Consider the following 56,564-nt stretch of genomic DNA (forward strand, 5'->3'; position numbering starts at 1 on the left):
ATGCCCTAACTGTGATGCACAATACGAAGTGCCGGCGGATGTGATCCCGGAAGGGGGGCGTGACGTCCAGTGTTCGAACTGTGGGCACACATGGTTTCAGATGCATCCTGATGACGAGGTGATGGTCGAGCCGGAACCCGAGGTCGAAGAAACCCCCAATTGGGACCCCGAACCGGAACCAGAAGATTACGACGAACCCGAAGAAGAAGCCGCAGCACCCGTGCGCCGTGGCCTCGACCCGTCAGTCGCCGACGTTCTGCGCGAAGAGGCCGAGCTTGAAACACGCCGCCGCGCGGAAGATGCCGGTGGACTTGAAAGCCAACCGGACCTTGGCCTGATGGATCCGGACGAAGATGATCTGTCCCGCCGCCAGCGGCAGGCGCGCGAACGCATGCGCCGCATTCGCGGTGAAAGCGCCGCCGAAGAATATAACCAGCCACCCGTGGTCGAAGCAGCATCCACCGCCGCAGCATCCGAGGCACTGGCCTCTGCCACGTCGCGCCGCGACCTGCTGCCGGACATCGACGAAATCAATTCGACTTTGCGCGCATCGGACGACAGACAGCCCGGCGAAACGCCGCAAGGCAGTCCGGTCGAGGACGAAGACACATCCGGCGGCGGGTTCTTCCGTGGCTTTGCCTATGTGGTTCTGCTGTTCGCGATTGGTGCGTTGGCCTATGTCTTTGCGCCGCAAATAAAGGAAAGCTTTCCGCAGGTTGCCCCCACTCTTGATGCCTATGTGGCCAAGGTGGACACAGGCCGTATCTGGCTCGATGACCAGATCGCAGCTTTGTTGCAAAAGCTGGATGGTCTCAGCTCCGAGGCCACGCCTGACGAACCCGCGCAAACTCCTGAAAACTAAGTTAGTCATGCAAACTGCTTGGTAACGAAGTGGTTCTATCCTGTGCCCGTACAGCAAGACGGAGCACGGAATGGACTTACAAAGCGAACAACTTGGCGAAACACTGGTCATTCGCGTCAACGCATCCCGTGTCGATGCGGCGGCGGCGATCCAGTTCAAGGACGGGATGCGCGAACTGACCCGTGAAGGGCCGGATAGATGCGTGCTGGATCTGGGGCAGGTGGACTTTGTCGACTCAAGCGGCCTTGGCGCGATTGTCGCGTCGATGAAGCAACTGAATGACGGACAGAAACTTGATCTTGCCGCGTTGAAACCCGCCGTCGACAAGGTGTTCCGCCTGACGCGGATGGACACAATCTTTGCCATCTACACCGACATGGCGACGGCCATGACCTACGATGCTGGCTGATACGGCGCTCATGGTGCAGGACGAAACCATCAAACCCCACGGACGCGGGTCGGCTTTCGAAACGGTTATGGAACCGGACTTCCTTGCCGTGCGGAACACGAGCCTGAAGATCGACAACCATCTGGCGGCCCACCAACTGCCAGCCGACGACCATCAAAATTGCAGCATCGCCCTGACCGAAGCGCTGAACAATATTGTCGAACACGGGTTTGCAAATTTGGACAGCGGCGAAATCCGGATCGCTTTGACGGTTGGTGTCACGACCATTCGCGCGGTTCTGACGGATGACGGCCGCGCAATGCCGGGGTTTCAATTGCCCGAGGGCGCCGCACCAGACCCCATCGACCTGCCCGAAGGCGGATTCGGCTGGTTCATGATCAAGTCTCTTTCGCGGTCCCAAACCTACGAAAGATGCGGCGAAATGAATGTTTTGACACTAGAATTCTCTCGTGGACCTGCAAATTGAGGCACAAAATGCGTTTCGCCTTAAAAATGCCTTTGTCCTCACAAATTGGGAACAGATTGTTTGGGCAACAATAAATCTGTAGCTGCATATAGCTTCCCTCGACGTCGTGTATAACAGCCCCCACCCAGTGCACGGCGTCGAGGACCACATACCTCCCCCACATTTCAGACGATTGACCTCGAAATTCCCGCGTCTATCTTGAGCGCGGAACTAGGGAGGTCCTCATAACATGCGCGATTTTCACAAACCCGGCCGCTCGGCCGTGTTCGCGACCAATGGCATGTGCGCCACGTCGCATCCGCTGGCCGCAAAGGCCGCAGTCTCGATACTGGAAAGCGGCGGCAACGCCGTGGACGCCGCCATTGCCGGCGCTGTTCTTCTGGGGTTGTGCGAACCGCAAATGACGGGGATCGGCGGCGACTGTTTTGCGCTGATCTCGAAACCCGGTGAAGATGTAGTTGCCGTCAACGGGTCGGGCCGCGCGGCGGCAGGCATGAACGCCGCTAGCCTGCGCGAGGCCGGTCATAAAACGGTGCCCCTTGGCACGCCCGACGCCGTCACCATCCCCGGTGCGATCGACGCGTTCTGCCATATGTCTGGAACATGGGGCAAACTCGGGCTGGCCGACAGCCTTGCACCAGCCATCCGCTACATGGACAGCGGTGTGCCCATCGCCCCGCGCGTTGCGTTTGACCTGCAATCGGGCTGCGAACGCCTGACGGGACATGGACGCACGCATTTCCTGCTGAACGGCAAAACACCCCAGACCGGCGATATCTTTGCCTTGCCCGGTCAGGCCGAGGTGCTGCGCCGGATCGCCAAAGACGGGCGCGACGCCTTCTACACCGGCGAAGTGGCCGAAGACATGGTTGCCTCGCTTCAGGCTGCCGGCGGCACCCAAACGATGGACGATTTCGCTGCAGCAAAAACCACCATCGCGGCCCCGATCAGCGGCACCTACAAAGACCGCGAACTGCTTGAGCATCCGCCGAACGGTCAGGGCGCGACCGCGATCCTGCTGCTGAACATCCTGTCCCAGTTCGATCTGGCATCGATGGACCCGTTCGGCACCCAGCGCGCCCATATCGAGGCCGAAGCCACGAAACTGGCCTACGACACCCGCAACCGGTTCATGAGCGATTTCGACTATATGACGCGGCTGGATCACATGACATCGATGGACACAGCCCGCGACCTTGCGGCGCTGATCGATCCGAACCGCGCGATGAAATCGGCCACGGACATCTCGGAAGCAGTCCACAAGGACACGATCTACATCACCGTGGTCGACAAAGACCGAATGGCCGTGTCGCTGATCTATTCGATCTTCCACAGCTTCGGCTCGGGCCTTGCGTCTGAAAAGTTCGGCATCCTGTTCCACAACCGCGGCGCGGGCTTTTCGCTGGAAGAAGGCCACCCGAACGAAATGGCGCCGGGCAAACGCCCGATGCACACGATCATTCCGGGCCTTCTGCGCGGTGCGGGCCAGACTATGCCTTTCGGCGTCATGGGCGGCCAGTATCAGGCCAACGGCCACGGGCGCGTCGTGACCAACATGGTTGATTACGGAATGGACCCGCAGTCCGCCTTGGATGCACCGCGCTCTTTCGCCGAGGGGGATACCCTATCGGTCGAGCGTGGCTATTCCGATGCAGTCCGTCAGGAACTGGCCGACAAGGGCCACAACGTCATCGTGCCCGACACCGCCATCGGTGGCGCGCAGGCGATTGTCATTCACGACAGTGGTTTGCTGGAAGGGGCGTCCGACCCGCGCAAAGACGGCTGCGCACTGGGCTATTGATCAAGGGCCAGCCGGACAGGGCGTTCGGCTGGCAATCTTTTGATATCAGTAAGAATACTCAGAGTATATCTTGCTGATATCGCCATCCCATTCCCCGTTATACTTCGCCATCAGCTCATCCGCCGGCACCTGTCCGGTTTCGATGGATTCCTTCAGCGCGTTCAGGAAGTGGGTTTCATCCGGCAGCAAGCCACCTGCGCCCTTCATGGCGCGGGCCTTCAGGCCAGCCTCGGAAATTTTCAGCACTTCGGCGGCCAGTTCCGACATTTTCACGCCGCCGGCCACCGCCTGCAGGCCATCTACCGATGCCGCCACGCGCAGGGCCTCGCGCGTTTCCGCATCAAGTGTTTTGGCAATGTCCCATGCCGCATCCAGCGCGGTCTGGTCGTACATCAGACCCACCCAGAACGCAGGCAAGGCGCACAGACGACGCCACGGGCCACCATCGGCCCCGCGCATTTCGATGAATTTCTTCATCCGTGCTTCGGGGAAGATTGTCGTCAGGTGGTCGGCCCAATCGGACAGCGTCGGCTTTTCGCCGGGCAATGCGGGCAGTTCGCCTTTCAGGAAGTCACGGAAGGACTGGCCCAGCGCATCGATGTATTTGCCGTCACGATAGACGAAGTACATCGGCACATCCAAAGCGTACTGCACCCATGCCTCGAACCCGAAACCGTCTTCGAACACAAACGGCAGCATGCCGGTCCGCGCCGCATCCAGATCGCGCCACACGCGGCTACGCCACGATTTGTGGCCGTTGGGCTTACCATCAAAGAAGGGCGAGTTCGCGAACAGGGACACGGCGACCGGCTGCAATGCCAAGGCGACGCGCATCTTTTGCACCATGTCGGCCTCGGTCGAGAAGTCGAGGTTCACCTGAACGGTGCAGGTCCGGTACATCATGGATTTGCCCATGGTGCCGACCTTGTCCATGTAATTGGTCATCAACCGGTAACGCCCCTTGGGCATCATCGGCATGTCGTCGTGGCTCCAGATCGGGGCGGCGCCAAGGCCGATGAACCCAACATTCAGATCGTCTGCCACGTCTTTGACCTGCTTCAGGTGTTCGTTCACCTCGTCACAGGTCTGGTGAATCGTCTCAAGCGGGGCACCGGACAGTTCCAACTGACCACCCGGTTCAAGCGACACGTTCGCGCCGTCTTTTTCCAGACCGATGATATGGCCGGCCTCGGAAATCGGGTTCCATCCATGGCGGTCACGCAGACCTTCCAGAACGGCACGCACCGAACGGGGGCCGTCATAGGGCAGCGGTTCAAGCGTGTCTTTCAGATAGCCGAACTTTTCATGCTCGGTCCCGATGCGCCAATCCGCTTTGGGTTTACAGCCTTTTTCGAGATACTCGGCCAACTGGTCATGATGTTCGATGGGTCCGCCGCCGGACTGGGGAATAGACATCAGATCGCGCTCCGAGACTTCGTTCGTTAGTAGTAGTCCCAAGCCATGGTCAGAAATGGCCGAGGTGTCAATGCAGCCTATCGGGGGTAATTACCTCAGAAGGCCTGCGCCAGATCACAACAGGGTGTGCAGGTTTGCGCTCCATCTCGCGCAGCATCATTTCGGTTTTCAATCCGGGCAGCAGCGCAAAGGCATCAAACAGCGCGTCCGAGCCATCGGCATTCAGCGGAATTTCCAGTGGCGCACCGTCGTGGATCAGCACCCAATGGGCGGGAAATTGACTGGGATCAAGGCGCAGTTCGTGCAGATCGCCCAGATCGACCACGCCGCCAGACAGTGGCCCGAAATAGCGCACGCGGCCTTCGATGATTTCGACCATACCGGGGCCAGCGCCCGTTTGCCGGAACCGCGCGCGCTGGATACCGGCAAAGCCCAGCACCGCACCGGCGATTGCCACGACCCAGCCCAACGCGTTCAACAGCCAGCCGACCGCACCCAGCGCCCAATAAAGGCCCAGCGCGATCAAGGCCAAACCGGCCAGCGCCTCGGACCAGCGTTTGATCGTGGCCTGTGCTTCGGGTCGTATCAAAGACATGCGGGCTCCTTCAGGATTGCGACGCGGAAGGTGCCGATCTGTTCAAAGCCGATGGCCTCATAGGCCCGCGATGCGGCGTCATTGTTGGAAAACAGGATTGCCCGTTTGGTGCCTTGGCTGGCTTCGTGGCTCAGGATTTTAGCCACAACAGCGCGCCCCAGACCACGGTTGCGATTTTGGATGGGCACGTAGACCCCGCCGACTTGCACAGTGTCCGGAATCCGCGCGTTCAGGCCCGCCATCGCCAGTGGCAGGCCCAACCGATCGCACAGCAGCCAGATATCTTCGCCCCGAATAGCGCGCTCGGCGCGTGTCAGTGCCTCGGCCGTGCGCTTGGCAGGATCGGATTCCAGACCTGTGTCTTTGAAGTAGCCGTTGAACCAAGTGTTCAGCAGATCAAAGTCGCGCGCCTCTGGTCGGCGCAGGTTGCTCAGCTCGTCTTGGAAACCCGTCAAAGCCACTTCGAACAAGGGCTCATCATGATTCAACTTATAAAGGTCCGGATCGGATAGCCCCAAAGCGTCCAGTGCCATCTGAGCCTCGGACGACAGGCCGATCATCACGGCAATCGGCTGGCCTGCCAAAACACGCGGTAGGTCAGCGCAGATTTGATCGTGCAAAGCATCGTCGGGAAACTGCACCATGGTGTTCTGGTTTTGCGTAATCCCGAACACACCCACGATCTGTCCGTCTTTTTCCCACAGGTGATAGGTCGTCGCGTGGTCATGCCCTGCCCCGCTTAACCCATGCGCGGCAAGATTCGACCGTAGGAACATCGCCGAGGCCGGTCGCTGCGCCAGAAACGCATCAAGCCGCGCCTCATCGCCGGGTTGGGCGATCCGGTGCATCACCAGTCGCCGTAGGTGGTTTGCCAAATCGTCAGCGCTGCAACCGCCGCCGTGTCCGCCCGCAGGATGCGCGGGCCAAGTCGGACAGGAACCGATTGCGCCATACCGTGCAGGCGCGCCCGTTCCGCGTCGGAAAACCCGCCTTCGGGACCAATCAGAATGCCCCAAGGCACGTCTTTGGGTTGCGCCCCGAAGTCAGCCTTTTGCTCCTGTCCTGCCAATGCCTCGTCACAGAACATCAGTTGCGCATCGTCAGGCCAGTCGCGCAGCACCTGACCCAGTTTGGCCAATGCGGCGACCTCGGGCACATACACTGCACCGCATTGCTCGGCCGCCTCAACCGCGTGGGCCTGAAGCCGGTCCTGACGCACACGTTCGGAATTGGTGAAATCGGTCTGCACCGGCACGATGCGGCGCACGCCCATTTCCACCGCTTTTTCGACGATAAAATCGGTCCGCGCCTTTTTGATCGGCGCAAAGTAGAGCGTCAGATCGGGTGGCATCCATTGCGGCTGCGACTGTTCGCGGCAGGCCAGCGTGCCCCCGCGTTTGCCCGCCTCGGCCACATCGGCCAGCCATTCGCCGTCTGTGCCGTTAAAAAGCGCCACTTCATTGCCCACGGACAGCCGCATCACCCCGAAAAGGTAATGTGCCTGTTCCCGCGACAGCGGAACCTGTTGTGCCTCCCCAAGGGGGTGCTCTACAAAAAGCCTGATCCTTGCCATGGAGCGGAACTTATGTCCGACACATCAAAAGCGCCAGTGGGCCAAATCGCAGATGCCGTAAAAGACAACTGGGTTGACCGCTTTGCACCAAACCCGGTGAAGCCGTTTTTCCGTCTGTCCCGTCTGGACCGCCCGATTGGCACGTGGCTTTTGCTGCTGCCCTGCTGGTGGGGGCTGTTGCTGGCAATGATCTCAACCGGAACCGTCAGCTGGCATGACGCGTGGATTTTCATCGGCTGCGCATTCGGCGCGGTGCTGATGCGAGGTGCGGGCTGTACTTGGAACGACATCACCGACCGCGACTTTGATGGATCGGTGGAACGCACGGCGCTGCGCCCGATTCCGTCTGGTCAGGTGCCAGTGATCAAAGCCGTGGTGTGGACCGCGCTTCAGGCGTTTATCGCCTTGGGCATTCTGCTGACATTCAACAAAACCGCGATTCTGCTGGGCGTTGTGTCGCTGGTGCCGGTTGCGATCTACCCGTTTGCGAAACGGTTCACATGGTGGCCGCAGGTCTTTCTGGGCATCGCGTTCAACTGGGGCGCGTTGCTGGCATGGGCCGCACACACCGGCAGCCTGGGCTGGCCACCGATTCTGCTGTATCTGGCGGGCATCGCGTGGACGCTGTTCTACGACACGATCTATGCCCACCAAGACACCGAGGACGACGCGCTGATCGGCATCAAATCCACCGCGCGACTTTTTGGCGACGACTCGCCCCGTTACCTGTCGTGGTTCCTTGTGGCCACTGTGTCGCTGATGGCGATGGCGGTCATCGCCGCCGTGCCGGACGCCGAGATGATCACCATGCTGATCGCGATCTTCGGGCCTTGGTTGATGGGCTGGCACCTGTGGTGGCAGTTGGGCAGGCTGGACACCGAAAACAACGACGTGTTGATCGGCCTCTTCCGGTCAAACCGCGATGCCGGATTGATCCCTGTGCTGATTTTCGCCGTCGCGCTGATGCTTTGATTGCGGAAACCTGCCCAAGGGCCTATCAGAAAGCGGTTAATTAATGTCGGGGCATCTATGCGTCTGTCTTCGCTTTTTATCGTAGTCGGCACTTTTCTGGCTGCCGCCGCTGTGTCTTTCATCGCCGCTTACTTTTCCGTCAGGCTGGTCGAAGAAAGTTCGATCGCGGGCGTTGAAAGCAGGTTGGCGGATGATGGCGTGACATGGGCCTCGGTCGATGCGAACGGCCTGCAGGTCTTTGTGATCGGCACCGCCCCGACAGAAGCCGAAAGGTTCCGCGCCCTGTCTCTGGCCGGTACGGTAGTAGACGCCGCGCGCGTGATCGACGAGCTGCAAGTCGCCGACAGCGCCGCATTGGAAGCGCCCGATTTTTCCATCGAAATCCTGCGCAACGATGAAAAGATTTCCCTGATCGGTCTGGTGCCCACCAACTACGAAATCGACAACTTCATCGAAATCGTCACCGATATCGCCGGCGGCGAAAACAACGTATCGAACCTGCTTGAAATGGCGAACTTCCCCACGCCCGACGGCTGGGATCGCGCCATTCGCTTTTCGACCCGCGCGCTAGAAGAGCTTCCGCGTTCGAAAATCTCGATCAACGCCGAGGTTGTCGCCGTCAAAGCCATGACCGACAGCGCCGCAGCGAAAGACCGGATCGAAGGTCTGCTGACACGTACCGCGCCGGAAGAAATCACCCTAGAACTGGATCTTGAGGCCCCACGCCCCGTAGTCACGCCCTTTGTGCTGCGTTTCACCAAGACGGCCGACGCCACGGGCTTTGACAGCTGCACGGCCAATACTGAGGCCGCCCGCGACCAAATTCTGGCCGCCGCCAAAGCCGCCGGTCTAGAAGGCGACGCAACCTGCCAGATCGCACTGGGTTCACCTTCCAAGGAATGGGGCAAGGCGACCTCAGCCGCGATCAAAGCTGTGGGTGATCTGGGTGGTGGCGAAGTGACCTTTACCAACGCCGACATCGCGCTTTTGGCTTTGGAAGGTACCGAAGCCGCGCTTTTCGACACGGTGGTCGGCAAACTGGAAAACGCACTTCCCGAAGCCTTCGTTCTGGATGCGGTTCTGCCGGAAACGCCCGATCCCGAAAAGGATCAGGGCCCGATCGAATTCGTCGCCACACGTTCGCCCGAGGGCACTGTGCAACTGCGCGGCCGCATCAACTCTGAAACCGCGCGCAGCACTGCCGAAAACTATGCCCGCGCGCGGTTCACGTCGTCTGACGTGACCGTCGGCACACGGGTTGATCCCGACCTGCCCGCCGACTGGTCCAGCCGCGTTCTGGCCGGGCTTGAGGTTCTGTCGATGCTGGCCAATGGTTCAATCGTTGTGACCCCCGAACAGATGCAGGTCACCGGCGATACAGGCGACCAGAACGCCGAGGCCAACATCGCAGGCGTGCTGGCCGATAAACTGGGCGCCGACAGCTTTGTGCTGAACCTGACCTACAAGGAAAAGCTGGACCCGACGCTTGGCATCCCGACACCAGAAGAATGCGTAGCGCAGATCACCACCATCATCGGCGACCGCAAGATCACCTTTGAACCGGGTTCCGCGACACTCGATTTGTCGGCCAAGGACATTCTGGATGAACTGGCCGAACTTCTGACGCTGTGCGGTGACATTCCGCTGGAAATTCAGGGCCACACCGACAGTCAGGGCCGCGAATTGATGAACGAACAGCTGTCGCAGGAACGGGCGCAATCGGTTCTGAACGCACTGCGTGACCGTCGCGTGTTCACGTCCAGCTATCGGGCCAAAGGCTATGGCGAGGTCAATCCAATCGCCACAAATGACACCGAAGAGGGTCGCGAAGCAAACCGCCGCATTGAATTCCGCCTGATTGAACAAGAATCGACGGAAAATGCTGATGAAACCGTTGAAGAAGGTACATCAGATCAGGCAGAAGGTGTTACGGCGACTGACGCCGGTGAAGGATCGGACAGTGAACAGAACTGAATTTATCATCGCAACCGCGATTATCCTGTTTGTAGCGTTTTGCCTTGGTTGGTTCGCAAACTGGCTGGTGCACCGTTTCACACGCGTCAGTCAGGCCGACGTGAACGAGCTTGAGAAAATGAGCCAGGAACTGCACGAGGCCGAAGAAACCCGTGATCAGGCGATCACCTATCTTCAGCAGCGCGAAGCGGAACTGACCAACCAGCTGACCCAGACCGAAGCCGAACTGTCCGCCGCGATGGAAGGCCTGCGCGAAGCCCGTCACGAGGCCGAAGAACTGCGCAGCTACGTCGAGCGGATGCAGAACCACTAACTACCGCTTGCGCCGGCCTCCGGCGCTGCGTTTGTGGAAATTCGGCGGGCGTTTAGCCACCCATTTCAGAAACCCCTCCATCCTCGGATGCGCCCGCAGCGCCTCGGGCGTATTGAACTCGCGTGCCAGTTCAGTTTCCGTAAAGGTCGCATGGATTTCGTTGTGGCAAATCTGGTGCAGCAACACCGTCGGCCCGCCCTTGCCCCCGCGCAGCCGCGGGATCAGGTGATGCAGGCTTTGCTTGGCATCTGCCGGGATCGGACGCAGGCATAGCGGGCAAATCGGATCAGGATCGGACATCGCCCCCTCTTGTGTGCTAGGTCGTTCCGGCCCATGAGTCTGGCGCGGAATAGCGAAAGATCAAGCCGAATGACCTTGCAGGACATCACAACAGACGCGCTGGTGATCGGCGCCGGACCTGCGGGTTTGATGGCGGCGGATGCCTTGGCCGATGCTGGATATTCGGTGCTGGTGGCGGATCAGAAACCGTCCGTGGCGCGGAAATTCCTGATGGCGGGTAAATCCGGTCTGAACCTGACCAAGGCCGAGCCCTTTGACGCCTTCATGGCCCACTACGGCCCCCATGCCGATGCGCTGCGCCCGATGATCGAACGCGTCAGGCCCGAGGACGTGGCGAACTGGGCGCAAGGGTTGGGACAAGAGGTGTTCACCGGCTCAACGGGCCGTGTTTTTCCCAAAGTAATGAAGGCCTCTCCCCTGTTGCGCGCGTGGTTGGCGCGACTGGACGGGATGGGCGTGACGGTAAACACCCGCTGGCGCTGGACCGGCTGGAAGGACGGCGCGGCAGTTTTCGACACGCCTGATGGTAGGGTGTCGGTGCGGGCGAAAGCCATGGTCCTTGCGATGGGCGGTGCGAGCTGGCGGCGGTTGGGGTCGGACGGCGAGTGGGCTAATACATTGAATAAAAAAGGTATACCGAAAGTATCCTTCGGTCCGTCAAACGTCGGCCTGACCGTTCCATGGTCGCCCCACATGGCGAAAAATTTTGGCAGCCCCATCAAGAACGCGCGTTTCCTTGCAGGCGATATGGAAAACCGTGGTGAGGCGGTGATCAGCGCCAAAGGGTTGGAAGGCGGCGGAATTTATCCGCTTGCCCCTGCCCTGCGCAAAGGCGCGACGCTGCACATCGATCTGATGCCGGATGTGACCGAAGAGGCCATTACCAAACGCCTGTCAAAACCCCGTGGCAAGGACAGCAAATCCAACGCCTTGCGCAAGGCGCTGCGGCTTGATTCGGCGAAACTGGCGCTGCTGATGGAATATGCACGCCCCCTGCCCGATGCGCCGCAGGATGTGGCCAAGTTGGTCAAGGCGCTCCCCATCACCAACGCCACCCTGCGCCCGACGGATGAGGCAATCTCGACCTCGGGCGGGATTCCATTTGAGGCGATGAATGACGGCCTGATGCTGACAGACATGCCCGGCGTGTTTGCCGCCGGTGAAATGCTGGATTGGGACGCGCCCACAGGCGGCTACCTGCTGACCGCCTGCTTTGCGACAGGCCTATGGGCGGGCCAACATGCGGCCCGCTGGATCGCAGATCAGGGCAGTGCCGCGGCCTTTTGATAGGCAGGGCGCTGCATCAGCACCTTGGCGTTGGCTTTGATTTTGTCCGGCAGCGGCGGGAATTTGGCCGCCAGCGCCCACGACCCACAGTGCAGAAGCAGAATATCAGGAATGGTCAGCATGTCGCCCGCCAGAAACGGCCCGTCAATTTCAGCCGCAATGCGCTGGATATTCCGGTCGAATTCGGGCTTCAGGCTTTCCTTCACCTCGGGCACGCGCTGATCCTTGGGCAGTACAAACGTATGTCGCGCCGCCGTCCACAAAAGCGCGTCCAGTTCATCGATGATCCGGTTGGTCCAGGCATCCTGACGGGCGCGGGCGATGGTGCCTGCCGGATGGGTCAGACCGCCGTGTTTGTCGGCCAGATAGGTCATGATCGCGACGGAATCGCAGATCACGTCGTCGCCGTCTTTCAACGCAGGCACTTTGCCAAGGGGTGACACCGCGCGGATTTCATCACTGGCGGGCAGCGCGGGGATATGGTCGTAGGCCAAGCCCAGTTCTTCCATTGCCCACAAAACGCGAAAAGCACGGGTCTTGCGTGACCCGACAACCGTGTAGCCCATCGTTTCCTCCCTGATCGGCGTCAGCGTTTCGCCAACATCGCCAATCGTATGAGCGAACGTTCGACCAAGGCCATAGCCGGTGCTTTCTGACCGGCGGAACGTAACGTCAAATCCGTATCTGTCAGGATTTTCAGCGCCTGTTCCAGCTTCATCATGCCCCAGCCCTGCGCCTGACGCAGCATCCGGTCGCGGCGTGGGCCAAAGATCGGCGGGCGCATGCGGGCGATTCCGGCAGCGGCCCCACCGGGATCAGAGGCGGCCATATGCAAAGCGCGGAAATGGCGGGTCGCCATGATGACAAGCGTCACGGCATTTGCGCCTTGCGCTTCGAGCCGTTGCATCACGGGGCCGATTTCTGTGGCACGGCCTTCGGCGACGACATGCAGGATGTCATCGACCTCGGCCTCGGTCGAGGTGGGCGCCATCAGCGCGACCTCATCCGGTGTCAGCGGCGCGTCATCGCCCAGCTTATACAGCGCGACCTTTTCAACGGTCTGACGGAAATCACCGGGGTCGAGTTCGCGCGACAGGGCCATGATCGCGTCCATCGCCGCGCGGTCCAGATTGGTCAGCCTTGATTTTTTCAGATCAGATTCGATTTCGTCCCGCGTGGGCGGATCGTTATAGATACCGACCGCGTAAGCGCTGGGATGCGCTTCGAACAGTTTGCGCAGCTTGGATGTGGCCTTGAGCATGCCTGCGGTCACAATGATCTGCGCATCGCCCGGTGCCCAATCTTCCATCGCGTTTTTCACGGCGTCGGCGGCGGCCTGATCTGTTGCGCCTTCGACAAAGGCCACGCGCGGACCGGGGAAAAACCCCTGCGCCTTGATCGCGTCGATCAGTTGGGCGGGGTCCTTGCGCAAATCGCCTGCTGGAATGCGGGTCAGGCGCATTTCCGCCTCGCCCTTCGGGCCGACCAAAGCGGCGATGACCTGCTGGCGTTTCAACGCCACGCGCATCGCATCTTCGCCGTAGATCAGCAGGCCCGCCTTATCGGGATCGGGCTTGGCGAAATAGGAAGATGCGTCGCGGGCAGACAGCTTCATGGCAGTTGGTCGGGCTCGATCAGCGTCAGTTGATCCACGATCTGATCAGCCAGAATGGTCATCAAGCGTTCCATTGCGTCGCGTTGGGATGCAAAGGTGGACACGTTCGATCCGCTGGTGGAATAGCCCACAAAGCTGCTGACCGCATGGCTGTGCACGGATTGGCCTGTGGTTTGATCGATCAAATCGTACGACACTTTGGCGTCTAAGTTGGAACGGTTGTTTGACCCTGTCGAGGTAGAGCCAAGAGCGTTTTCACCCGTTGTCAAAACGGTTTTCAGCGAATAGCGCGGCGTCGTGGCGCGGCCCAACCGTTCTTCCAGCCTGCGGTTCAAGATGTATTCGTTGCGATCTGCGGGCTCTTCCAAGGCGATCGCGCCCAAAAGGGCGCTGCCACTGCCTTGTGGGCCATAGGCGGGGGTGAACCCGCAACCGGCCAGCGCCAAGGCGCTGACCAGCAGTATCCGTCGGTTATACGACCACATTCACAATCCGCCCCGGCACAACGATGATCTTTTTCGGTGCAGCGCCATCCAGCGCTTTGACCACAGCATCGTTTGCCAGCGCCAGCTTTTCAACCTCGGCCTTGTCCAGATCTTTCGGAACCGAGATTTCAGCGCGGCGTTTGCCGTTGATCTGGATGGGCATGGTGACCTCATCGTCGATCAACATAGCGGGATCGGCCACGGGCCAGTCGGCATTGGCAATCAGGCCTTCGCCCCCCAGAAGCGACCAGATTTCTTCCGACAGGTGCGGTGTCATCGGGGCCATCAACTGGGCCAGCGCCTTGGCCGCCTGACGTTTCGCGTCACCGCCTGCCTTGGATTTGGACAGGGTGTTGGTGAAGCCGTAAAGACGCGCGATGGCCGCGTTAAAGCCAAAGGTTTCGACACCTTGGGTCACATCATGGATCGCCTTGTGCATTTCGCGCAGCAGGTCTTTGTCGGCGTCATTCGCTGCTTCCTCATTTTGCGAGGCTTCCAGCGCGATGCGGTAGACGCGGCCAAGGTGTTTGTTCGCAGCTTCCGCACCAGAGGCCGTCCATTCCACATCCCGCTCGGGCGGGGAATCGGACAGGACGAACCAACGGGCGGTATCGGCACCGTATTCACCGATGATCGCCACGGGATCGACCACGTTGTTTTTGGACTTCGACATCTTGGCCGACGGAATCACCTCGACCTCGGCGCCGCCGTCTTTCAGGAACGCTTTGCCGTCCTTCAGCTCCACCTCTTCGGGGTAGTGATAAACGGGGCGACCGTCGTCGCCTTTGGTCTGGTAGATCGCGTGGGTCACCATGCCCTGAGTGAACAGCGCATTGAACGGTTCACTGGATTTCGCCGGCAGGTGGCCGGTCATCTGCATCGCCCGCGCGAAGAAGCGCGAATACAGCAGGTGCAGAATCGCGTGCTCGATGCCGCCGATATATTGATCGACGTTCATCCAATATTCGGCCTCGGCCAGATCGGTCGGCGTTTCGGCGCGGGGCGCGGTGAAACGGGCAAAGTACCACGACGAATCCACAAAGGTGTCCATCGTGTCCGTTTCACGCTGGGCGGGCTTGCCACAGGACGGGCAGGTGCAATCGCGCCATGTGGGGTGACGATCCAGCGGGTTGCCGGGGACGTCGAATGTCACGTCGTCGGGCAGCTGAACGGGCAGGTTTTCTTTCTTTTCAGGCACCACGCCGCAGTCGTCACAATGAACGACCGGAATCGGGCAGCCCCAATAGCGCTGACGGGACAGGCCCCAGTCGCGCAGGCGGAACTTGGTTACGCCGTGGCCCACACCATTGGCTTCGCAGAAATCAACGGCGGTATCGATGCCTTCATTGCCTGTCTGCACCTCTTCTCCGGCAAAGCCTTTGACGTAACGCACGGGATCGGGCTTGGACGGCACATAGGCCGGACCGCCGTCTTCCGGCTTGGCAAAGCTGTCGTCGGGTGTGACCGGTTCGAACACGGATGCGACGGGCAGGTCGTATTTGCGCGCGAAATCAAGGTCACGCTGGTCGTGTGCAGGGCAACCAAAGATCGCGCCTGTGCCGTAGTCCATCAGAATGAAGTTGGCGATGTAGATGGGCAGTTCCCACGACGTATCAAACGGGTGACGCACGCGGATGCCGGTATCAAAGCCGCGCTTTTCGGCCTTTTCCAGCTCTTCCTCGGACGTGCCCATGCGGCGGCATTCCGCGCAGAATTCCGCGATCTCGGCGTTGTCTTTTTCCAGATCACGCGCCAGCGGGTGATCGGGCGAAATACCAACGAACGACGCCCCCATCAGCGTATCGGGGCGTGTTGTGTACACCTCGATCCGGTTGTGTGCCTCGGGTCCGTCGATGGTCGAGAATGCAAACTGAAGACCGCGCGATTTGCCGATCCAGTTGGCTTGCATCAGTTTGACCTTGGCAGGCCAGTTGTCCAGCGTGTCCAGCGCTTCCAGCAATTCGTTGGAATAGTCGGAAATCTTGAAGAACCACTGCGTCAGTTCGCGGCGTTCAACCAGCGCACCCGAGCGCCAGCCACGACCGTTTTCAACCTGCTCGTTCGCCAGAACCGTCATATCGACCGGGTCCCAGTTCACGACAGCGTTCTTGCGGTAGACCAGACCTTTTTCAAGGAAATCAAGGAATAGCGCCTGCTGCTGGCCGTAGTATTCCGGATCGCAGGTGGCGAACATGCGCGACCAGTCCAGACCAAAGCCAAGCGGTTTCATCTGGGCAACCATCGTGTCGATGTTGTCGTAGGTCCACGTTTTAGGGTGGCCGTTCGACGCCATCGCCGCGTTTTCCGCAGGCATCCCGAAGGCGTCAAAGCCCATCGGGTGCAGAACGTTGTGGCCTGTCGCCAGTTTATAGCGCGCGATCACATCGCCCATGGTGTAGTTGCGGACGTGACCGATGTGGATGCGGCCCGACGGATAAGGGAACATCTCAAGCACATAATACTTGGGCTTGTCTTCAGAGCGCACGGCTTTGAAGGTTTCGGCCTGATCCCAGGCAGCTTGCCACTTTGGTTCGATCTCGGCGGGTGCGTAACGCGACATGGCTCTTCCTCTGCGACGCGAATTCAATGCGTTTTCGGGCTTGGGTGATAGGGCGGCTAAGGGGCGACGTCCAGTGCTAAGCCGTAATTGACGGGCTGACGCCAAAGCGACAGTCGGGATGAAATGCGCAAAGGCGGTTTGGTTTTTTCAAATCTGCGTGCGAGATTGCGGCAAGGCAGGTCGCGAGTACACCAAAAATGAAGATTCTCTGTATCCACCAGAACTTTCCGGGACAGTACAAACATCTGGCCCCCGCTTTGGCTGCGCGCGGGGACGAGGTGATGGCGCTGACCCCCAAGGTGGACAAGGTCGGCGTTTGGAACGGTGTGCGGCTGATCCCCTATAAAGTGCAGGGCCAAAGCACCAAGGGCATGCACCCGTGGCTTCAAGATTTCGAAACCAAGCTGATCCGCGGCACATCGTGTTTGCGCGCCGCGTTGCAGTTGAAAAAGCAGGGGTACGAGCCGGATGTCATTCTGGCCCATCACGGTTGGGGCGAAAGCCTGTTTCTGAAAGATGTCTGGCCCGACGCAAAACTGGGGCTGTATTGCGAGCTGTATCATCAGACGGACGAGACATTTACGCGCTTCGACCCTGAATTCTTTCCGAAACAGCCGGTTGCCGACACCCAGCGCATCCGCATGAAAAACCTGAACAACCGGCTGCACGAAGAGGTGATGGACGCCGGAATCAGCCCGACGCGCTTTCAGGCCGAAACCTTTCCCAGTCACTGGCAGGATCGTCTGACCGTTTCCCATGACGGGATCGACACCGATCAGGTGATTCCCAATCCGCAGGCAAGGCTAGAGGTCACGGATGGCCGCATCCTGAGCCGCGATGATGAGGTGATCACCTTTATCAACCGCAACCTCGAACCCTATCGCGGCTATCACATCTTTATGCGCAGCCTGCCCGCGTTGCTGGCGGCGCGGCCCAAGGCACATGTTGTTCTGCTAGGCGGGGACGAGGTGAGCTATGGCGCCAAAGCGCCGGACGGTAAAACGTGGAAGCAAATCTACATTGATGAAGTGCGCCCACAGATTTCAGACGCCGACTGGGCCCGCGTGCATTTCCTTGGCCGCGTCCCCTACCCGCGTTTTCTGTCGATGCTGCAGGTCAGCCGCGTGCATGTCTATCTGACCTATCCGTTTGTTCTTAGCTGGTCCTTGCTGGAAGCCATGAGCGCGGAATGCGCCATCGTGGCCAGCAGCACGGCACCGGTGAAAGAAGTGATCAAGGATGGCGAAACCGGCCTGCTGGTGGATTTCTTCGACAAAGACACTTTGACCAAAACCGTGGTTGATCTGCTAGAGAACGGCACGCAACGTAGGGCTTTGGGCGCAGCGGCGCGCGCGTTTGTGCAAGAGAACTACGATCTGAAGCAAATTTGCCTGCCCAGACAGCTTGCATGGGTCGACGCCCTTGCCGAAACGGCAGGGCGACGTCCCCAAGATTAAGTCAGTTTGGTTTAGAAGCGCGAGTCGCGGTCACGCAGCTGGCGCGCACGGGTCAGAATGGCGTCTTCGATTGCGCGGGTTGTTGCCGTGCTGACAGGGCCGCTGCGGGTCATCAGCGCCACGTTCAACGAACGCGCATCCAGCGCAGGGTCCGAGACGTAGATTGTCGCGCGGTAGGCACGGCCACCACCCGGAGGTGTGCCATAGCCTGTTGTGATAACGCCAGTGAACGGATCGACCGATTCAATCGGCAGGAAATCAAGCGTTTCAAGCGCCGCATTCCAGATGTAGCGGTTGACCGAACCAACCTTTTCATCCGACCGCGGCTTGAAGATATCCCAGATCGTGGATGTGGGCGCGCCGGCCTCACCGTAAACTTCCTGATCCATGATTTCATCGGCAGAACGGGTATTTACAGGTTGCTGGGCGCCCCCACGCTGAAACATTCCGCATCCCGCGACCGAGACCAAAGCAAGTGTCAGACAAAGGCCTTTAGCAAAACGCTGCATTATGAATTTCCCCGCTCTCGCCGCAATTTTCCGGTCAAACCTTCCTTACAGTGGCTGCGGGGCTGCGACAAGATCAAGATGAAAAGGGCCGGAAACGTAAACAGCACTTACAATCTATAGTGTTTTTACTCCGCACAGAACGGCAGTCGCATTGCTTGTGGCAAATGTGCATCATCAAAAAGCTTGTTAGCCGCGGATTGTCCGCGCGGGTTGCACCCTTGGCGGTCAAAGGCGCATAGATCATGCCATCAAGGCCGGGTATCCGGATTGGTACGTGCCTTACGAACACATGAGGGAAAAAATGAAAAAGATTCTTCTTGCTTCCACAGCGCTGGTCGCATCCGCTGGCATCGCGTCGGCAGAGGTTTCCATTTCCGGTATGGCGGAAATGGGTATCTTCAACTCCGGTAGCGCCAACATCAACATCAACACCACAACCACGGTAGTATCGTCCGCCGTCGTAACTTTGACATCGGTTACAACAACCGAAACAGAAGGCGATACACAGTTCTTCACAGACATCGACGTCACATTCAAAATGTCCGGCGAAACAGACGGTGGCATCTCCTTCGGTGCAACTGTTGATCTGGACGAGAACGCAGCATTCGCTCCGGCGACACAGGGCGGCGAAACAATCTTCGTTTCCTACGGTGGCGCGACCCTGACAATGGGCGACACAGACGGTGCGTTCGACGCAGCTATGCCTGAAGTTCTGATGGCTGGCGGCTCGATCAACGACGACGAAGAAAACGCAGGTTACAACGGTAACTCCGGCTTCGACGGCAAAGGCGACGGTCAAGTTGCACGCTTCGACTACGCATTCGACGCGTTCACACTGTCCCTGTCCGCTGAGCAAATGGACGACGGTGCTTCCGACGACAACATCATCGGTGTTGGCGTTAAGTACTCCGGCGACTTCAACGGCATCGCAGTCACAGCTGGTCTGGGTTACCAGACAGGTGAGAACATGGCGTTCGCGCCCATGGCGACGCTGAACGGCGCAGGCTTCGCATTCGTATCTGACGCAGAAATCATCGGTGTTGGCGTAACAGCTGGCTTCGCAAACGGTTTCTCTGCAGGTCTGAACTACTCGTCCACAGATTACGACCTCGATGGCCTGGAAAACACCACGCACATGGGTCTGGGTCTGGGTTACGAAGCAAACGCTCTGGCAGTTGGCTTCAACTACGGCGCCTATGAAAACTTCGCAGGCGTCGAAGACCATGACGTAACCGGCTATGGTCTGGCAGTTGCATACGACCTGGGTGGCGGTCTGTCGGCAAAAGCTGGCTACGGGTCCAGCACTGTAGAACTGGGTGACGACGAAGTTCAGTACGACTCCTTCTCCCTGGGTCTGGGCATGTCCTTCTAATCTCACCTGAGATTAGGACATCAGTTAAGAGCGGGCCTTGCGCCCGCTCTTTTCTTTTGGGACATGAAGGAAAAGAGTTTGGAGAGATAAATGTCACAGGACGTTGTCGCGCGCATTAAAACAGAGTACCGTAGTGCCCTTGAGAAATTGAACAATGGCTTTCCTGAGGAAGCCCGCCTGGGTTTCACCAAGCTTTTAATGGAACAACCAAACTCTCCAGAAATCCACTATCAGCTTTCACGCGTCGCATATGAAAAGGGCGAACGCACAAAGCAGTTTGAGTACTTAAAGAAAGCACTGGAACTGAAGCCAACTGAACCAGGTCTTGTCGAAACTCTAATCGACTTATTCGATGACCTAGGTGAATATGACCAGGCTCTAGAGGCACACGACCATCTTGCTCTGATTTCCCCCAACAAGAAGAAGGTTGCTACCAAGAAAGCAGCGTACCTTCAGCGACTGGGCCGCTTTGAAGAGGCTCAAGTGCGCTTTCGAAAATTGATAAAAAATAGCCCACTGTCCGGGAATCTTTACAAAACTTTCTATACTGGCATGAAGGTGCCAGAAAATGAGCCAACACTTAAAACTTTAGGAAAACTCCTAAAGAGTAAAAAGGCCGATAAACGTGAGCTCATGCAAGGCCACTACGCGATGGCCAAGGCGTTGGAAGACCAGAAAAAGTTCGATCAGGTATTCGATCACCTAAACGCGGCGAATGCCCTCCAAGCTGAACTGGCTCCGATCAAAGAAGAAAAGCAAAATGTCATCCACGACGTGTTTTACGAAAAACAGCTGAAGGGTGATCTGAAGCCGATCGACTTTGAATCGCCCGTCACCCCTGTTTTTGTCACTGGCATGCCCCGCTCGGGTACAACACTGACAGAACAAATCATCGCGGCTCATTCGAATGCCACAGCGGGTGGCGAACTTGGGATTATTTTCAATCGGACCACAAACCTGCCAATTGCAAATAATGACCCGAAACCGCTGCACCTTTGCACGGAAGAAGAGCTGCGCCTGTATGCCGAAACTTTCATCAAACTGATGCAGCGCGATACAGGTGCGAAGTCGGGTGTCATCACTGACAAATCCATCCGCGCAGATGTGATTTACGGCTACCTCGCAACGGCAATGCCGCAAGCCAAATTCATCGTCGTACAGCGCGATGCGCGCGACATTGCGATCTCGATTTATAAGAACATGTTCAAGCTGGGCTCGCACCGTTATGCGAATAGCTTGCCCGAAATCGCGAAAGCCATCAAAGCCTTCCGCAAAAATGTCGAGCATTGGAAAGAACGTATGCCCGAGCGGATTTATGAGGTTTATTACGACCAGCTCGTGGCTGACCCCGAAAATCAGGCGCGCGCGTTGATTGATGCGGCGGGGCTTGAATGGGAAGACGCTTGTCTTGAGTTCCACAAAGCTAAGAACCGTGTGAAAACGCTGTCTGTCGCGCAGGTGCGTCAGCCGATCAACAAGGGTTCGTCGCAGGCGTGGAAGCGGTACGAGAAAGACCTTCAGCCGTTCATCGAAGAGTGGGGGGATGATCCGTGGGTCTAAGCGACATCAAGGATCGTATTGCCAAGGCCGAAGCCGAGGCTGGCCGTGCGGCCGGTTCGGTTGAACTGATTGCCGTGTCCAAGATACAGCCGCTGGAACGGGTCGAGGCGGTTCTGGACGAAGGGCACCGTGTCTTCGGTGAAAACCGCGTGCAGGAGGCGCAGGGCAAATGGCCTGCGTTCAAGGAACGCTATGACGGAGTGTCTTTGCATCTGCTGGGCCCGCTTCAGACCAACAAGGCACGCGTCGCGATGGAACTGTTTGATGCGATCCATTCCGTGGACCGCCCGAAGCTGGCCCATGCCATCGCCCGTCTAGCACAGGAACTGGGCCACTGCCCCGAGCTGTTCCTGCAGGTCAACACTGGCGAGGAAGAGCAAAAGGCTGGCGTCATGCCCGCCGACGCGGATGCGTTCATCAAGGAATGCCGGGATCTGGATTTGTCGATCCGCGGCCTGATGTGCATCCCGCCGGTGGATGAAACGCCGTCCCTGCATTTCTCGCTGTTGGCCAAGATCGCCGAACGCAACGGCATCACCGGCCTGAGCATGGGAATGTCTGGCGATTTCGAGCAGGCGATTGCCTTTGGCGCTACCCATGTGCGTGTCGGTTCTGCCATCTTTGGCGAACGTGTCTACGACTAACCGCCTGTGCTGCTTTGCAGCAGGTGACAGGCCGTAAAAGCAGGCCTATAAGGCCCGCGAAACCGTATTGATTGACAAGGAAACCTCCCATGACGATTCAGGTCTTCGGCCACAAATCGCCCGACACAGACTCTACTGGTAGCCCGATCATCTGGGCTTGGTATCTGAACCAGATCAAAGGCACAGCGGCCAAGCCGGTCCTGCTGGGCGAGCCGAACACAGAAGCGGCGTTCATGCTGGAGCGTTGGGGTCTGGACAAGCCCGAAATCATTGCAGACGTCGAAGATGGCGCGCCGGTAGTCATCGTGGACACGAACAACCCTGCCGAACTGCCTGCGAACGTCAACAACGCCGACATCCAGGGCATCATCGACCACCACAAGCTGGTCGGCGGTCTGGAAACCAAAGGCCCGATCGAAATCCGCGTTGAGCCGCTGGCATGTACAGCAACCATCATGTGGAAAATGATCGGCAAGGATCTGGCGCAAGCCCCCGAGGGTGTCAAAGGCGCGATGCTGACATGTATCCTGTCCGACACGCTGGAATTCCGTTCGCCCACAACAACACAGGAAGACAAGGCAGTTGCCCACGCGCTGGCCGACGATCTGGGTGTGAACATCGGTGAACTGGCGGCAGAAATGTTTGCTGCGAAATCCGACGTTTCCGCGTTCTCGGATGCCGAACTGATCCGCATGGACAGCAAGGAATACGAAGTCGACGGCACAAAGTTCCGCGTGTCGGTTCTGGAAACCACGGCCCCTGACATCCCGCTGAACCGCAAGGACAGCCTGATGGAAACCATGAAAACCGTTCAGTCCGAAGACGGCGTTGATCAGGTTTTGCTGTTCGTGGTCGACATTCTGAAAGAAGAGGCCACCCTGCTGGTGCCGAACGATCTGGTGAAGTCCGTGGCCGAGAAGAGCTTTGCCGCATCGGTCAGCGGCGACACGGTTGTGCTGCCGGGCATCATGAGCCGGAAGAAACAGATCATTCCGAACCTGAAGGTTTGATCGAACAAGGCGTCCTTCGGGGCGCCTTTTTCATATGCGGGGGGCATTATGGCGATTGTTGTATTTGATCTAGATGGCACGCTGATCGACAGCGCGCCGGATATTCGGGCGACCGCCAATGACGTTCTGTCCGCGATGGACGCAGCGCCCTTGGATCTGGCCGAAACGATTTCCTTTATCGGCAATGGCGCGGGTGTGTTTGTCCGCAAGATGCGCGAAGCCCGCCATCTGCCCGAGGCACGCGAAGCAGAGATGCTGCGTTTGTTTCTGGAAGGGTACGAGAACGCCAAGGACCTGACGCAGCTGTATTCCGGTGTGCTTGATGCGCTGAAAGTGCTTCAGGGTCAGGGCCACGCGCTTGGCCTGTGCACCAACAAGCCCGAGGTCCCTGCGCGGGCCATTCTAAAGCACATGGGGCTAGAGCCGTTCTTTCCCGCTGTCACCGGCGGTGACAGCTTGCCTTTGCGCAAACCCGATCCTGCGCCGCTGCTGGCAACCTGCGATGCGCTTGGCGACGGGCCACGCATCTATGTGGGCGACAGCGAAGTGGATGCAGAAACGGCTGACCGCGCCGGCATTCCGTTTCTGCTGTTTGAAGGCGGCTATCGCAAAAGGCCGGTGGCTGATCTGCCCCATGCGGCTAGCTTCACCGATTTCGCCGCCCTGCCTGATCTGGTCGCGGCACACGCGTGATGGAACCTGTTCTGACGGCCCTAGGCTTTCTGGTTCTGATCAATATCGCGGCCTTCGCCGCCTTTGCCGAAGACAAACGACGGGCAGCCAAAGGGCTGTGGCGGATATCGGAAAGCAGCCTTTTGACACTCGCGCTGTTGGGCGGCTGGGGTGGCGCAAAACTGGCGCAGCGCAGGTTCCGGCATAAGACGCGCAAGGAACCTTTTCGCACCGCATTGAATTCTATTCCTGCCGTGTGGGTCATCCTGCTGGGCGTGATTTGGTTCACCGGCGTTCGCCCGTGACTGGATTTTTCGCCTGCCACGCGTCATATCGAAGATAACAGAACTCAGAGGCCCATTATGACCCAGATCATCCAGTCCCTTTCCGAGGTATCCGACCGCTATGACGCGCTGTTCGTCGATCTGTGGGGCTGTGTGCATAACGGGATCGAGGCCTATCCCGACGCCGTCGCGGCACTTCAGGCGTTTCGGGCCAAGGGTGGTAAAGTCGTGCTGCTGACGAACGCGCCGCGCCCCCGTGACAGCGTGGAACGCCAGATCACCAAAATGGGCGTTCCGGATGATGCATGGGACACCATCGCGACATCGGGTGATTCTGCGCGGGCTGCGATGTTCACCGGCGCTGTGGGTCAGAAAATCTGGTTCATGGGTGAAGATCACGACAAGTCGTTCTTCAAACCTCTGGCGATCATCGACAACCCTGTCGATATCCAGCAGGTGCCGCTGGAAGAGGCTGAAGGCATCGTCTGCTGCGGCCCGTTTGATCCGCACGCGGACCCCGATGTGAACCGCCCGCAGTTCCTGTATGCCAAGCAAAAGGGTCTGAAGCTGCTTTGCGCGAACCCCGATATCGTAGTGGACCGTGGCGAGCGCCGTGAATGGTGCGCGGGTGCCCTGGCGCGGCTTTATACCGAGATGGGCGGCGAGAGCCTGTACTTTGGCAAACCCCACCCGCCGATCTACGATCTGGCGCGCCGTCGCTTGACCGAACTGGGTGTCGATGCCTCGGATGCCGCGATTCTGGCTATCGGCGATGGGCCCCACACAGACGTCGATGGGGCCATGGGCGAAGACATCGACTCGCTTTTCATTACCGGCGGCTTAGCGTCGCAGGAGACGAAAACCGTCGATCAACCGGATGCGGACGCGCTAAGCGATTATATCCAAAAGGAAAAAATCGCTCCAACCTTCTCAATCGGATTTTTGCGGTAATCATCTTTTCTCTTGATTTTCTGCGCCTGCAAAGTAATAAAGTTGCGCGAATAGCAAACATGTGCGACTTTTATTACCGGACCGCTGAATATGGAGAGACCAATGCTCGATAATATGCCTCGCGGCACGATCTGCATTGAAGACATCGAGATGGGCATGACCCGTCATCTTCGTAAAGAGGTCACCGATAAAGACATCGAGATGTTTGCCGAGGTCTCGACAGACCACAATCCGGTGCATCTGGACGAAGACTATGCGCAGGACACGATCTTTGAAGGTCGGATTGCCCACGGCATGCTGACTGCTGGCCTGATCTCGGCTGTGATCGGTGAACAGCTTCCGGGTCATGGCACGATTTATATGGGTCAGACGCTGAAGTTCCTGGGCCCTGTGCGCCCCGGTGATGTTGTCTATGCCGAAGTAAAGGTCATCGACATCGATCTGGCCAAGCGCCGCGTCAAGCTGGATTGCCATTGCTCGGTCAACGACAAGAAAGTGCTGATTGGCGAAGCGACTGTTCTGGCACCCAGCCGGAAGTTCGACTGATCCCATCCTCCGCCGCGTTATTTCGGCCCAACAGGCGCAGGCTTCTTGCGCCTGCCTAAGGGGAAAGATAACCCTCGGTCCATGAGGATCATCCGCGACTATCAATTCGTAACCCCCGAAGACCGAGGCGCAAGCGCCGCTATCGGTAACTTTGACGGTGTACATATCGGCCACCAATCCGTGATCGAGATCGCGCGCAAGGCTGATCCGTCTGCCCCGCTGGGCGTGGTGACGTTTGAACCGCACCCCCGCGAATATTTCGCCCCCGATGCCCCGCCCTTCCGCCTGATGAGCCCAAAGGCCCGCGCCACGCGGTTGGAAAAGCTGGGTGTTGAACGGCTGTACGAGCTGAACTTCAACGCCGCCTTGGCCGCGTTGACCCCACGCGAATTCGCTGAAAACGTGATCACCCGTGGACTGGGGCTAAAACACGTCGTGGTTGGTGCCGATTTCTGTTTCGGCAAGGGCCGGTCCGGCACCGTTCAGGATTTACAGACCTTTGGCAAGGAAATGGGGTTTGGGGTGACGATTGCAGAACTGCTGGAAGGCACAGAAGGTCAGGTATCATCCACCGCGATCCGCACAGCGCTTAGCGAAGGACGCCCACGGGATGCGGCGGCACAATTGGGCCACTGGCACCGGATCGAAGGCAAGGTGATCGGCGGCGAACAGCGCGGTCGAGAACTTGGCTATCCCACAGCAAACATGTCCATCGACGGGCTGCACCCACCCAAGTTCGGCGTCTATGCCGTTCTGGTCGATGTGTTGGACGGCCCCCACAAGGGCACCTACCACGGCGCGGCATCGTTGGGCGTGCGTCCGATGTTTGGCGAGAACCGTGCGAACCTTGAAACCTTCCTGTTCGATTTCTCGGGCGATCTGTATGGCTCGACCTTGTCCATCGGGCTGGTCGATTTCCTGCGCCCCGAAGAAAAATTCGACGGGCTTCAGGCGCTGATTGACCAGATGGATGCAGACTGCCGTCAGGCGCGGGATATTCTGGGTGCGCTATGAGCGATGACCCGATCAAACGCGACGGTCTTTCCCCCCGTTTTTGGGAGAAGAAACACTATTCCAAGCTGAACAAAGCGGAATGGGAAGCGCTGTGCGACGGCTGCGGCAAATGCTGTCTGAACAAGCTGGAAGACCCCGACACAGGCGAAGTGGCCCTGACCCGCGTGGCCTGTCGCCTGTTTGACGATAGCACCTGCCGCTGTTCGCAATACGACATCCGCCACCAGTTCGTACCGGAATGCATCGTGATGACCCCGCAGAACATCGAAGAGCACGCCTATTGGCTGCCGAAGACCTGCGCCTATTATCTGCTGTGGTCGGGACAGAACCTTTATGATTGGCATCCGCTGATTTCTGGTACGCCTGAAAGCGTGCATGACGCCGGCGTTAGTATGCGCGATGCCACCGTTGCAGAATTTGAAGTTGATGATGACGACTGGGAAAATCACATTATCGACGAACCCATCTAAGACCTAAGGAACGCGCAATGTACTTTGCATCGGACAACGCCGGCCCCCTCCACCCCAAAGCGCTTGAGGCGCTGACACGTGCGAACGAAGGCTATGTTCCGGGCTATGGCGGCGATGATCTGACAGCCCGCGTCCAAGACCGCATCCGCGACCTGTTCGAAGCGCCCGACGCCGCCGTTTATCTGGTGGCAACAGGCACAGCCGCAAACAGCATTGCCTTGGCCAATTACTGCCAACCGTTCCAGACAGTGTTCTGCACACCACTTGCCCATATCAACGTCGATGAATGCAACGCGCCCGAGTTTTACATGGGCGGCGGCAAGCTGACGCTGGTTCCGGGCAGCGACCGGATGACCCCCGATGCCTTGCGTGCGACCATTGAAGGCGAAGAGGTACGCGGCGTTCACGGCCCGCAGCGCGGCCCCGTGTCGATCACCCAGATCACCGAATACGGCAACCTATATAGCCTTGAGGATCTGCACGCGCTGACGGCGGTGGCCAAGGACTATAACCTGCCCGTCCATCTGGACGGCGCCCGCTTTGCCAACGCCTGCATGGCGCTTGGCTGCACGCCAGCCGAAATGTCGTGGAAGGCCGGCGTCGATGTCGCTGTCTTTGGCGGCACCAAGAACGGCCTGATGGGCGTTGAAGCGGTGGTGATGTTCGATCCTGACAAAGCGTGGGAATTCGAGTTGCGCCGCAAACGCGGGGGCCATCTGTTTTCGAAACATCGCTACCTGGCGGCACAGATGGACGCCTATCTGGACGACAATCTGTGGATGACATTGGCGCAGCAATCCAACGCCAACGCCGCCCATCTGGTCGAAGGTCTGACAGGCGCAGCAACGATCCGCAATGAACCCAAGGGCAACATGGTGTTCTTTGATGTGCCCCGTCACCTGCATCAGAAACTGCAGGCCGCTGGCGCGATGTATTACCTGTGGGAAGGCACGTTCGAAGGGGACGATCCGAACGAAATGCTGACAGGCCGGTTGGTCTGTGACTGGTCCATCAGCCAAGACAACATCGACAAATTCATCAGTCTGGTGAAAGCGGGCTAAGGCTCGATCAGTTCAGCTGGAAATGCAGCTCGTAGGTGCCTTCGTTGAAGGCACCGAACATGTCCGCCACATCGGGATGTTCGACCGGTTCGTTGGAATAGTCGGCAATCAGGTTCTGCTCGGACACGTAGGCCACGTAAAAGCTCTGATCGTTTTCCGCCAGAAGATGGTAGAACGGCTGCTCCTTGGTGGGGCGGCTGTCCTCGGGGATCGCCTCGTACCATTCTTCGGTATTCGCAAACTCCGGGTCCACGTCAAAAACCACCCCGCGGAAGGGGTGTTTTTTGTGTCGGACCACTTGGCCGAGGTTATATTTGGCGCGTTGCGAGTGCATAGACGATATCCCTAACGGGCTAATAATAACCTTTCAATCGCATTTTGTTCAACTTTTGGCCACATTTTGGTTGGAAACACTGTGTGGACGATAGTCCTACAGTTAACATTTTGTATCTTTTGCGGATTTTTTCGCACTTTGGATACAAAGGTATTTTGCCGCTGTTTCAATCCGCCACAATCCCGCTGATGCAACGAAATGTGTTTTCACCTTCGGGCGAATTCCGGTATATTGAATGCAATCAAAAAGCTGAAAGCAGCAAAAAATAGCGAGAGGCAAATGAGCAGAACTCTTCGCGCATTGGTGATTGTCCTTCTCGTCGCATCCTGCGGCGGGGGTGGTGGCTCTACATCCGCGCCCAAAAACCTTGATGATGCCTGCGCAATCCTTGCGCAACGCCCGCATTATGTTCGCGCCTTCCGGGCCGCCGAACGCAAATGGGGCGTGCCGATGCACGTGCAGATGGCCACGATCTATCAAGAGTCGAAATTCATCGGCAACGCGCGCACCCCGTTCCAATACAAACTGGGTGTGATCCCGACAGGGCGCCAAAGTTCGGCCTTTGGCTACAGCCAAGCGCTGGATGGCACGTGGAGAGAATACCAACAGTCCGAAGGCGGGTCGCGGTCACGTCGCGACAACATCCGCGACGCCACGGACTTCATGGGTTGGTACATGGCACAAAGCCGCGACAGCCTTGGCATTTCGCTGCGTGACGCCCGCAACCAGTACCTTGCCTATCACGAAGGCCGCACCGGCTTTAAACGCGGCAGCTACAACAATAAGTCTTGGCTATTGCGCGTGGCAAATGAAGTGGGACAACGGTCCTTGATCTATGAGATCCAGTTGGCGGAATGCCGTCACGCCAGATAATCCAATGGCGCGGCTACGCCGCACAGGTTAGCTCGTCCTTCGGCCTATGGCCTGCGTCCTCGGTTTTGGCGCGCAGTCCTTAGGTATTTTCTTTCTTCAAATACCTTGGGGGAATTGGCCGAAGGCCAAGGGGGCAAAGCCCCCCTTATTCCTAGCCAGCGTTGTCGTCGTCGCTGACATGCTCCAGCCACGTCACCGCAGCACATGCCGCGCGGGTGATTATCATTATGGCCTCCGTCTGACTGTTTGTTCTGGATATTATTTGGGGCTGGGTGATCTGCGGATTAGAGATATGTCAGCGCTAGACCCTATCGACCCCCATCATAAATGGGCTCGCTGCGCTGCCAACTTATTTCAGACGAAAAGCATGTACTAAAAACGCAAAAGGCGGAGTTGCCCCCGCCTTTGCCGTGATAACATTTTCCTGCAACCGGTCAGTTCAGCTTGTCGATCTCATCGCGGATATTGAAAAGGGATCTGGGCAGTGATTTCTTTTCTAAACCACCCAAGATTACCGTTGTCTGGCTGCCGCCGGAATCGGTGATGATCCATTGACGCAGTTCTGTCGGGCTGTCGGTGAATTTCAGCTGGATCGAGCCGTATTCAGGATTGCGCGGATCCTGCGCAGTGACAATCGTCGCAGTGCCGTCGTAGCCATGCGCGGTCACCATGTTGGCCTGCGCAAGGTTCACGTTTGCCGCCAGAATGATCGACAGCGGCGTCTGGTTCAGCGGATAGGTTTCCGCCGTGCCGTTGATTTTACGGTCAAGGATCACAACGGTGCCGTTGTTCGCCATCACCAGCGCCTTTTCAGGCGGGTTATAGTCGAACCGTGCACGACCCGGGCGCGACAGGGAAATCGTACCTGTCGAAATGGTGCCATCAGCGTTGATCTGCGTGAACGGGCTATCTGCCGTTTTGATACCGTTTAAATAGTTGGAAATCGCATTCAGCGACAGCTTGTCGGCCATGGCCGAGCTTGCTGAGAAGACGACCAGTGATGCTGTCAGAGCCGCTGTAAGCAGGTGTTTAGGCATAGGTGGTTCGGTCCTTGGTTGTGTTCCTGTTCTTCATATAAGACCGACTTTGCACGTTGTCGCGGTGCTAAGCGATAACCAGCCGATTGTTGCCGGATAACACCGTGGGTCCAAATGAAAACGGGCCGCAAGACTGCGACCCGCTTGGGTATTCAACCGTTACGGTGGCTTATTGTTCCGGCACCAGAATTTCGCGTTTGCCGACGTGGTTGGCCGAAGACACAACGCCTTCGTCTTCCATCTGCTCGACCAGTCGGGCAGCTTTGTTGTAGCCGATCGCTAGTTTGCGCTGGATGTAGGAGGTCGAACATTTGCGGTCGCGGATCACGATGGCGACGGCCTGATCGTACAGCGCATCTTCGCCATCGGTGTTGCCACCTGTGTTCAGGCCAAGAACCGCGTCGATGTTATCGGCTTTGTCGTCATCCGGACCCTGCACAACACCCGAGATATATTCCGGCGGGCCAAAGGCCTTGAGGTGATTCACGACCTCTTCGACCTCTTCGTCGGATACGAACGGGCCGTGGCAGCGGGTGATTTTCGCACCGCCCGCCATGTACAGCATATCGCCCATCCCCAAGAGCTGTTCCGCGCCCATTTCGCCAAGGATCGTACGGCTGTCGATTTTCGACGTGACCTGGAAGGAAATACGGGTTGGGAAGTTCGCCTTGATCGTACCTGTGATAACGTCAACGGACGGACGCTGGGTCGCCATGATCAGGTGGATACCGGACGCACGGGCCATCTGCGCCAGGCGTTGGATGCAGGCCTCGATCTCTTTGCCGGCGACCATCATCAGGTCGGCCATCTCGTCGACGATGACGACGATGTACGGCATTTTCTTGGGTTCGAATTCTTCGGTCTCGAAGATCGGATCGCCGGTTTCATCGTCAAAACCGGTCTGGACGGTGCGTTCGAACATCTGGTTCTTGCGCAGCGCTTCTTCGACGCGGCCGTTGTAGCCGTCGATGTTGCGCACGCCCATTTTGGACATCTTGCGATAGCGGTCTTCCATTTCGCCGACGACCCACTTCAGCGCGACAACCGCCTTTTTCGGGTCGGTCACAACCGGCGACAGAAGGTGCGGGATGCCGTCGTAAACGGACAGTTCCAGCATTTTCGGGTCGATCATGATCATCCGGCATTCATCCGGCGACAGCTTGTAGAGCAGCGACAGGATCATGGTGTTGATCGCAACGGACTTACCCGACCCCGTGGTACCCGCGATCAGCAGGTGGGGCATCTTGGCAAGGTTGGCAACAACCGGATCACCGCCGATGTCCTTGCCCAAAGCAAGCGGCAGTTTCTGGTTGCCATCGCCGTAATCACGTGACGACAGGATTTCGCGGAACGACACCATTTCGCGATTATCATTCGGCAGTTCGATACCGATAACTGAACGACCCGGAACAGTGGACACACGTGCGGACAGCGCCGACATGGAACGGGCGATATCGTCGGCAAGGCCGATCACGCGCGATGCTTTCAGGCCCGGCGCGGGCTCCAGTTCGTACATGGTGACAACGGGGCCCGGACGGACCGACACGATCTCACCTTTGACGCCGTAGTCATCCAGAACGGATTCCAGCATGCGCGCGTTTTCTTCCAACGCCTCATCCGACAGATGGTGACGTTCGACGTTTTCAGGGTTCGACAACAGCGACAGCGGCGGCAGTTCGTATTCGACCGAATTGTCTTCGAACTTCAGCTGAGGAGCGGACTCTTCGATCGCGCGCTTGGACGGTTGCAGCGGTTTGCGGTTCAGCGGCTGAACCACTTTTTTCGGCTGTTGAACGGGGGCGGCGCTGGGTTCTGCTGTGTAGGACGTGATCGGTGTGACGTCTTCTTCGTCATCGATATCTTCGAAGATATTGGCGTCATCTTCGTAGTCCGCCATCGGGGCATAGTCATCGACCCGCGTGTCCTGCGTCAGTTGCGCAGGCTCATGTGCGATGTCCTGTTCGATGCGCTGCTTTTGCGCGGCCAAACGGTTGGTCGCGGCCTGAACAGCAGCGGACAAGGCGCTCATGCCGCCGGTCGCAACGGGTGCTGCGGCCTCGACGGGCATATCGGTGACCATCGGTGCTTCCATCTCAACCGGCGCATGGCCTGCCGTCAGGGGCGGTTCGGCGCGCAGCGTTGCGCTGCGTGGTGTTGTGTTGGCGATCAGCGGATCAGGACGACGGCCACGGCCCTTGGTCAGCGGCGCTTCGGTTTCGATCCGCGCCTGCGGTGTGGTGCGCAGGCGGGCTTTGACGGCGTCGGAAATCTTGGCGCTGATGCGGTCGCTGGCCGGTGCTTCGACGTCGTCCACCATGACCTGTTCAACCAGTTCCGGTTCAGGCAGCGGTTCCTGACGTTTGATCAGGGACGGCATGCGCGACAGGAAGCTTTGTTTTTCTTCAACAACAGGTTCCGGCGCATACTGTTGACCGGCGTAATCGGCGTACATGTCCGGCTCGATCAGCGTGTCTTCGGGTGCAGCAGGCATTTCGGCACGGCGCACGCGGGACACGGCGGGCTGGGCAACAGCCTCTTGCGCAGCGGCCCAAGCGGCGGCTTCTTCTGCCTCGACACGGCGCTGTTCACGGCGGGTACGATGGGCTTCTTGCATGGACATGGCCCCATGCATCGCACCCGAAGCACCACGGCCCAGAAGCTTGAGGATCGTGGCGTAGGTCATGATGACACCCACCACAAGGAAACGACCGATGCGGGACAGTTCTTCGCGCGTAAAGCCCAATACGAATGCGCCCATGGCAAGAAGCGCAAGTCCCATCAGAACCATCGCGATTTTCAGCGAAATGGCGGCGCCAAAAGGCAGAAGGCCCATAAACGTGCCCATCATCATGTCACCGAACAGACCACCCAGACCGAAACTGTGGCTCCATTCGGCACCGGCATTCTGACCCGAGGCATAGATCGCAGCCAGCGCCACCCAGATGGGGGCAAAGATCACACGGCCAGCAGCGCGCTCATCGCCTTTATGCAGGACAAGGCGCACGCCCCAGACAATCAGGACCAGCGAAATGGCCCAGCTGCCAGCGCCGACGATCATGAACAAAGGCGCGGCAATCGAGGCACCCAGACGGCCCATCCAGTTTTGAACGGGCGCATCGGTGGCAGAGATCCAGGACGGGTCGTCAGGGGAATAGGACGCAATCATCGCTGCGGCCATCAGCCCCAGCAGGATCAGCGCCAAGCCAATCAATTCCTTCCCGCGTTTTTCGATAGCGGCCTGTACGTCGCTGTCGAAAAGGGGGTCTCTTCCCCGTGCCTGATATGCCATGTTTCGCCTCTTTTATCGGTCTTTATTTTTTATGGTTCAGTCGTACAGGCAGTCGCGCAAACGCGTCAGCCCGTCTTCTGTTTCTTGTGCGGACGCAACCAACGCCACGCGGATGTATTCCTTACCCGGATTGCCCGCAGCCGTGTCGCGGGACAGATATGCGCCGGGCAGCACCCGAACGCCTGTTTCTGTCCACAGCTTCAGCGCGGCCTCTTCGCCGTCGTTGACCGGCAACCACAGGAAAAAGCCTGCTTCGGGCGATTGATAGCCCGGCACGTTGCCAAGAATGCGGTCCGCCAAGGCGAACTTTTCCTGATAAAGTGCTCGGTTTTCGATCACATGGGCTTCGTCCGCCCAGACCTTTTCCGACACGCGCTGAATAGGCAACGGCAGCGGCGCGCCCGAGTAATTGCGCAGCTGTTGCATGCGGCTGATGCACTCCGGTCCACCTGCGACAAAGCCCGAACGCAGGCCCGGCAGGTTCGACCGTTTGGACAGCGAATGGAAGATCACTACGCGTTCAGGATCGGCTCCCATGTCGCGCGCCACCTGAAGCGCGCCTGTGGGGGCTTCGTTGCGGTAAATCTCGGAATAGCATTCATCGGCCAGAATGCGGAAATCGTGTTTTTCGGCCAGCGCGATCAGGCGTTCCCAATAGTCACGGCTGGCAACGGCGCCCTGCGGGTTGGCGGGCGAACAGATGTAGGCCAGCGTCGTGCGGTCCAGCACCTCGGCGGGCAGGCCTTCGTAATCCGGCAGATGTCCGGTTTCGGCGGTGGCGGGCACAAAGACGGCCTCGGCCCCGACAGACGCGGCTGCAACCGCATAGACCTGATAGAACGGGTTCGGTGTCAGAATGACAGGCTGTTTGCCGCGCTTGGTTTCGGGGCACAGCGCCATGGCCGCGTTGTACAGACCTTCGCGCGTGCCGTTCAGCGGCATGATATCTGTTTCGGCATCGACCGTGACGCCATAGCGCCGCTTGATCCAGTCGCGGATCGCGGCGCGCAGTTCATCTGTTCCGTTGTTCGGGGGATAGCGGCCGAATTCGGCAACCGATTGCGCAAGAACATCACCCACCCAGTCAGGGAAGGCGTGTTTGGGCTCACCAATGGTCATATGCTGAACAGGGCCACCCGCAGGATGGGTGTCCAATAGCGCACGAAGGCGCGGAAACGCGTATGCCGGAAGGTTCGAAAACCGCTCGGGGAACATGATTTACTGCCTCTGAATGCGGGAATTCTTTGTCCCGCTTTTGTTCAGAATACGAAATGACCTGCCCTTCGTCCAGAAAAAGCCTTTCGAATCCGGCACCTGTGGCAGGAAAATCGCAGCGTCAAATTTCTGTCGCGTGACGGCGGTTTATTCGCCCAGCGCACGCTCAGCCGCGACAGCCACAGCCAGCAGGCTTTCTTCGCCATCCGCGCGGCCCATCAGCGATATACCGCACGACGCTGTACCGGTCGGCAGAGTGACAACGGCCAGCCCCATCAGGTTGCCCACGCGGGTATTGCGTAGGGTCAGCAGGTTTTCAGTGACGTAATAGTCATTGTCCGACATCAAACGGTCTACGTTCGGCGGCATGTTCGGCACCGTGGGGCACAGAACCGCGTCGAAACCGGCCATTTTCTGGGCCCAGACCTGACGGACCTGATCTAGCTGCAACCACGCAGCGACATAGTCAGATGCCTTATGCCCTGCCCCGCCTTCGAACCGTTCGCGGATCGGCGGGAACATCACATCACCTTTGGCCGTAATCTGATCGCCCCACGTTCCCCAAGCCTCGGACGTATAGAGAATACCGGCGTTATCCATCGGGCCTTGGATTTCGGGGCATGTGACATCGACGATCTCGGCCCCGGCCTTGCGCAGACGGTCCAGCGCGTCGGCATAGGCCTTGGCCGGCGTGTCGCGCAGGTCGTCCATCACGATGGTTTGCAGCGCGCCAAAGCGGCGGCCCTTCAGCGACCCGCGCGGCAGGCCCATAGCCCCCTGCCCTTCTATCGCGGCCAGCATCAGCGCGGCGTCTTCCACCGATTGGCAAAGCGGGCCGATGGTGTCGAACTTCGCTGCCAAAGGTACAACGCCCGTCAGGGGGATGCGGCCCGACGTGGTTTTCAGCCCCACCAGATCGTTCCAAGCGGACGGCACCCGCACTGACCCACCGGTGTCCGACCCGACAGCCGCAGCCGCCAAACCGTAAGCAACCGAGGCCGCTGCGCCAGAGGAGGAGCCGCCAGACACCGCGTCTTCGTCATTCACGCAAGGTGACGTGGCGGTCACAGGGTTCAGGCCTAGACCGGAGAAGGCAAGCTCGGACATGTGCGTTTTGCCAAGGCACACCAGCCCCAGAGCCGTCGCGTTGCGCAGCACCCACGCGTCGCGGTCCGGCACGCGGCCTTCCAGCAGTTTCGATCCCGCCTCGGTCGCGGTGCCTGCCGTGTCGAACAGATCTTTCCAGCTAACCGGCACGCCGTCCAAAGGCGACAGGCGCGCACCACGGGCGGCGCGATCGGATGCCGCCGCAGCCTCGGCCCGTGCGCGTTCCGGCGTGACACGGGCATAGATACGGTCGCGCATCGGGTGGTTGGCGATCTTGTCCAGATAGGTTTCGCACAGTGCTGCGGGGTCGATTTCCCCCTTGGCAATGCCGCGTCCAAGATCGGCTGCTGTCATCTCTGTCCAATCGGCCATCGCCCTACCCTTTCGCCAAGTCCGGTCGCAAATCACTTGCGCACGGTAGCGGCGTGGAACCGCATGGACAATGCCGCCAAAGCGCCCATATTGCAGACCATGAATTACGACTCGGATATTGCCATCGTCGGCGGTGGTTTGAACGGGACAGCCATGGCGCTGGCCCTTGTGCGGTCGGGCCTGAGCGTCACGCTGATCGACGCCGCCAGCCTGCCCACCCGCGCGGCCCCTGATTTCGACGGACGGTCCTATGCTTTGGCGCTGACATCGAAACGGATGCTGGCGGCTTTGGGCCTGTGGGATGGTCTGTCGGAAAATGCCCAGCCGATGAACCAGATCAAGGTGACGGACGGGCGGATCAACGACGGTCACGCGTTTCTTGGCCTGCATTTCGACGCCGCCGAGCTGGAAGAAGGCCCGATGGGCTATATGGTCGAAGATCGCCACCTGCGTCACGCCCTGCTGGACGCGGTCGAGGCCGAGCCGAACATCACGCATATGTCTGCGGCCCGTGTTGTCGCGCAGGAAGTGACGACAACTGCGGCCACCCTGACGCTGGAAGACGGCAAAACCGTCACCGCGCGTGTGATCATCGGCGCCGATGGCCGCCAGAGCGGGACAGCCGAACGCGCTGGCATCAGCCGAACGGGGTGGAGCTATGACCAGACCGCGCTGGTCTGCGCGATTGCGCATGAAAAGCCGCACCAAGGCATCGCGCATCAGTTCTTTATGCCGTCCGGCCCCTTGGCGATCCTGCCGCTGAAAGGCAACCGATCGTCTATTGTCTGGAGCGAAAAGTCCGATCTGGCGCAGCAGATCAACGGGCTATCGGACGAAAAATACCTGCAAATCCTGCGCCCGCGTTTCGGCGATTTTCTGGGCGAGATTTCATTGGCAGGCGCGCGGTTCACCTATCCGCTGAACCTGACTCTGGCGAATTCTGTTATTAGTGATCGTCTGGTTCTGGTCGGTGATGCCGCCCACGGGATGCACCCCATCGCGGGTCAGGGTCTGAATGCGGGTCTGAAAGACATCGCTGTTCTGGCGCAAGTCATGGACGAGGCGAAACGCCGTGGCGAAGACATTGCCAGCCCGCTGGTTCTCGAACGCTATGCCGAATGGCGCAGCTTTGATGTGGCCACGCTGGCCGCCGCGACGGATGTGTTCAATCGCCTATTCTCGAACGACAGCAGCCTTTTGCGGCTGGGCCGTGATCTGGGGATGAAAGCGGTGAACGCCATGCCGAACCTCCGGCGCGGTTTTATGCGCGAAGCGGCGGGTCTGACGGGCGAACTGCCCGCGCTGATGCGTTAACTGCGCAGGCCGGTTTCCACCAACATGCCCCTGCGCTTGGCTTCATAGTAGTAGCCACGGGCGTACCAGCTGACGGCGGTGTCATAATCGCCGTCCGACAAAAGCCACGCACCGCGCAGGTATTTCACCGCGTATTTCAGGTTGGTTTCCGCATCCAGCAGGTCGTTCGGCTGACCACGGAACCCCATCGTGTGGGCCGTGGCGGGCAGGATCTGCATCAGGCCGTAATAGGGACCGTTCCGCGCCTCGGGGCGATGGGTGCTTTCGCGGATGATGACCTTATGCACCAACGGACGCGGCACCTCGTATTCATCGGCATATTGGTTGATCAGCGCCCGCAGTTCCGGCGTTTCGTTCGCATGCAGCGGAAGAACCGGAGCCGCCTGAACCGGCTCGGCCTCGGGTCGCAGAAACGCGCATCCCGCGGCAGGGATCAGCGCAATGCACAGTGTCAGCGTTCGGATCAGCCCCATGGTCCCGCCCTGTTGTTTTGCCCTTAGACAGCACAAATGCACGCGACACGCGAGGACGCTTTTGGATATATGTCGGCATAGGCGCTGGTTTGCCTTGAAATCCCCCACCATGCGCAGCAGTTTGCCGATTATGACTGACACACCTGTTCTTTTGTCCCTTGGACACGGCTTTTCCGCCCGCGCCCTGACCCGCCGCCTGTTGCCGCAAGGCTGGGAGGTGATCGGCACGACCCGTAGCACCGATAAACTGGACGCGCTGCGCGACACCGGCGTGACGCCAATTCTATGGGACAAGGATGCGATCGAGGCCGTCCTGCCAAAGGCCACGCATCTGTTGATCTCGGCCGGTCCGAATGACGACGGCGATCCGTCACTTGCGCTGGTAGGCGATGCCATTCGCGCGCGCGCCAAGAATCTGGACTGGTGCGGTTATCTGTCGACCACCGGTGTTTACGGCAACCATGACGGCGCATGGGTCGATGAAACCGCTGGTATGACGCCCACAGGCAAACGCGGGCGACTGCGGGTCGAGGCCGAGGCCGAATGGCTGGCCATCCCCGATCTGCCGCTGCATATTTTCCGCCTTGCAGGCATCTACGGGCCCGGTCGCGGACCTTTTGAAAAGGTGCGCGCTGGACGGGCGCAGCAGGTGGTCAAGAAGGGTCAGGTGTTTTCGCGCATCCACGTCGACGATATCGCGCAGGTGCTTGAGGCCTCGATCAACCGCCCGAACCCCGGATCGGCCTATAACGTCTGCGACGACGACCCCGCCCCGCCGCAGGATGTAATCGCCTATGCGGCTGAATTGCTGGGCGTCCCTGCCCCGCCCGAAGTGCCCTTTGAAGAGGCCGAAATGACGCCGATGGCACGTAGTTTCTATGCCGACAACAAGCGTATTTCGAACGACAAGATCAAAGACGAACTGGGTGTGAAGCTGGAATACCCTGATTATCGGGTCGGCCTGCGGGCGCTGTTTAAGACGCTATAAATCATGTCGTCCTTTTGCGCCGCGTCCAATCTAGTAAAGATTGAGCTATGATCTGGATCGCGACGCTATACGCGGTGGCCATTGCTGGCGTGATCGCCTTTCAGATCGCATTGATCGCTGGTGCCCCTTGGGGTCATCTGACGCAAGGCGGTCAGGTGCAGGGTGCTTTGCCGAGAAGCGGTCGGGTGATCGCGGTGGTTTCAATTCCGATCAACCTATGCATGGCGCTGGCGATTATCTCAGCGGCAGGTTTCTGGCCCAACTGGCCAGTGTGGACAAGCTGGTTTGCCGTGGTCCTGCACGGGGTGGTGGCGGTTCTGAACTGCATCACGCCCAGCCGCGCGGAACGCAGGCTGTGGGCACCCGTTACCTTGATCATCCTTCTGTGTGCCGTCTTGATCGTGTTGGTGCCCCTGTGAAGCCTGATGCCTCAATAGATGCCCGTGCCAACCTGCGCGGCAGTTTGTGGATGACCGCGGCCATGGCGGCCTTTGCGGTTGAGGATTCGTTGATCAAAGGTGCTGCCAAAACAGTACCGATTGGCGAGGTCCTGATCCTGTTCGGGCTGGGCGGTGTGCTGGTTTTTGCCTGCATTGCGCTTTTGAACGGGGAACGTCTGTATACGTCCGATGTCATCTCGCGCCCCATGCGCATCCGGGTGCTGTTCGAAATCACGGGGCGGCTGTTTTACGGATTGGCGATTGCGCTGACACCTTTGTCGGCAGCGACGGTAATCCTGCAGGCAACGCCGATTGTCGTGGTGGCCAGCGCGGCTGTTGTTTTTGGCGAAAAGGTCGGTTGGCGCAGGTGGACGGCGATCCTGATCGGGCTGGTCGGCGTGGTCGTTATCGTGCAGCCGGGGGGCGACAGTTTCTCTGCACTGTCCATACTGGCCGTGCTGGGCATGATCGGCTTTGCGGGCCGCGATCTGGCAAGCCGTGCCGCACCCAAAACGATTAGCACAACGTTGCTGGGGCTGTACGGGTTTCTGGCGATTGTTGTTGCTGGTGCCATCTATGCCGTCTGGCGGGGCGAGGCATTTGTGATGCCCGATCTGCGCGCAATGGGTTTTGTCGTTGCCGCGTCCCTGACGGGTGCGGGGGCCTATGCATGTCTGATGAAAGCCATGCGCACCGGCGAAGTGTCGGCTGTCACGCCCTTCCGCTATACGCGGCTGATTTTCGGCATTGCTTTGGGCGTGTTTGTATTTGGCGAGGCGCTAAGCCTGCCGATGGTCATCGGATCGGGTCTGATCGTGATCTCGGGGCTGTTCATCCTGTTGCGAGGCAAAGCGCGATAGGGGCTTTGCCCCCTTGGCCTGCGGCCAATTCCCCCAAGGTATTTGGGGAAAGAAAATACCTTGGATGTTCTGGGATCAGGCGCGTTTGTCCAGCGTGGCGATGCCGAGGGTATCCAGCACTTTCGCTTCGATATCGGCCGCATTCAGGCCCGCTGTTGCATACATGTCCGCAGGGCTGGATTGGTCGATGAACGTATCGGGCAGAACCATCGAACGGAATTTCAGACCGGTGTCGAATGCGCCTTCGTCAGACAGAAGCTGAGCTACGTGGCTCCCGAAGCCGCCAACAGCGCCTTCTTCGATGGTGATCAGCACATCATGGTCGGCGGCCAGTTGCAGGATCATGTCGCGATCCAGCGGTTTGGCAAAACGCGCGTCTGCGATGGTCGGCGTGATGCCCTTGGCGCGCAGGGCTTCGGAGGCTTTTCTGACCTCGCCCAGACGGGTGCCGAAGGACAGGATGGCGACTTGCTTACCCGCTTGGACGATGCGGCCTTTGCCGATCTCAAGGATTTCCGGTTGGTCCGGCATGTCCACGCCTTCACCTTCGCCGCGCGGATAGCGGAAGGCGATGGGGCCGTCGTCATAGGCGGCGGCAGTGGCGACCATGTGTTTGAGTTCCGCCTCGTCGGCGGCGGCCATCACGACCATGCCGGGCAGGTTCGCCATATAGGCGATGTCAAAGCTGCCAGCGTGAGTCGCGCCATCTGCGCCCACTAGGCCAGCGCGGTCGATGGCAAAGCGGACGGGCAAACGCTGGATCGCCACATCGTGGACGACCTGATCATAGCCGCGCTGCAGGAAGGTCGAATACATCGCGCAGAAGGGGCGCATGCCACCGGCGGCCAGTGCGGCAGCAAACGTCACGCCATGTTGTTCAGCGATGCCTACGTCAAAAACGCGCGACGGATAGCGTTCGGCCATCAGGTTCAGGCCCGTGCCATCGGGCATCGCGGCGGTGACGGCGCAGATGCGGCTGTCGACGGCGGCCAGATCGGTCAGGGTTTCGCCAAACACCTTGGTGTAGCTGGGCGCGTTGGACGGCGCTTTTTTCTGGGTGCCTGTCAGGACATCGAACTTGGCCGTCGCGTGCCCCTTGTCGCTGCGGGCCTCGGCGGGGGCATAGCCTTTGCCTTTTTTGGTCAGGACGTGCAGCAGGATCGGCCCATGGGCGCGGTCCTTGATGGCGCGCAGCACGGGCAGCAGTTGATCCATGTCGTGGCCATCAATCGGGCCGATGTAGGAAAAGCCCAACGCCTCGAACATGGTACCGCCCATCGCCATGCCTTTCAGCATGTCCTTGGCGCGCTTGGCACCTTCGCGGAAGGGTTCTGGCAGGAAGGACACCGCGCCTTTGGCAGCATCTTTCAGGGTGTGGAACGGCTGTTGGGTGTACAGACCGCTGAGGTAGCTGGACAGCGCGCCGGTGGGCGGGGCGATCGACATTTCGTTATCGTTCAGAATAACGATCATGCGCTTTTTCAGATGACCCGCGTTGTTCATCGCCTCGTAGGCCATGCCCGCAGACATCGATCCGTCGCCGATAATCGCGATGGCGTCACCGTGGCCTGTGTCGCTGGCACCACCCAGATCGCGGGCAACAGCAAAGCCCAGCGCCGCCGAGATCGAGGTCGAACTGTGGGCCGCGCCGAAGGGATCAAAGGGGCTTTCGCTGCGTTTGGTGAAACCGGACAGACCATCCTTCTGGCGGATGGTGCGAATGCGGTCGCGGCGGCCCGTCAGGATTTTATGCGGGTAGGACTGGTGCGAGACGTCCCAGATGATCTTGTCGCGCGGCGCATCGAAAATCGCGTGAAGCGCGACGGTCAGTTCGACCACACCCAGACCCGCGCCAAGGTGACCGCCTGTTTCGGACACAGCCGAAATCGTTTCCGCGCGCAGTTCGTTGGCGACGCGCACCAATTCGGCATCTGACAGACCTTTCAGGTCGGCAGGTGTGTGTACGCGATCCAACAATGGTGTGGCAGGACGATCGGTCATTCGGTCACAGCCCCTTAAACTACAGGCGGGTGGCAGGCTTTAGGTCTGACGCGCGATAACGAAGCGGGCCGCGTCAATCAAGCCTTGGGCCTTATTACCATACGGAGATAGTGCTTCGCACGCCTGTTCCACCAGATTTTCTGCGCGGCTTTTTGCCCCGTCGAGGCCAAGAAGGGAGACAAACGTCGCCTTGCCGCGATCTGCGTCCTTGCCAACAGCCTTGCCCATGGCGGCCTCATCGCCGGTGACATCCAGAATGTCGTCGGCGATCTGAAAAGCCAGACCAAGTGCATCGGCATAGGCTGTCAGCGGCGCTGTGTCGGCCTGCGCAAGGCGTGCGCCGGCCTCGGCCGACCAACGGATCAGGGCACCGGTCTTGCCGTTTTGCAGCGCGATGATTTCATCCAGAGTCAGCGGCTGGTCGGCGGTTTCAGCGGCGATATCCAGCGCCTGGCCAAGAACCATACCCTGTGCGCCAGCGGCCCTGGCCAAGGTCAGCGCCAGATCGGAACGGACAGCAGGATCGGCGTGACATTCCGGCGACAGGACCAGTTCGAACCCAAGCGTTTGCAGGGCATCGCCCACCAGAACCGCCGTGCCTTCGTCCCATTTCTTATGCACTGTGGGCAGGCCACGACGCAGGTCGTCGTCATCCATGGACGGCAGATCGTCATGCACAAGGCTGTAGGCGTGGATTGCTTCAATCGCCAAGGCAGGCATCAGGGCGTTTTCGATGCCATGGATACGCGCGCTTTCCATCACCAGATAAGCGCGCAGGCGTTTTCCGCCATTGGTGGCATAGGCCATGCCTTGGATTACCGGCAGATCAGGGTAACGCGCAAACACCTCGGCAAAGCCCGCGTCAACGCGGGCAGCGGCGTCTTTCAGACCGTCCTTGAACATCGGCTGTTACAGCCCTTCGACAGGTGTTGTCCCTGTAGGCTGACCCGAGGCATCCAGCGTGATCGCAGCCACTTTTTCCTCGGCCTCTTTCAGCTTTTCCTCGCAGCGCTTTTTCAACGCAGCGCCGCGTTCATACAGCTTGATCGAATCTTCAAGAGGAACGTCGCCCCGCTCCAACTGGCCGACCACCTGCTCTAGTTCGCGCATGGCCTGTTCAAAGCTCAGGTCAGTCACAGGGGTTTCAGCAGTCATTGCGCGGCCTCCATCAATTCTTCGACATGTGCGCGGCCCGATGCCGCGAGCGCCTGAAGATCATAGCCGCCTTCCAAAGTCGAGACCACACGCCCATCACAATGTTCTGCCGCGATCTGGCACAATTCGCGGGTGATCCAGCGGAAATCATCCGTGGTCCATTCCAGTTGCGCCAAAGGATCGTCCTGATGCGCGTCAAAACCGGCGGAAATGATGATCAGTTGCGGGTCGTATTCACGCAGACGGGGGAAGACCTTACTTGTGTAAGTCTTACGCATCACCGCGCCGTCCGACGCAGGCGCCAGAGGGACGTTCATGATGTTGTTGTGCGCGCCGCGTTCCTTGGGCTCGCCCGTGCCGGGCCACAGCGGGGATTGATGGCTGGTGATCGCCAAAGCGCGTGCCTCGTTCCACAGCAGGTCTTGCGTGCCGTTGCCGTGGTGCACATCGAAATCTACGACCGCGACACGATCAAGGTTGTGGACATCCAGTGCGTGTTTTGCGGCCAGCGCTGCCGTGCCGAACAGACAGAAGCCCATCGGCGTCGAGGTTTCGGCGTGGTGGCCCGGCGGGCGTGTGGCGCAGAAGGCGTTTTTGACCTCGCCGCCCATGACCATATCCACGGCCTTCAACGCGGCCCCAACCCCACGCATCGCCGCATTAAAGGATCCCGGCGACAGCCATGTGTCGCCGTCCAACTGATCAAAACCTTCGGCAGGGACGCGACTGCGGATCATGTCGATATAATCCTGCGGATGGCAGCGCAGCAGATCATCATCACTCGCCATAGGGGCCGTCACACGGGTCAACTCCAGACCTTCGAGGGCATGCAAAAGATGCTCAAGCCGCGCGACCCGTTCGGGGTGGCCTTCGGGGGTGACGTGGGTCAGGCAATCAGCATGGGTCAAAAGCGCAGTCATGGCAGGTCCGTTCGATCAATCATTCGAACGATAGCAAAGGCCGAAGCAGGGGGATTGGCAACCCCTACCGTCGATCATGTAGACCTAGCGGAGCGTTGTCCGGATCAATCCGGCGCGAGCATGTAGCCTGCGCCACGGACGGTTTGCAGGTAGCGCGGTTGTTTAGGGTCGTCTTCGATCTTGCGGCGAAGGCGGGTGATCTGGACGTCCACGGCGCGTTCTTGGGATTGGCCACGGTCGCGGCCCAGTTCCTCAACCAGTTTGGTGCGGCTGAGCGGTTCGCCCGGCTGGGCCGAGAAGATGCGCATCAGCTGGCTTTCGGTGGCGGTCAGGCGGACAAGGTCTTCGCCGCGCCACATCTCGCCGCGTTCGGTGTCATAGCGGATGGGGCCGAGCGTCATCACCTTGGGTGCGGCCTCGGCCTGCGTGGCCTCGGGCATCCGGCGCAGAATCGCGTTGATGCGCAGCAGCAGTTCCTTGGGTTCGAACGGTTTGGCCAGATAATCGTCTGCGCCCGCCTCAAGCCCCTTGATCCGGTCTTCGGTTTCGGCGCGCGCCGTCAGCAGCATCACAGGGGTCGAACGGGTCTGACGGATGTGGTTGCACAGGGACACGCCGTCTTCACCGGGCATCATCACGTCCAACACGATCAGGTCGAAATCCAGACCGGACAGGATGCGTCGGGCATGGGCGGCGTCGCGTGCAGCGCTAACCAGAAAGCCGTTCCGCATCAGAAATTTCTGCAGCAGCCCGCGAATGCGTTCGTCATCGTCGACGATCAGAAGGTGCGCATCGGGATCGGTCATTAGCGGGTCTCGCGCATTTTGGTGTAGATGCGACGCATTTCAGGATCCATCATCGCCTCAAGCACCCGTTTAAATCCCTGAACAGCCTCGGGCCCTGCCTGACGATAGGCGGCGCGCATGCGAACGCGCTGCGCATTCGACAGCTCTTGTTCAAGCGCCTCTCCTTTTTCGGTCAGGTGCAAGTTCCTCTCCCGTTTATCGGACCGTCCCACGTTGCTCTGCACAAGACCGTCCTCGATCAGGGTTCGCAACACACGATTGAGAGATTGTTTTGTAACACCAAGAATGGCCAACAGATTATTGACCGTGGTGCCGGGATTGGCGTTGATGAAATGTAGCGCGCGGTGATGGGCGCGGCCATAGGAATAGTTTTGCAGGATTCGGTCGGGATCGGCAGTAAAGCCGCGATAGGCAAAGAACATCGCTTCAATGCCCTGACGCAGTTGGTCATCCGTCAAAAACAGCAGCGTTTCGCCACCCTGAGAGCCGGGAAGATCGGACTCGGACATCGGGATATCCCTTGTTTGCTTCGTTTTTCAGCATTTTAAGTCAGCCTTGTTGACATTCCAAGCACTGACTGGTAGCGAATCTCAGTTTTTCTGCAACTTTATGTCCGAAACGGACGTAGATTGCGCAACTTTCGAAAAAATCAGTCCGAGGAGAGATGAAATGGCTGGTGCATATGATGACCGCGACGGCAAAATCTGGATGGACGGCCAGTTTGTAGACTGGCGTTCCGCGAAGGTGCACGTGCTGACGCACGCGATGCATTACGCCAGCTCTGTCTTCGAAGGCGAACGCGCCTACAACGGTAAGATTTTCAAATCGCGCGAACATTCGGAACGTCTGCACTTTTCCGCAAACGCGCTGGATTTCTCGCTGCCCTATAGCGTTGACGAAATCGAAGCCGCCAAGGCCGCAGTTCTGAAAGAAAACGGTCTGACCGACGCCTACGTTCGTGCGTTTGCATGGCGTGGTGCCGGTTCCGATATGGGTGTCGCGTCCAAGAACAACCCCGTCCGCGTTGCAATCGCGGCGTGGGAGTGGGGCAACTACTATGGCGACGCCAAGATGAAAGGCGCCAAGCTGGACATCGCGAAATGGAAGCGCCCGTCGCCCGAAACGATCCCCAGCCACGCGAAGGCCGCCGGTCTTTACATGATCTGCACCATGTCCAAGCACGCGGCCGAGGCCAAAGGCTGTTCCGACGCGATGATGTTCGACTATCGCGGCTATGTGGCCGAAGCGACCGGCGCGAACATCTTCTTTGTCAAAGACGGTGAAGTGCACACGCCCAAGCCGGACTGCTTCCTGAACGGTCTGACACGTCAAACCGTCATCGGCATGCTGAAAGAACGCGGCATCACTGTTCACGAACGCCACATCATGCCGGAAGAGCTGGAAGGCTTTGAGCAGTGCTGGCTGACAGGCACCGCGGCCGAGGTTACTCCGGTTGGTCAGATCGGTGACTACACGTTCGAAGTTGGCGCACTGACGCGTGATATCTCGGACAGCTACGAAAAATTGGTTCGCCTTTAATCGGCGTCTAGCACGGGCCTGAAATCGGGCCCGTGCGCCACCGGAATACCCAGCGACTTGATCGCTTCGATATCCGCCAGATCGCGTTTATCAGCCCCTTTCCCGGGTTCACGGAAAATCACCTGCCTGATACGCCCCGGATGCCGTTTGGCCGCGTCCAGATAGACACGCGGATCGTGCTGGCCGGTATCCCCGATCAGAACAAATTCCAGTTCAGGATGCGCCGCGATCAGCGTGTCGATGGCTGATCCCTTGTGGTTGCCGTGGGTGCCCGAGATGAACTGTTTGTCGCTAAGGCCCAAGTCCCGCAGAAACATCGGCGCGCGTGGCAGGCCCGCGCGGGTAAAGATGCGCTGTAGAAAATGATGCAGGTTCCATGGGCTGGACGACACGAAATAGATGGGCGCCTTTTCATCGGCAAACCGCTGCATCAATTCAACCGCATCGGGGTAGATATGACGGCTCAGCGCGCTGCCGGTCAGCGACGTCCACAGGTTGCGGAAAATGGAATAGGCACCGGTTTCCATCACCGTGTCGTCAATGTCTGACACCACGGCATAAGGTGCATCTTTGGGCGGCAGGAAAACCGCCAGATCGGTGTCATCGCCATTTTCGGCACTGACGTGAACCGTCTGCCAACCCTCCCACGCAGGGTCACGCGGCAGGTGCAGGGTGAAGTATCCCTCTTCATCTGTGATGCCCGTGACCTCGCCCGCTGTGATGGTGACACCCGCGACCTCATCGGTCAGGAACAACGATACCATCTGGCGCAGGTTCGTGATCCAACTGGCGTCCAGCACGGGATTGGTGCGTTTCAGCTTTTTCAGAACCCGCCCGCGCAGAACGATGTGTTCAGGCGTGGCAAAGCCCAGATAGGGATCAATGACCACACTATCGGGGCGCTTTTTACGACGCATCCCGTCGAACAGGCGTTCAACGGGATGGAAGATTTTCGCAAGTATGGCCTTCATGGCGATCAGCTGGGCGACATGCCCCGCAGTCTTTCCGAACGACGGCGCAGCATTTCCACCGTTGCCAGCAAGCAGATCGAGATGCCGACAAGGATCGTCGCAGCCGCCAGAATGGTGGGCGAGATCTGTTCACGCAGACCGGTGAACATCTGCCACGGCAGCGTTTGCAGCTTAGCCGAACCGATGAAGATAACCACGACCACTTCGTCGAACGATGTGATGAAGGCAAACAGACCGCCCGAGATCACACCCGGCAGGATCAGTGGCATCTGCACGCGGAAGAACGTGGTGATCGGGCCTGCGCCCATATTCGCCGCCGCACGCGTCAGCGACCGGTCAAAGCCGACCAGCGTGGCTGTCACGGTGATAATGACGAACGGGATGCCCAGAACCGCGTGGGCCAGAATGACGCCCGGCAATGTACCGACAATGCCGATCTTCGAGTAGAAGAAATACATGCCCGTGGCCGAGATGATCAGCGGAACAATCATCGGTGAAATCAGGATCGCCATGATTGCACGACGGCCCGGAACGTGGCTCTGGCTTAGGCCGATGGCCGCCAGCGTGCCCAGCGACACCGACAGGATCGTCGCGATCGGCGCGATGATCAGCGAGTTCTTGACCGCATTCGTCCATTCGGGATTCGTCAGGAAGTCACGATAGTGCTTCAGCGAATAGCCCTCGGGGTCCAGACGCAGCATTTCCGGCGTGAAGGTAAAGAAGTCTTCAGCGTTGAACGACAGCGGCATGACCACGATGATCGGCGTGATCAGGAACACCAAAATGGCGCCAACGATCACACGGAAGGTGTAGTGCCACAGAACCTGACCACTGGTCAGATAGGGCGGCAGTGGTCCACGATAGCGACCGCGACCGATCCAGTAGATGAACCAGCCAAGGAACCAGCCGAACAGACCGGCAACGATCAAGCCGGACAGGCCCGCCACCAGAAAGCCGCCGACGGCGAACAGGATGATCGACGCCCAGCGCATTTCGCGTTCGCGCTGTTTCGGCATCACGTTCAAGGCCACATAGGCAAGAGCCGCGCAGATCAAGGCAACCAGCGGCACAGCCACGAAAGTCGTGCCTAGGCCTGCGTCGATGAAGAAGCCGAAGATGGCCCCCGCCAAAGCAAGTGTTGGCAGGGTCAGGCTTAGGGGTTTGTCATAGATAGGTGTCATTGGCTTACCCCAGCTTCACGTTATCGATGCCGACGATCTTGTCGTAGACGTAGTAGAGCAACAGAACCACACCCAAGAGGATCGTACCCAGCGCAGCCGCCAAGCCCCAGTTGAGCGAGGACGAGATGTGGTAGGCGATCCGGTTCGAGATGAACGTACCTGTCGTACCACCCACGATTTCCGGCGTGATGTAGTAACCGATGGCCAGAATGAACACGAGGATCGACCCCGCGCCGATGCCCGGCACAGACTGCGGGAAATACACCCGCCAGAAGGCTGTCCAGTTGGTCGCCCCAAGGCTTTTGGCGGCGCGCAGATAGGACGGCGGAATGGTCTGCATCACGGAATAAAGCGGCAGGATCATGAACGGCAGCAGGATGTGCGTCATGGCGATGATCGTACCCAGCTGGTTGTTGATCATCACAAGGCGCGATTCATCGGCGACCAGACCCATCCAGACCAACACATCGTTGATAACACCCTGTTGCTGCAACATGACCTTCCATGCGGATGTCCGCACCAGAAGCGATGTCCAGAAAGGCAGCAGAACAAGGATCATCAAAAGGTTCGCCGTACGCGACGGCAGGTTCGCCAGCAGCCACGCCACCGGATAGCCCAGCAGGATACAGCTGAAGGTGATGACCAGCGACATGAACATGGTGCGCTTGAACAGGGTGAAGTAGATCTGTTCGTCTTCATCACGCATCTGCGGGCCGTCGACGGTTTTCTGCATGTCGACGGCGTTCAGGAAATAGCCGTTGGTGTAGGCGGGCGAATACATCTGGATCGTGGTCCAGACCTCGCGGCTGCCCCAGTCTTCGTCGATTTCGATGAAGCCGTCTTTGAAGCCTACGGTTTCGAAACCCACGACAGCGGCGTCAGCGGTTTTCAGCATTTCGGCCTGCGGGCCTGTGTAGCTCGACACATCCGCCGCCATCAGGTCCTGATAAAGCGCGGTGTGGACAACGCCCCACGGCTCTTCTTTCAGCAGGCTCTTTTCGTCTTCGTTGATGGTGAACTTGGCAAACTCGCCATAGATCTCAGCGGTCTTGGGCAGAAGATCGGCGATACCCGGAGCGAGCTTGAACGCAGGCAGGCGATCACCTTTTTCCCAACCTTCCATCTTGGCCACCCAATCGGGCGCGCCCATCAGCTGGGCCCAAGGCTCGGCCTCGTCCCAGTTTTTGTCCAGATCATCAAACTGGTCGAAATAGACATCAGAAATGTCATCAACCTTGCGGCCAGACTGGCGCATAAGGGACGACATACCGGTCATTTCATAGTTCAGGCGCGTACCCAAACGGGTGTGCAGCTTACGCTCTTGCGCAAGGAAGAAGTCATAAAACAGCGCCTCGAACACCGGTTCATCCGGCGAGTCGCTGGCATCTGCGTCCCAATCGGCCAGCGCGTTGGTTGTGCGCGGCAGCGTTTCGGACACGATCTGGTTTTCGACCGACCGGAACAGCATGTCCGCGATCGGGGCTACGAAGCTGACCAGAACAAAGATCAACAACGGTGCGATCAGCAAGAGCGCGCGCAGTTTCTGACGACGCAGGGCACGAGCCAGTGATTTCTTCAGGGGGGTGCCGTCTGCGGCCAGCATCGGTCCGCTTTGGGCTGTCTCTGTTGGGGCGCTGGTGTCGCTCATCTTGGTCCCACCGTTTCGGTTTTTATTGGTTTGTTAGGTCACAAACTTTGTGTCGGAAGGGCCAGTATGGCCCTTCCGGAAGTCAAACCGGCTTATTGTGCCAGCCACGCCTGGAATTTGGCGTCGATGTCGTCGCGGTAGTCCGCCCAGAACTCGTAGTTATACAGGAATGTGTTCTTCGAGTTTTCGGGGTCTGTCGGCATGTGCGGCGCCATTTCGATGCCGAGTTCCGCGTGTGTGGAAACCAGCGGAGCCGAGGATGCGCGTGCCGGGCCGTACGAGATGTACTTGGCCTGATCCGCCAGACGCTGTGTGTCTGTCGCGAATTTCACGAAGTCTTTCGCACGTGCCAGACGGTCTTCGGGCAGACCTGCCGGAATGATCCAGCCGTCAAGGTCGAACACCTGAGCGTCCCACATCATGCCGATCGGCTGCTTCTGCTCTTCGATCGCTGCGAACAGACGACCGTTGTAGGTCGAACCGATGAAGACTTCGCCGTCAGCCAGAAGCTGCGGTGTGTCCGCGCCGGCGTTCCACCAGATGACGCTGTCTTTGATGGTGTCCAGCTTGGCCAGCGCCTGGTCTTGACCTTCGTCAGTTGCCAGCACGTCGTATACGTCTGCTTTTGCTACGCCGTCACAGAGCAGCGCCCATTCCATGTTGTTGATCGGACGCTTTTCCAGGGCGCGCTTGCCCGGGTATGTTTCCAGATCGAACACGTCACAGATCTGCGAAGGTGCTGCTGCGCCCTCGGGAACCATGTCTGTGCGGTAGCCGAATGTTGTGGAGTAAACGATCTGCGGGATGAAGCAGTCGGAAACCAGCAGGTCGCCGAAGTCGTCTTCTGCAGATGTGCCATCAGGTGCAGCTGCCAGATCTTCGTCCGGATCGATTTCCAGAGCCAGACCTTCGTCGCACAGACGGATCGCGTCTGCCGCAACAACGTCAACAACGTCCCATGTGACGTTGCCCGCTTCGTTCATCGCGCGCAGCTTCGCAACCGCTTCGGCCGAGCTTTCGTCCCAAGTGGATGTGACGCCTTCGTTCATTGCCAGATAGGGCTCGACATAAGCGTTCTGCTGGCTGGACTGGTAGGCACCACCCCAGGACACAAGCGTCATGCTGTCTGCCATGCCGTGGCCTGCCGCGTAGGCAGTTGCGCCAGCGGCAACCAGAGCTGTCGAAGCTAGAAGTGTCTTTGAGAGTTTCATTTCATTCTCCCTAGTACCCGTTTGAGATTTTGAGGGGTCTGCGCCACGGGTTTGACGCCGGACCCTCATCGTGACCCTTCGCGAACCGGTGGAACCGGTCGCGTCGGGATACCTGTTTATCTTAAATCGCGTCCAAGGCGCGGCAATCTTCCGGTAGCCAGCCGATCTCGATCTGCTGTCCGGGTTCCAAACGAACCTGATCCGGTGCGTTCCGCGTCTTGATGATAAAATCTTCGTTGCCAGCGACACGCAGACGCGTGCGGAAGATGTCGCCCATGTAGATGAATTCAAGCACTTCGGCCTTCAGAAGGTGTGCGCCTTCCTGCAGACGATCCTTGTTGAATTCGACACGTTCAGGACGGATCGACACGCGGGTGCGTTCGCCTTCCGCAGATACGTTCACCGGAAGGGCATCGATCAGTTCACCGTTATCCAGACGGACCTCGCAATGGTTGCCCGAGATTTTGGTGACAGTTCCTTCCAGCGTGTTGTTTTCACCGATGAACTGCGCAACAAAGCTGTTCTGCGGTTTTTCATACAACTCGTCCGGCGGGGCCAACTGCTGGATGCGGCCATCGTCAAACACGGCAACGCGGTCCGACATGGTCAGCGCTTCTGTCTGGTCGTGCGTCACGTAGACCACGGTGATGCCCAGTTCATGCGCAAGGTTGGTGATTTCGAACTGCAGTGTTTCGCGCAGCTGTTTGTCCAAAGCGCCCAGCGGTTCGTCCATCAGGACCAGTTCGGGTTCGAACACCAGCGCACGAGCCAGCGCGATCCGCTGCTGCTGACCACCAGACATTTGCGCAGGGCGACGGCCTCCAAAGGCCCCCATCTGCACCATATCCAGCGCGCGTTTGACCTTGGCCTCGCGTTCGGACTTGCCGATCTTGCGCACCTCAAGCGGGAAGCTGAGGTTTTCGGCAACGGTCATGTGCGGGAAAAGCGCGTAGTTCTGGAACACCATCCCGATGCCGCGTTTGTGCGGAGGAATGTTGTTGATCGATACGCCGTCCAGTTTGATTTCGCCGTATGTCGCGGTTTCAAAACCTGCCAGCATCATAAGACATGTCGTCTTACCGGACCCTGACGGCCCAAGCATTGTCAGAAACTCGCCCTTGGGCATCGAAAGGTTAAGATCTTTGACGACCAGATTCTCGCCGTCATAACTCTTTTGCACTCGTTCAAACGCAACGAATGCGTCGGTCTCAGCCGTATCCGCCAATCTCTTGGCTCCCTGTTTTTGTTTCGCGATTTATTCGCTCTATTGCCCAAGACTAAAGCGCGTGCCCGTCAGTGTTGCAACTATTTAGGCAAGAATTGCTGGATCATTGCGCAAACAAGGGAAATTCGAACAGAAAAGCGAAGCATCGCAGGTCAAAAACGACACTCAGCTACCAGAGGCGGCCACTTGTCCCGAGTCGGTTTTGACTGCTTTTTGATCAAAAACCACAAATGTAACCCAACCATGACGCGCATCATTCCGGAATCGAACCCCATAAAAGCGTGACGCCCCGCGAACGGAGCGCCATCTGGAGGAAAAAGATTCGGGGTGGGTTAACCCAGACCGCCCGGATACCAGCCACCGATTTTGACCTCGGCATCGGTGACCATTTCGGCAAACGCCTTGGGGTCCTGTGTGCCGCCATCACGACCACGGAAGTGGTAGGGGTAGACGACCTTGGGCTGGAAGGTGTTCACCGCGTCGGCAGCAGCGGTCGCATCCATCGTAAACGGCAGGTTCATACAGACAAATGCCATGTCGATATTTTTCAGCGCGCGCATTTCGGCCGTGTCTTCGGTATCGCCGGACACGTAGATGCGGAAACCGTCGAACGTCATGACATAGCCATTGTCGCGCCCTTGCGGGTGAAAGTTTTCGCGGCCTTCGGTGATGTTATACGCGGGGATCGCATCAAAAGTGACGCCTTCCCAATCCGTTGTCGCACCATTGGCAACGCTGGTTGCACGCGATTTCAGGTTCTCGGGCAGCATCTCATACACAGCCGGATTCACGATGATCGGCGTCGATTCAGATGAAATCGCCGTTAACGTATCGGGATTATAGTGATCGCCATGTTCATGGGTAATCACAATCAGATCGGGATCCGGCATGTCATCATAGAGCGACGGATCACCAACGGTATCGACGTAGATAACACCCTTGGGCGTTTCCAGAACGATAGACGCATGTTCGACCGGATGCACAACAAACATTCCTGCATCGGTTTCAAAGCTGTCAGCGCCATGCGCGGCAGCACGCACTGCGTGCGGCAAAACGATGGTTCCGGCAACAGCGGCAGTACTTGTAATAACAAAGTGACGACGAGAGAGGTTCATGGATACAATCCTTTGCTATAATTCTTGGACTAGGCACAGTTAGTGCAGGTCAGCGCAGAAGCAATCGCCGCAATTCGTGGTCTTTGTTTCGAAAACCGGTCATAATCTGACCAAAATCTAACTCTAGAGACAAAGAGACTGGTCAAATGGCCAGATAAGGTAGCAGCAGGGCCTAGCATGCTTGAGTTCGAGAACGTCAGTAAGTCCTTTTGGACGGGATCACACCACAAAGTGATCTTGGATCGCGCGACTTTCCGCGTCGATCTGGGCGAGTCTTTGGGCATTCTGGCGCCGAACGGTACGGGCAAAACCACGCTTGTGCGTATGATGTGCGGCCTGGAAAAACCCGACGAGGGCGAAATTCGCCGCAATTGCCGGATTTCCTTTCCTCTGGGATTCATGGGCGGTGTTGTGAACCGACTTTCTGCCCGCGAAAACGCCCGCTACATCGCACGGCTTTATGGTCTGGACCCTGATTACGTCGAAGCCTTCTGTCGCTGGCTTTGCGATCTGGGCGAATACTTTGACCAGCCTTTGGGCGTTTATTCGTCCGGTATGAAGGCGCGTTTCACCTTTGCGCTGCTCCTTGCGCTCGATTTCGACATGTATCTGGTGGATGAGGGCATGCCCAATTCGACAGACGTCGAGTTCAATAAAAAAGCAGGGGATCTGCTGGCGGACCGGTTGGAGAAATCCACACTGATCATCGTGTCACACCAGGCAGAAATCCTTGAAAAGTTTGTTAAAAAGGCAGCGGTCCTATCGGGCGGACACCTGCATATGTTCGATTCTCTAGAAGAGGCGAAGCAGTTATATGACTACGAAACCCAAAGCTAAGAAGTTCCGCATCCGGCGCAGCACGCCCGCGGATGCGGGTGAACCACAAGCTGCTACGCCGACGCCGACCACGGCGCCCCAAACGCCCCGCAGCTCTGCGGCCAGCGCGATTGATCAGGCGAATGTCGCATCGCCCACTCAGGTCGCATCGGAAAGCGCGATCGATGCGATCCGCGCCGAGGGTCTGACAGGCCGCCAGTTGCGCATGGCCCGCCGCGTGGCCCAACGCCACGGGCTGTCGCCCACATCGGATTTCGACGCCGTCCGCCTGCTGCGCGCCCAAGGCATCGATCCGTTCCAACAGGGCAACGCGCTTGAACTGGTGGTGGGTGATCCGAAAAAACCCGCCCAACCGGCCGCCGCCCCCGCCGATCAGCCGCAGGCACCGAAACGTACCAGCGTGGCCGGTGCCGCTGCAGCCGCCGTGGCCGCGAACCTGCAACATCAGCAACAGCAACCCGGCGCACAGCAGGCACAACAACCGCCGCAGGGTGCCGTCCAGTTGCCGCAAAGGATTGCCACTGAAAAGCAGATGCTGCCTTCGACCGATACGATGAGCCCGTCTGAGCGACGCGCCATTGAGATCATGAAGGTACAGAAGGACATCGCGAAACGCCGCCGTACCCGCTTGATGCTGCTGCTGACGCGTCTGGCGTTCTTCGTCATGCTGCCGACGATCATTGCAGGCTACTACTTCTATGCCGTCGCGACCCCGATGTATGCGACCAAGTCCGAATTCCTGATCTTGAAGAACGACTCGGCCGGTGGCGGCATGGGTGGTCTTCTGACAGGCACCCAGTTCGCCACAAACCAGGATGCGATTGCGGTGCAATCCTATCTGACCTCGAAGGACGCGATGCTGCGGCTGGATTCCGATCTTGGCTTCCGCAGCCACTTTGCCGATCCGTCCATCGATCCGATCCAGCGTCTGGAAGAGGATTCGTCGAACGAAGAGGCCTATAAGGTTTATAAAAAGCGCGTTCAGATCGGCTATGATCCGACAGAAGGCGTCGTGAAAATGGAGGTCGCCGCAGCCGACCCAGAAATCGCCGCCGAATTCAGCCGCGTGCTGATCAGCTACGCTGAAGAGCGTGTCGACAACCTGTCGCTGCGCAAACGATCCAACGCTGTGGTCGACGCAGAGGAAGGTCTGATCGAGGCCGAAGCCGCCCGTCGCGAAGCGCAGGAAAAACTGGTTCGCCTGCAAAACGAAGGCACCATCATCGACCCCGAAGCCAAGATCGGCGCGTTGCGTGGCCAGATCAACAACATCGAAATCCAGCTTCAGGAAAAAGAGCTTCAGTTGCAGGCCCTGCTGGACAACCAGCGCCCGAACCAAAGCCGTGTTGACGGTGCCCGCGGCGATATCCGTCGCCTTGAAGCGATGCTTCAGCAGCTGACGACCGAGATGACCACCGCGACTGAGGGCGAGGATTCTCTGGCCGAGATCGCTGTGCGCATCCAACTGGCGCAGG

General features: G+C 58.8%; 56 protein-coding genes (2 of these 56 running past the window's edge). 28 read left to right on the forward strand and 28 right to left on the reverse strand.

What is annotated here, in order from left to right:
* The 4 genes from C4S59_RS10485 to C4S59_RS10500 all read left to right on the forward strand — a co-directional run.
* Positions 1-862, forward strand: the 3' portion of a protein-coding gene (locus C4S59_RS10485) for a zinc-ribbon domain-containing protein (protein ID WP_103910460.1). The gene continues 11 nt to the left of window position 1, outside the view; only the last 862 of its 873 coding nucleotides appear in the window; the start codon falls outside the window, past its left edge; the stop codon is at positions 860-862.
* Between the two features lie 70 nt (positions 863-932).
* On the forward strand, positions 933-1,271 hold the full coding sequence (locus C4S59_RS10490) for an STAS domain-containing protein (protein WP_103910461.1): 339 nt from the start codon (positions 933-935) through the stop codon (positions 1,269-1,271).
* The gene (locus C4S59_RS10495) at positions 1,261-1,737 is read left to right on the forward strand and encodes an ATP-binding protein (protein WP_103910462.1); all 477 of its coding nucleotides are present in this window, start codon (positions 1,261-1,263) and stop codon (positions 1,735-1,737) included. Before C4S59_RS10490 ends, C4S59_RS10495 begins: the two co-directional genes overlap by 11 nt.
* Before the next feature lie 229 nt (positions 1,738-1,966).
* Entirely contained in the window at positions 1,967-3,538 is a 1,572-nt protein-coding gene (locus tag C4S59_RS10500; protein ID WP_103910463.1) for a gamma-glutamyltransferase family protein, read from the forward strand.
* Between the two features lie 45 nt (positions 3,539-3,583).
* On the opposite strand, the gene C4S59_RS10505 is transcribed toward C4S59_RS10500, so the two are convergent.
* From C4S59_RS10505 to C4S59_RS10520, 4 genes are all read right to left on the reverse strand, one after another.
* Positions 3,584-4,954 (reverse strand): glutamate--cysteine ligase, encoded by a 1,371-nt coding sequence (locus C4S59_RS10505; protein WP_103910464.1) that lies wholly within the window; start codon positions 4,952-4,954, stop codon positions 3,584-3,586.
* Positions 4,955-5,021: 67 nt separating this feature from the next.
* Positions 5,022-5,549 carry a hypothetical protein gene (locus tag C4S59_RS10510; protein ID WP_103910465.1) on the reverse strand — a complete coding sequence of 176 codons (528 nt, stop codon included), beginning with the start codon at positions 5,547-5,549 and terminating at the stop codon, positions 5,022-5,024.
* Positions 5,540-6,397, reverse strand: a complete 858-nt coding sequence (locus tag C4S59_RS10515) for a GNAT family N-acetyltransferase (RefSeq protein ID WP_103910466.1) — start codon at positions 6,395-6,397, stop codon at positions 5,540-5,542. The genes C4S59_RS10510 and C4S59_RS10515 overlap by 10 nt, the downstream gene beginning before the upstream one ends.
* Positions 6,397-7,122, reverse strand: coding sequence for a 16S rRNA (uracil(1498)-N(3))-methyltransferase (locus C4S59_RS10520; RefSeq protein WP_103910467.1), 726 nt, complete (start codon positions 7,120-7,122; stop codon positions 6,397-6,399). The genes C4S59_RS10515 and C4S59_RS10520 overlap by 1 nt, the downstream gene beginning before the upstream one ends.
* 12 nt (positions 7,123-7,134) lie before the next feature.
* Here C4S59_RS10520 and ubiA point away from each other — a divergent pair, with 12 nt between their 5' ends.
* Genes ubiA through C4S59_RS10535 form a run of 3 tightly spaced genes read left to right on the forward strand, consistent with a single transcriptional unit; the run spans position 7,135 to position 10,381 of the window.
* Positions 7,135-8,094 (forward strand): 4-hydroxybenzoate octaprenyltransferase, encoded by a 960-nt coding sequence (gene ubiA / locus C4S59_RS10525; protein ID WP_103910468.1) that lies wholly within the window; start codon positions 7,135-7,137, stop codon positions 8,092-8,094.
* 57 nt (positions 8,095-8,151) lie between these two features.
* Positions 8,152-10,068: an OmpA family protein gene (locus tag C4S59_RS10530; RefSeq protein WP_103910469.1), complete on the forward strand. Its 1,917-nt coding sequence runs from the start codon at positions 8,152-8,154 to the stop codon at positions 10,066-10,068.
* Positions 10,055-10,381, forward strand: a complete 327-nt coding sequence (locus tag C4S59_RS10535) for a hypothetical protein (protein WP_103910470.1) — start codon at positions 10,055-10,057, stop codon at positions 10,379-10,381. Before C4S59_RS10530 ends, C4S59_RS10535 begins: the two co-directional genes overlap by 14 nt.
* Here the strand turns inward: C4S59_RS10535 and C4S59_RS10540 are convergent, their stop codons facing one another.
* Positions 10,382-10,681, reverse strand: a complete 300-nt coding sequence (locus C4S59_RS10540; RefSeq protein WP_103910471.1) for an HNH endonuclease family protein — start codon at positions 10,679-10,681, stop codon at positions 10,382-10,384.
* A gap of 69 nt (positions 10,682-10,750) precedes the next feature.
* Between C4S59_RS10540 and C4S59_RS10545 the strand changes: the two genes are divergently transcribed.
* Positions 10,751-11,968 (forward strand): TIGR03862 family flavoprotein, encoded by a 1,218-nt coding sequence (locus C4S59_RS10545; RefSeq protein ID WP_103910472.1) that lies wholly within the window; start codon positions 10,751-10,753, stop codon positions 11,966-11,968.
* Here C4S59_RS10545 and C4S59_RS10550 read toward each other — a convergent pair.
* The 4 genes from C4S59_RS10550 to leuS are packed head-to-tail and all read right to left on the reverse strand — an operon-like array spanning position 11,944 to position 16,628.
* Positions 11,944-12,534, reverse strand: a complete 591-nt coding sequence (locus C4S59_RS10550) for a glutathione S-transferase family protein (protein WP_103910473.1) — start codon at positions 12,532-12,534, stop codon at positions 11,944-11,946. The genes C4S59_RS10545 and C4S59_RS10550 overlap by 25 nt on opposite strands.
* Before the next feature lie 20 nt (positions 12,535-12,554).
* Positions 12,555-13,583, reverse strand: coding sequence for a DNA polymerase III subunit delta (gene holA / locus C4S59_RS10555; RefSeq protein ID WP_103910474.1), 1,029 nt, complete (start codon positions 13,581-13,583; stop codon positions 12,555-12,557).
* Positions 13,580-14,068, reverse strand: a complete 489-nt coding sequence (lptE, locus tag C4S59_RS10560) for an LPS assembly lipoprotein LptE (RefSeq protein ID WP_103910475.1) — start codon at positions 14,066-14,068, stop codon at positions 13,580-13,582. Before lptE ends, holA begins: the two co-directional genes overlap by 4 nt.
* Positions 14,055-16,628 (reverse strand): leucine--tRNA ligase, encoded by a 2,574-nt coding sequence (leuS, locus tag C4S59_RS10565; protein WP_103910476.1) that lies wholly within the window; start codon positions 16,626-16,628, stop codon positions 14,055-14,057. The genes lptE and leuS overlap by 14 nt, the downstream gene beginning before the upstream one ends.
* A gap of 197 nt (positions 16,629-16,825) precedes the next feature.
* Here leuS and C4S59_RS10570 point away from each other — a divergent pair, with 197 nt between their 5' ends.
* On the forward strand, positions 16,826-18,085 hold the full coding sequence (locus tag C4S59_RS10570; protein WP_103910477.1) for a glycosyltransferase: 1,260 nt from the start codon (positions 16,826-16,828) through the stop codon (positions 18,083-18,085).
* An 11-nt stretch (positions 18,086-18,096) separates the two neighbouring features.
* Here C4S59_RS10570 and C4S59_RS10575 read toward each other — a convergent pair whose 3' ends face one another.
* Positions 18,097-18,594 carry a DUF3576 domain-containing protein gene (locus tag C4S59_RS10575; protein ID WP_407703052.1) on the reverse strand — a complete coding sequence of 166 codons (498 nt, stop codon included), beginning with the start codon at positions 18,592-18,594 and terminating at the stop codon, positions 18,097-18,099.
* Positions 18,595-18,895: 301 nt separating this feature from the next.
* On the opposite strand from C4S59_RS10575, the gene C4S59_RS10580 reads away from it, so the two are divergent.
* From C4S59_RS10580 to C4S59_RS10630, 11 genes are all read left to right on the forward strand, one after another.
* Positions 18,896-19,966 carry a porin gene (locus tag C4S59_RS10580; protein WP_103910478.1) on the forward strand — a complete coding sequence of 357 codons (1,071 nt, stop codon included), beginning with the start codon at positions 18,896-18,898 and terminating at the stop codon, positions 19,964-19,966.
* A gap of 90 nt (positions 19,967-20,056) precedes the next feature.
* Positions 20,057-21,526, forward strand: a complete 1,470-nt coding sequence (locus C4S59_RS10585; RefSeq protein ID WP_103910479.1) for a tetratricopeptide repeat-containing sulfotransferase family protein — start codon at positions 20,057-20,059, stop codon at positions 21,524-21,526.
* Positions 21,517-22,170 carry a YggS family pyridoxal phosphate-dependent enzyme gene (locus C4S59_RS10590; RefSeq protein ID WP_103910480.1) on the forward strand — a complete coding sequence of 218 codons (654 nt, stop codon included), beginning with the start codon at positions 21,517-21,519 and terminating at the stop codon, positions 22,168-22,170. Before C4S59_RS10585 ends, C4S59_RS10590 begins: the two co-directional genes overlap by 10 nt.
* Before the next feature lie 89 nt (positions 22,171-22,259).
* The gene (locus C4S59_RS10595; protein WP_103910481.1) at positions 22,260-23,180 is read left to right on the forward strand and encodes a manganese-dependent inorganic pyrophosphatase; all 921 of its coding nucleotides are present in this window, start codon (positions 22,260-22,262) and stop codon (positions 23,178-23,180) included.
* 48 nt (positions 23,181-23,228) lie between these two features.
* Positions 23,229-23,873: a phosphoglycolate phosphatase gene (gene gph, locus C4S59_RS10600; RefSeq protein WP_200813210.1), complete on the forward strand. Its 645-nt coding sequence runs from the start codon at positions 23,229-23,231 to the stop codon at positions 23,871-23,873.
* Positions 23,873-24,157, forward strand: a complete 285-nt coding sequence (locus C4S59_RS10605) for a DUF1294 domain-containing protein (protein WP_103910483.1) — start codon at positions 23,873-23,875, stop codon at positions 24,155-24,157. Before gph ends, C4S59_RS10605 begins: the two co-directional genes overlap by 1 nt.
* A gap of 57 nt (positions 24,158-24,214) precedes the next feature.
* Positions 24,215-25,087: a TIGR01459 family HAD-type hydrolase gene (locus C4S59_RS10610; RefSeq protein WP_103910484.1), complete on the forward strand. Its 873-nt coding sequence runs from the start codon at positions 24,215-24,217 to the stop codon at positions 25,085-25,087.
* A gap of 102 nt (positions 25,088-25,189) precedes the next feature.
* Positions 25,190-25,633: a MaoC family dehydratase gene (locus C4S59_RS10615; RefSeq protein WP_103910485.1), complete on the forward strand. Its 444-nt coding sequence runs from the start codon at positions 25,190-25,192 to the stop codon at positions 25,631-25,633.
* 81 nt (positions 25,634-25,714) lie between these two features.
* Positions 25,715-26,647, forward strand: a complete 933-nt coding sequence (locus tag C4S59_RS10620; protein WP_103910486.1) for a bifunctional riboflavin kinase/FAD synthetase — start codon at positions 25,715-25,717, stop codon at positions 26,645-26,647.
* Positions 26,644-27,117 carry a YcgN family cysteine cluster protein gene (locus C4S59_RS10625; RefSeq protein WP_103910487.1) on the forward strand — a complete coding sequence of 158 codons (474 nt, stop codon included), beginning with the start codon at positions 26,644-26,646 and terminating at the stop codon, positions 27,115-27,117. The genes C4S59_RS10620 and C4S59_RS10625 overlap by 4 nt, the downstream gene beginning before the upstream one ends.
* Before the next feature lie 17 nt (positions 27,118-27,134).
* Positions 27,135-28,178 carry a threonine aldolase family protein gene (locus C4S59_RS10630; protein WP_103910488.1) on the forward strand — a complete coding sequence of 348 codons (1,044 nt, stop codon included), beginning with the start codon at positions 27,135-27,137 and terminating at the stop codon, positions 28,176-28,178.
* Positions 28,179-28,185: 7 nt separating this feature from the next.
* Here the strand turns inward: C4S59_RS10630 and hspQ are convergent, their stop codons facing one another.
* The gene (hspQ, locus tag C4S59_RS10635; RefSeq protein ID WP_103910489.1) at positions 28,186-28,512 is read right to left on the reverse strand and encodes a heat shock protein HspQ; all 327 of its coding nucleotides are present in this window, start codon (positions 28,510-28,512) and stop codon (positions 28,186-28,188) included.
* Positions 28,513-28,791: 279 nt separating this feature from the next.
* Here hspQ and C4S59_RS10640 point away from each other — a divergent pair, with 279 nt between their 5' ends.
* Positions 28,792-29,385, forward strand: coding sequence for a transglycosylase SLT domain-containing protein (locus C4S59_RS10640; protein WP_103910490.1), 594 nt, complete (start codon positions 28,792-28,794; stop codon positions 29,383-29,385).
* Positions 29,386-29,819: 434 nt separating this feature from the next.
* On the opposite strand, the gene C4S59_RS10645 is transcribed toward C4S59_RS10640, so the two are convergent.
* The 4 genes from C4S59_RS10645 to C4S59_RS10660 form a co-directional block, all read right to left on the reverse strand.
* Positions 29,820-30,422 carry a LolA family protein gene (locus tag C4S59_RS10645; protein WP_103910491.1) on the reverse strand — a complete coding sequence of 201 codons (603 nt, stop codon included), beginning with the start codon at positions 30,420-30,422 and terminating at the stop codon, positions 29,820-29,822.
* 169 nt (positions 30,423-30,591) lie between these two features.
* Positions 30,592-33,711 (reverse strand): DNA translocase FtsK, encoded by a 3,120-nt coding sequence (locus C4S59_RS10650; protein WP_103910492.1) that lies wholly within the window; start codon positions 33,709-33,711, stop codon positions 30,592-30,594.
* A gap of 36 nt (positions 33,712-33,747) precedes the next feature.
* Complete coding sequence (locus C4S59_RS10655) at positions 33,748-34,926, reverse strand: aminotransferase class I/II-fold pyridoxal phosphate-dependent enzyme (RefSeq protein ID WP_103910493.1); 1,179 nt, start codon at positions 34,924-34,926, stop codon at positions 33,748-33,750.
* Positions 34,927-35,073: 147 nt separating this feature from the next.
* A complete protein-coding gene (locus tag C4S59_RS10660; RefSeq protein WP_103910494.1) occupies positions 35,074-36,405 on the reverse strand; it encodes an amidase in 1,332 nt (443 codons plus the stop codon).
* A 63-nt stretch (positions 36,406-36,468) separates the two neighbouring features.
* On the opposite strand from C4S59_RS10660, the gene C4S59_RS10665 reads away from it, so the two are divergent.
* Positions 36,469-37,719, forward strand: coding sequence for a UbiH/UbiF/VisC/COQ6 family ubiquinone biosynthesis hydroxylase (locus C4S59_RS10665; protein WP_103910495.1), 1,251 nt, complete (start codon positions 36,469-36,471; stop codon positions 37,717-37,719).
* Here the strand turns inward: C4S59_RS10665 and C4S59_RS10670 are convergent.
* Positions 37,716-38,192, reverse strand: coding sequence for a transglycosylase SLT domain-containing protein (locus C4S59_RS10670; RefSeq protein ID WP_103910496.1), 477 nt, complete (start codon positions 38,190-38,192; stop codon positions 37,716-37,718). The genes C4S59_RS10665 and C4S59_RS10670 overlap by 4 nt on opposite strands.
* Before the next feature lie 130 nt (positions 38,193-38,322).
* Here C4S59_RS10670 and C4S59_RS10675 point away from each other — a divergent pair, with 130 nt between their 5' ends.
* The 3 genes from C4S59_RS10675 to C4S59_RS10685 are packed head-to-tail and all read left to right on the forward strand — an operon-like array spanning position 38,323 to position 40,480.
* Positions 38,323-39,180 (forward strand): SDR family oxidoreductase, encoded by an 858-nt coding sequence (locus tag C4S59_RS10675; RefSeq protein WP_103910832.1) that lies wholly within the window; start codon positions 38,323-38,325, stop codon positions 39,178-39,180.
* A gap of 47 nt (positions 39,181-39,227) precedes the next feature.
* On the forward strand, positions 39,228-39,599 hold the full coding sequence (locus tag C4S59_RS10680; protein WP_103910497.1) for a hypothetical protein: 372 nt from the start codon (positions 39,228-39,230) through the stop codon (positions 39,597-39,599).
* 50 nt (positions 39,600-39,649) lie between these two features.
* Entirely contained in the window at positions 39,650-40,480 is an 831-nt protein-coding gene (locus tag C4S59_RS10685; RefSeq protein WP_103910498.1) for a DMT family transporter, read from the forward strand.
* 75 nt (positions 40,481-40,555) lie between these two features.
* Here C4S59_RS10685 and dxs read toward each other — a convergent pair whose 3' ends face one another.
* The 6 genes from dxs to C4S59_RS10715 all read right to left on the reverse strand — a co-directional run bounded on the left by dxs (position 40,556) and on the right by C4S59_RS10715 (position 45,871).
* Entirely contained in the window at positions 40,556-42,481 is a 1,926-nt protein-coding gene (gene dxs, locus C4S59_RS10690) for a 1-deoxy-D-xylulose-5-phosphate synthase (RefSeq protein ID WP_103910499.1), read from the reverse strand.
* A gap of 39 nt (positions 42,482-42,520) precedes the next feature.
* A complete protein-coding gene (locus C4S59_RS10695) occupies positions 42,521-43,384 on the reverse strand; it encodes a polyprenyl synthetase family protein (RefSeq protein WP_103910500.1) in 864 nt (287 codons plus the stop codon).
* A 6-nt stretch (positions 43,385-43,390) separates the two neighbouring features.
* A complete protein-coding gene (locus tag C4S59_RS10700) occupies positions 43,391-43,636 on the reverse strand; it encodes an exodeoxyribonuclease VII small subunit (protein WP_103910501.1) in 246 nt (81 codons plus the stop codon).
* On the reverse strand, positions 43,633-44,556 hold the full coding sequence (locus C4S59_RS10705) for a histone deacetylase family protein (protein ID WP_103910502.1): 924 nt from the start codon (positions 44,554-44,556) through the stop codon (positions 43,633-43,635). The genes C4S59_RS10700 and C4S59_RS10705 overlap by 4 nt, the downstream gene beginning before the upstream one ends.
* 104 nt (positions 44,557-44,660) lie before the next feature.
* Positions 44,661-45,362: a response regulator gene (locus C4S59_RS10710; RefSeq protein ID WP_103910503.1), complete on the reverse strand. Its 702-nt coding sequence runs from the start codon at positions 45,360-45,362 to the stop codon at positions 44,661-44,663.
* On the reverse strand, positions 45,362-45,871 hold the full coding sequence (locus C4S59_RS10715; RefSeq protein WP_103910504.1) for a MarR family winged helix-turn-helix transcriptional regulator: 510 nt from the start codon (positions 45,869-45,871) through the stop codon (positions 45,362-45,364). The genes C4S59_RS10710 and C4S59_RS10715 overlap by 1 nt, the downstream gene beginning before the upstream one ends.
* Positions 45,872-46,031: 160 nt before the next feature.
* On the opposite strand from C4S59_RS10715, the gene C4S59_RS10720 reads away from it, so the two are divergent.
* Positions 46,032-46,901: a branched-chain amino acid aminotransferase gene (locus C4S59_RS10720; RefSeq protein ID WP_103910505.1), complete on the forward strand. Its 870-nt coding sequence runs from the start codon at positions 46,032-46,034 to the stop codon at positions 46,899-46,901.
* Here C4S59_RS10720 and C4S59_RS10725 read toward each other — a convergent pair.
* From C4S59_RS10725 to C4S59_RS10750, 6 genes are all read right to left on the reverse strand, one after another.
* Positions 46,898-47,872, reverse strand: coding sequence for an App1 family protein (locus C4S59_RS10725; protein ID WP_103910506.1), 975 nt, complete (start codon positions 47,870-47,872; stop codon positions 46,898-46,900). The genes C4S59_RS10720 and C4S59_RS10725 overlap by 4 nt on opposite strands.
* A 5-nt stretch (positions 47,873-47,877) precedes the next feature.
* A complete protein-coding gene (locus C4S59_RS10730) occupies positions 47,878-49,053 on the reverse strand; it encodes an ABC transporter permease (RefSeq protein WP_103910507.1) in 1,176 nt (391 codons plus the stop codon).
* Positions 49,054-49,057: 4 nt separating this feature from the next.
* On the reverse strand, positions 49,058-50,701 hold the full coding sequence (locus tag C4S59_RS10735) for an ABC transporter permease (protein ID WP_103910508.1): 1,644 nt from the start codon (positions 50,699-50,701) through the stop codon (positions 49,058-49,060).
* Between the two features lie 92 nt (positions 50,702-50,793).
* On the reverse strand, positions 50,794-51,912 hold the full coding sequence (locus tag C4S59_RS10740) for an extracellular solute-binding protein (RefSeq protein WP_103910509.1): 1,119 nt from the start codon (positions 51,910-51,912) through the stop codon (positions 50,794-50,796).
* A 121-nt stretch (positions 51,913-52,033) separates the two neighbouring features.
* A complete protein-coding gene (locus C4S59_RS10745; protein ID WP_103910510.1) occupies positions 52,034-53,137 on the reverse strand; it encodes an ABC transporter ATP-binding protein in 1,104 nt (367 codons plus the stop codon).
* Positions 53,138-53,469: 332 nt separating this feature from the next.
* Entirely contained in the window at positions 53,470-54,252 is a 783-nt protein-coding gene (locus C4S59_RS10750) for an MBL fold metallo-hydrolase (RefSeq protein WP_103910511.1), read from the reverse strand.
* A 177-nt stretch (positions 54,253-54,429) separates the two neighbouring features.
* Here C4S59_RS10750 and C4S59_RS10755 point away from each other — a divergent pair, with 177 nt between their 5' ends.
* Both C4S59_RS10755 and C4S59_RS10760 read left to right on the forward strand, forming a co-directional pair.
* A complete protein-coding gene (locus C4S59_RS10755) occupies positions 54,430-55,089 on the forward strand; it encodes an ABC transporter ATP-binding protein (protein ID WP_103910512.1) in 660 nt (219 codons plus the stop codon).
* A protein-coding gene (locus tag C4S59_RS10760; protein WP_103910513.1) for a capsule biosynthesis protein crosses the window boundary here: on the forward strand, positions 55,067-56,564 show its 5' portion. 239 nt of this gene lie beyond the right edge of the window; the window shows 1,498 of its 1,737 coding nt (coding positions 1-1,498); the start codon lies at positions 55,067-55,069; the stop codon falls past the right edge of the window. Before C4S59_RS10755 ends, C4S59_RS10760 begins: the two co-directional genes overlap by 23 nt.

The organism is Thalassococcus halodurans (assembly GCF_900108225.1).
GTDB classification, from domain to species: domain Bacteria; phylum Pseudomonadota; class Alphaproteobacteria; order Rhodobacterales; family Rhodobacteraceae; genus Thalassococcus; species Thalassococcus halodurans.

Bases quoted from the DNA above. Each gene is read 5' to 3' on its own strand.
- C4S59_RS10685 (WP_103910498.1), top strand. From the start codon at position 39,650: ATGACCGCGGCCATGGCGGCCTTTGCGGTTGAGGATTCGTTGATCAAA.
- C4S59_RS10620 (WP_103910486.1), top strand. From the start codon at position 25,715: ATGAGGATCATCCGCGACTATCAATTCGTAACCCCCGAAGACCGAGGC.
- C4S59_RS10650 (WP_103910492.1), bottom strand. From the start codon at position 33,711: ATGGCATATCAGGCACGGGGAAGAGACCCCCTTTTCGACAGCGACGTA.
- C4S59_RS10500 (WP_103910463.1), top strand. From the start codon at position 1,967: ATGCGCGATTTTCACAAACCCGGCCGCTCGGCCGTGTTCGCGACCAAT.
- C4S59_RS10510 (WP_103910465.1), bottom strand. From the start codon at position 5,549: ATGTCTTTGATACGACCCGAAGCACAGGCCACGATCAAACGCTGGTCC.
- C4S59_RS10740 (WP_103910509.1), bottom strand. From the start codon at position 51,912: ATGAAACTCTCAAAGACACTTCTAGCTTCGACAGCTCTGGTTGCCGCT.
- C4S59_RS10625 (WP_103910487.1), top strand. From the start codon at position 26,644: ATGAGCGATGACCCGATCAAACGCGACGGTCTTTCCCCCCGTTTTTGG.
- C4S59_RS10680 (WP_103910497.1), top strand. From the start codon at position 39,228: ATGATCTGGATCGCGACGCTATACGCGGTGGCCATTGCTGGCGTGATC.
- C4S59_RS10540 (WP_103910471.1), bottom strand. From the start codon at position 10,681: ATGTCCGATCCTGATCCGATTTGCCCGCTATGCCTGCGTCCGATCCCG.
- C4S59_RS10580 (WP_103910478.1), top strand. From the start codon at position 18,896: ATGAAAAAGATTCTTCTTGCTTCCACAGCGCTGGTCGCATCCGCTGGC.
- C4S59_RS10640 (WP_103910490.1), top strand. From the start codon at position 28,792: ATGAGCAGAACTCTTCGCGCATTGGTGATTGTCCTTCTCGTCGCATCC.
- C4S59_RS10675 (WP_103910832.1), top strand. From the start codon at position 38,323: ATGACTGACACACCTGTTCTTTTGTCCCTTGGACACGGCTTTTCCGCC.
- gph (WP_200813210.1), top strand. From the start codon at position 23,229: ATGGCGATTGTTGTATTTGATCTAGATGGCACGCTGATCGACAGCGCG.
- C4S59_RS10655 (WP_103910493.1), bottom strand. From the start codon at position 34,926: ATGTTCCCCGAGCGGTTTTCGAACCTTCCGGCATACGCGTTTCCGCGC.
- C4S59_RS10670 (WP_103910496.1), bottom strand. From the start codon at position 38,192: ATGGGGCTGATCCGAACGCTGACACTGTGCATTGCGCTGATCCCTGCC.
- holA (WP_103910474.1), bottom strand. From the start codon at position 13,583: ATGAAGCTGTCTGCCCGCGACGCATCTTCCTATTTCGCCAAGCCCGAT.
- C4S59_RS10585 (WP_103910479.1), top strand. From the start codon at position 20,057: ATGTCACAGGACGTTGTCGCGCGCATTAAAACAGAGTACCGTAGTGCC.
- C4S59_RS10665 (WP_103910495.1), top strand. From the start codon at position 36,469: ATGGACAATGCCGCCAAAGCGCCCATATTGCAGACCATGAATTACGAC.
- C4S59_RS10715 (WP_103910504.1), bottom strand. From the start codon at position 45,871: ATGTCCGAGTCCGATCTTCCCGGCTCTCAGGGTGGCGAAACGCTGCTG.
- C4S59_RS10575 (WP_407703052.1), bottom strand. From the start codon at position 18,594: ATGCAGCGTTTTGCTAAAGGCCTTTGTCTGACACTTGCTTTGGTCTCG.
- dxs (WP_103910499.1), bottom strand. From the start codon at position 42,481: ATGACCGATCGTCCTGCCACACCATTGTTGGATCGCGTACACACACCT.
- C4S59_RS10520 (WP_103910467.1), bottom strand. From the start codon at position 7,122: ATGGCAAGGATCAGGCTTTTTGTAGAGCACCCCCTTGGGGAGGCACAA.
- C4S59_RS10695 (WP_103910500.1), bottom strand. From the start codon at position 43,384: ATGTTCAAGGACGGTCTGAAAGACGCCGCTGCCCGCGTTGACGCGGGC.
- C4S59_RS10725 (WP_103910506.1), bottom strand. From the start codon at position 47,872: ATGAAGGCCATACTTGCGAAAATCTTCCATCCCGTTGAACGCCTGTTC.
- C4S59_RS10605 (WP_103910483.1), top strand. From the start codon at position 23,873: ATGGAACCTGTTCTGACGGCCCTAGGCTTTCTGGTTCTGATCAATATC.
- C4S59_RS10660 (WP_103910494.1), bottom strand. From the start codon at position 36,405: ATGGCCGATTGGACAGAGATGACAGCAGCCGATCTTGGACGCGGCATT.
- C4S59_RS10755 (WP_103910512.1), top strand. From the start codon at position 54,430: ATGCTTGAGTTCGAGAACGTCAGTAAGTCCTTTTGGACGGGATCACAC.
- C4S59_RS10530 (WP_103910469.1), top strand. From the start codon at position 8,152: ATGCGTCTGTCTTCGCTTTTTATCGTAGTCGGCACTTTTCTGGCTGCC.
- C4S59_RS10710 (WP_103910503.1), bottom strand. From the start codon at position 45,362: ATGACCGATCCCGATGCGCACCTTCTGATCGTCGACGATGACGAACGC.
- C4S59_RS10495 (WP_103910462.1), top strand. From the start codon at position 1,261: ATGCTGGCTGATACGGCGCTCATGGTGCAGGACGAAACCATCAAACCC.
- C4S59_RS10550 (WP_103910473.1), bottom strand. From the start codon at position 12,534: ATGGGCTACACGGTTGTCGGGTCACGCAAGACCCGTGCTTTTCGCGTT.
- C4S59_RS10490 (WP_103910461.1), top strand. From the start codon at position 933: ATGGACTTACAAAGCGAACAACTTGGCGAAACACTGGTCATTCGCGTC.
- C4S59_RS10615 (WP_103910485.1), top strand. From the start codon at position 25,190: ATGCTCGATAATATGCCTCGCGGCACGATCTGCATTGAAGACATCGAG.
- C4S59_RS10720 (WP_103910505.1), top strand. From the start codon at position 46,032: ATGGCTGGTGCATATGATGACCGCGACGGCAAAATCTGGATGGACGGC.
- C4S59_RS10750 (WP_103910511.1), bottom strand. From the start codon at position 54,252: ATGAACCTCTCTCGTCGTCACTTTGTTATTACAAGTACTGCCGCTGTT.
- leuS (WP_103910476.1), bottom strand. From the start codon at position 16,628: ATGTCGCGTTACGCACCCGCCGAGATCGAACCAAAGTGGCAAGCTGCC.
- C4S59_RS10595 (WP_103910481.1), top strand. From the start codon at position 22,260: ATGACGATTCAGGTCTTCGGCCACAAATCGCCCGACACAGACTCTACT.
- C4S59_RS10610 (WP_103910484.1), top strand. From the start codon at position 24,215: ATGACCCAGATCATCCAGTCCCTTTCCGAGGTATCCGACCGCTATGAC.
- ubiA (WP_103910468.1), top strand. From the start codon at position 7,135: ATGTCCGACACATCAAAAGCGCCAGTGGGCCAAATCGCAGATGCCGTA.
- C4S59_RS10730 (WP_103910507.1), bottom strand. From the start codon at position 49,053: ATGACACCTATCTATGACAAACCCCTAAGCCTGACCCTGCCAACACTT.
- C4S59_RS10545 (WP_103910472.1), top strand. From the start codon at position 10,751: ATGACCTTGCAGGACATCACAACAGACGCGCTGGTGATCGGCGCCGGA.
- C4S59_RS10735 (WP_103910508.1), bottom strand. From the start codon at position 50,701: ATGAGCGACACCAGCGCCCCAACAGAGACAGCCCAAAGCGGACCGATG.
- C4S59_RS10705 (WP_103910502.1), bottom strand. From the start codon at position 44,556: ATGACTGCGCTTTTGACCCATGCTGATTGCCTGACCCACGTCACCCCC.
- C4S59_RS10570 (WP_103910477.1), top strand. From the start codon at position 16,826: ATGAAGATTCTCTGTATCCACCAGAACTTTCCGGGACAGTACAAACAT.
- C4S59_RS10630 (WP_103910488.1), top strand. From the start codon at position 27,135: ATGTACTTTGCATCGGACAACGCCGGCCCCCTCCACCCCAAAGCGCTT.
- C4S59_RS10645 (WP_103910491.1), bottom strand. From the start codon at position 30,422: ATGCCTAAACACCTGCTTACAGCGGCTCTGACAGCATCACTGGTCGTC.
- lptE (WP_103910475.1), bottom strand. From the start codon at position 14,068: ATGTGGTCGTATAACCGACGGATACTGCTGGTCAGCGCCTTGGCGCTG.
- C4S59_RS10505 (WP_103910464.1), bottom strand. From the start codon at position 4,954: ATGTCTATTCCCCAGTCCGGCGGCGGACCCATCGAACATCATGACCAG.
- C4S59_RS10515 (WP_103910466.1), bottom strand. From the start codon at position 6,397: ATGCACCGGATCGCCCAACCCGGCGATGAGGCGCGGCTTGATGCGTTT.
- hspQ (WP_103910489.1), bottom strand. From the start codon at position 28,512: ATGCACTCGCAACGCGCCAAATATAACCTCGGCCAAGTGGTCCGACAC.
- C4S59_RS10700 (WP_103910501.1), bottom strand. From the start codon at position 43,636: ATGACTGCTGAAACCCCTGTGACTGACCTGAGCTTTGAACAGGCCATG.